The 57,671-nt window shown below is 70.8% G+C and carries 43 protein-coding genes and 1 tRNA gene (2 of these 44 only partly in view); 25 read left to right on the top strand and 19 right to left on the bottom strand.

Annotated elements, in window-relative coordinates; all coding sequences use genetic code 11:
- Window positions 1–300 carry the 3' end of a tRNA (N6-isopentenyl adenosine(37)-C2)-methylthiotransferase MiaB gene (gene miaB, locus LO931_RS13340; protein ID WP_229054210.1) on the top strand. The gene continues 1,182 nt to the left of window position 1, outside the view, so 300 of the gene's 1,482 nt are visible here — the last part of the coding sequence; its start codon lies beyond the left edge, outside the window; its stop codon occupies window positions 298–300.
- 3 nt (window positions 301–303) lie between these two features.
- Here the strand turns inward: miaB and LO931_RS13335 are convergent, their stop codons facing one another.
- The 4 genes from LO931_RS13335 to LO931_RS13320 form a co-directional block, all read right to left on the bottom strand.
- Window positions 304–2,340, bottom strand: a complete 2,037-nt coding sequence (locus tag LO931_RS13335) for a YhgE/Pip domain-containing protein (protein WP_229054209.1) — start codon at window positions 2,338–2,340, stop codon at window positions 304–306.
- Window positions 2,337–5,219 carry an MMPL family transporter gene (locus tag LO931_RS13330; RefSeq protein ID WP_229054208.1) on the bottom strand — a complete coding sequence of 961 codons (2,883 nt, stop codon included), beginning with the start codon at window positions 5,217–5,219 and terminating at the stop codon, window positions 2,337–2,339. The genes LO931_RS13335 and LO931_RS13330 overlap by 4 nt, the downstream gene beginning before the upstream one ends.
- Window positions 5,220–5,336: 117 nt before the next feature.
- The gene (locus LO931_RS13325; protein ID WP_229054207.1) at window positions 5,337–5,909 is read right to left on the bottom strand and encodes a hypothetical protein; all 573 of its coding nucleotides are present in this window, start codon (window positions 5,907–5,909) and stop codon (window positions 5,337–5,339) included.
- Between the two features lie 26 nt (window positions 5,910–5,935).
- Entirely contained in the window at window positions 5,936–6,148 is a 213-nt protein-coding gene (locus LO931_RS13320) for an Rv0909 family putative TA system antitoxin (RefSeq protein ID WP_229054206.1), read from the bottom strand.
- Window positions 6,149–6,200: 52 nt separating this feature from the next.
- Here LO931_RS13320 and miaA point away from each other — a divergent pair, with 52 nt between their 5' ends.
- A complete protein-coding gene (miaA, locus tag LO931_RS13315; RefSeq protein WP_229054205.1) occupies window positions 6,201–7,121 on the top strand; it encodes a tRNA (adenosine(37)-N6)-dimethylallyltransferase MiaA in 921 nt (306 codons plus the stop codon).
- A gap of 7 nt (window positions 7,122–7,128) precedes the next feature.
- Here miaA and LO931_RS13310 read toward each other — a convergent pair whose 3' ends face one another.
- The gene (locus LO931_RS13310; RefSeq protein WP_229054204.1) at window positions 7,129–8,454 is read right to left on the bottom strand and encodes a sodium:proton antiporter; all 1,326 of its coding nucleotides are present in this window, start codon (window positions 8,452–8,454) and stop codon (window positions 7,129–7,131) included.
- A 113-nt stretch (window positions 8,455–8,567) separates the two neighbouring features.
- Between LO931_RS13310 and dapF the strand changes: the two genes are divergently transcribed.
- Together dapF and hflX are read left to right on the top strand one after the other, a co-directional pair.
- A complete protein-coding gene (gene dapF / locus LO931_RS13305; RefSeq protein ID WP_229054203.1) occupies window positions 8,568–9,413 on the top strand; it encodes a diaminopimelate epimerase in 846 nt (281 codons plus the stop codon).
- Window positions 9,410–10,828, top strand: a complete 1,419-nt coding sequence (gene hflX / locus LO931_RS13300) for a GTPase HflX (protein ID WP_229054202.1) — start codon at window positions 9,410–9,412, stop codon at window positions 10,826–10,828. Before dapF ends, hflX begins: the two co-directional genes overlap by 4 nt.
- A gap of 4 nt (window positions 10,829–10,832) precedes the next feature.
- On the opposite strand, the gene LO931_RS13295 is transcribed toward hflX, so the two are convergent.
- The 5 genes from LO931_RS13295 to LO931_RS13275 all read right to left on the bottom strand — a co-directional run bounded on the left by LO931_RS13295 (window position 10,833) and on the right by LO931_RS13275 (window position 14,791).
- Window positions 10,833–11,651 carry a DUF4190 domain-containing protein gene (locus tag LO931_RS13295; protein ID WP_229054201.1) on the bottom strand — a complete coding sequence of 273 codons (819 nt, stop codon included), beginning with the start codon at window positions 11,649–11,651 and terminating at the stop codon, window positions 10,833–10,835.
- Window positions 11,648–12,394, bottom strand: a complete 747-nt coding sequence (locus LO931_RS13290) for a septum formation family protein (RefSeq protein WP_229054200.1) — start codon at window positions 12,392–12,394, stop codon at window positions 11,648–11,650. The genes LO931_RS13295 and LO931_RS13290 overlap by 4 nt, the downstream gene beginning before the upstream one ends.
- 5 nt (window positions 12,395–12,399) lie before the next feature.
- Window positions 12,400–13,086, bottom strand: coding sequence for a septum formation family protein (locus LO931_RS13285; protein WP_229054199.1), 687 nt, complete (start codon window positions 13,084–13,086; stop codon window positions 12,400–12,402).
- Window positions 13,087–13,184: 98 nt separating this feature from the next.
- Window positions 13,185–13,907: a septum formation family protein gene (locus LO931_RS13280; RefSeq protein WP_229054198.1), complete on the bottom strand. Its 723-nt coding sequence runs from the start codon at window positions 13,905–13,907 to the stop codon at window positions 13,185–13,187.
- Between the two features lie 95 nt (window positions 13,908–14,002).
- On the bottom strand, window positions 14,003–14,791 hold the full coding sequence (locus LO931_RS13275; protein WP_229054197.1) for a septum formation family protein: 789 nt from the start codon (window positions 14,789–14,791) through the stop codon (window positions 14,003–14,005).
- A gap of 200 nt (window positions 14,792–14,991) precedes the next feature.
- Here LO931_RS13275 and gltB point away from each other — a divergent pair, with 200 nt between their 5' ends.
- The 5 genes from gltB to LO931_RS13250 all read left to right on the top strand — a co-directional run bounded on the left by gltB (window position 14,992) and on the right by LO931_RS13250 (window position 25,224).
- Window positions 14,992–19,530, top strand: a complete 4,539-nt coding sequence (gltB, locus tag LO931_RS13270) for a glutamate synthase large subunit (RefSeq protein ID WP_229054196.1) — start codon at window positions 14,992–14,994, stop codon at window positions 19,528–19,530.
- On the top strand, window positions 19,523–20,986 hold the full coding sequence (locus LO931_RS13265; protein WP_229054195.1) for a glutamate synthase subunit beta: 1,464 nt from the start codon (window positions 19,523–19,525) through the stop codon (window positions 20,984–20,986). Before gltB ends, LO931_RS13265 begins: the two co-directional genes overlap by 8 nt.
- A gap of 156 nt (window positions 20,987–21,142) precedes the next feature.
- Window positions 21,143–22,594, top strand: a complete 1,452-nt coding sequence (gene pyk / locus LO931_RS13260; protein WP_229054194.1) for a pyruvate kinase — start codon at window positions 21,143–21,145, stop codon at window positions 22,592–22,594.
- A gap of 45 nt (window positions 22,595–22,639) precedes the next feature.
- Window positions 22,640–23,995 (top strand): GH1 family beta-glucosidase, encoded by a 1,356-nt coding sequence (locus tag LO931_RS13255; RefSeq protein ID WP_229054193.1) that lies wholly within the window; start codon window positions 22,640–22,642, stop codon window positions 23,993–23,995.
- The gene (locus LO931_RS13250; RefSeq protein WP_229054192.1) at window positions 23,992–25,224 is read left to right on the top strand and encodes an MFS transporter; all 1,233 of its coding nucleotides are present in this window, start codon (window positions 23,992–23,994) and stop codon (window positions 25,222–25,224) included. The genes LO931_RS13255 and LO931_RS13250 overlap by 4 nt, the downstream gene beginning before the upstream one ends.
- A gap of 23 nt (window positions 25,225–25,247) precedes the next feature.
- Here the strand turns inward: LO931_RS13250 and LO931_RS13245 are convergent.
- Window positions 25,248–25,330, bottom strand: a tRNA-Leu gene (locus LO931_RS13245).
- Window positions 25,331–25,358: 28 nt separating this feature from the next.
- Here LO931_RS13245 and LO931_RS13240 point away from each other — a divergent pair.
- Together LO931_RS13240 and LO931_RS13235 are read left to right on the top strand one after the other, a co-directional pair.
- Window positions 25,359–25,967: an ANTAR domain-containing response regulator gene (locus tag LO931_RS13240; RefSeq protein WP_229054191.1), complete on the top strand. Its 609-nt coding sequence runs from the start codon at window positions 25,359–25,361 to the stop codon at window positions 25,965–25,967.
- A gap of 161 nt (window positions 25,968–26,128) precedes the next feature.
- Entirely contained in the window at window positions 26,129–27,448 is a 1,320-nt protein-coding gene (locus tag LO931_RS13235; protein ID WP_229054190.1) for an ABC transporter substrate-binding protein, read from the top strand.
- 215 nt (window positions 27,449–27,663) lie between these two features.
- Here the strand turns inward: LO931_RS13235 and LO931_RS13230 are convergent, their stop codons facing one another.
- From LO931_RS13230 to LO931_RS13210, 5 genes are all read right to left on the bottom strand, one after another.
- Window positions 27,664–28,443, bottom strand: a complete 780-nt coding sequence (locus LO931_RS13230; RefSeq protein WP_229054189.1) for an ABC transporter ATP-binding protein — start codon at window positions 28,441–28,443, stop codon at window positions 27,664–27,666.
- On the bottom strand, window positions 28,440–29,378 hold the full coding sequence (locus LO931_RS13225) for an ABC transporter ATP-binding protein (RefSeq protein WP_229054188.1): 939 nt from the start codon (window positions 29,376–29,378) through the stop codon (window positions 28,440–28,442). Before LO931_RS13225 ends, LO931_RS13230 begins: the two co-directional genes overlap by 4 nt.
- Complete coding sequence (locus LO931_RS13220) at window positions 29,368–30,363, bottom strand: branched-chain amino acid ABC transporter permease (protein WP_229054187.1); 996 nt, start codon at window positions 30,361–30,363, stop codon at window positions 29,368–29,370. The genes LO931_RS13225 and LO931_RS13220 overlap by 11 nt, the downstream gene beginning before the upstream one ends.
- A 16-nt stretch (window positions 30,364–30,379) precedes the next feature.
- Entirely contained in the window at window positions 30,380–31,708 is a 1,329-nt protein-coding gene (locus LO931_RS13215; RefSeq protein ID WP_229054186.1) for a branched-chain amino acid ABC transporter permease, read from the bottom strand.
- 171 nt (window positions 31,709–31,879) lie between these two features.
- Window positions 31,880–32,611, bottom strand: coding sequence for a DUF554 domain-containing protein (locus LO931_RS13210; RefSeq protein ID WP_229054185.1), 732 nt, complete (start codon window positions 32,609–32,611; stop codon window positions 31,880–31,882).
- 56 nt (window positions 32,612–32,667) lie between these two features.
- Here LO931_RS13210 and LO931_RS13205 point away from each other — a divergent pair, with 56 nt between their 5' ends.
- The 4 genes from LO931_RS13205 to LO931_RS13190 all read left to right on the top strand — a co-directional run bounded on the left by LO931_RS13205 (window position 32,668) and on the right by LO931_RS13190 (window position 37,970).
- On the top strand, window positions 32,668–33,255 hold the full coding sequence (locus LO931_RS13205) for a GNAT family N-acetyltransferase (RefSeq protein ID WP_229054184.1): 588 nt from the start codon (window positions 32,668–32,670) through the stop codon (window positions 33,253–33,255).
- Between the two features lie 11 nt (window positions 33,256–33,266).
- Window positions 33,267–35,957: a DNA polymerase I gene (gene polA, locus LO931_RS13200; protein ID WP_229054183.1), complete on the top strand. Its 2,691-nt coding sequence runs from the start codon at window positions 33,267–33,269 to the stop codon at window positions 35,955–35,957.
- A 23-nt stretch (window positions 35,958–35,980) separates the two neighbouring features.
- Window positions 35,981–36,490, top strand: coding sequence for a hypothetical protein (locus LO931_RS13195; protein WP_229054182.1), 510 nt, complete (start codon window positions 35,981–35,983; stop codon window positions 36,488–36,490).
- A 205-nt stretch (window positions 36,491–36,695) separates the two neighbouring features.
- Window positions 36,696–37,970, top strand: coding sequence for an HNH endonuclease signature motif containing protein (locus LO931_RS13190; protein WP_229054181.1), 1,275 nt, complete (start codon window positions 36,696–36,698; stop codon window positions 37,968–37,970).
- A gap of 17 nt (window positions 37,971–37,987) precedes the next feature.
- Here LO931_RS13190 and LO931_RS13185 read toward each other — a convergent pair whose 3' ends face one another.
- Window positions 37,988–39,142: a heparan-alpha-glucosaminide N-acetyltransferase domain-containing protein gene (locus LO931_RS13185; protein WP_229054180.1), complete on the bottom strand. Its 1,155-nt coding sequence runs from the start codon at window positions 39,140–39,142 to the stop codon at window positions 37,988–37,990.
- A 93-nt stretch (window positions 39,143–39,235) separates the two neighbouring features.
- Window positions 39,236–41,581, bottom strand: coding sequence for a protein translocase subunit SecD (gene secD / locus LO931_RS13180; protein ID WP_229054179.1), 2,346 nt, complete (start codon window positions 41,579–41,581; stop codon window positions 39,236–39,238).
- Window positions 41,582–41,666: 85 nt separating this feature from the next.
- Here secD and LO931_RS13175 point away from each other — a divergent pair, with 85 nt between their 5' ends.
- The 10 genes from LO931_RS13175 (at window position 41,667) to LO931_RS13130 (ending at window position 56,692) form a co-directional block, all read left to right on the top strand.
- Window positions 41,667–42,635, top strand: coding sequence for an aldo/keto reductase (locus tag LO931_RS13175; RefSeq protein ID WP_229054178.1), 969 nt, complete (start codon window positions 41,667–41,669; stop codon window positions 42,633–42,635).
- A 54-nt stretch (window positions 42,636–42,689) separates the two neighbouring features.
- Window positions 42,690–44,717, top strand: coding sequence for an APC family permease (locus tag LO931_RS13170; RefSeq protein ID WP_229054177.1), 2,028 nt, complete (start codon window positions 42,690–42,692; stop codon window positions 44,715–44,717).
- Window positions 44,718–44,818: 101 nt separating this feature from the next.
- A complete protein-coding gene (locus LO931_RS13165) occupies window positions 44,819–45,991 on the top strand; it encodes a class I SAM-dependent RNA methyltransferase (protein ID WP_229054176.1) in 1,173 nt (390 codons plus the stop codon).
- 33 nt (window positions 45,992–46,024) lie between these two features.
- Window positions 46,025–48,577, top strand: a complete 2,553-nt coding sequence (locus LO931_RS13160; RefSeq protein ID WP_229054175.1) for a DUF2157 domain-containing protein — start codon at window positions 46,025–46,027, stop codon at window positions 48,575–48,577.
- A gap of 31 nt (window positions 48,578–48,608) precedes the next feature.
- Window positions 48,609–49,304, top strand: a complete 696-nt coding sequence (locus tag LO931_RS13155; RefSeq protein ID WP_229054174.1) for an RDD family protein — start codon at window positions 48,609–48,611, stop codon at window positions 49,302–49,304.
- Window positions 49,305–49,448: 144 nt separating this feature from the next.
- Window positions 49,449–52,250 (top strand): aconitate hydratase, encoded by a 2,802-nt coding sequence (locus LO931_RS13150; protein WP_304523513.1) that lies wholly within the window; start codon window positions 49,449–49,451, stop codon window positions 52,248–52,250.
- Between the two features lie 128 nt (window positions 52,251–52,378).
- Window positions 52,379–52,885, top strand: coding sequence for a flavin reductase family protein (locus tag LO931_RS13145; protein WP_229054172.1), 507 nt, complete (start codon window positions 52,379–52,381; stop codon window positions 52,883–52,885).
- Between the two features lie 43 nt (window positions 52,886–52,928).
- Window positions 52,929–54,845 (top strand): 1-deoxy-D-xylulose-5-phosphate synthase, encoded by a 1,917-nt coding sequence (gene dxs, locus LO931_RS13140; protein WP_229054171.1) that lies wholly within the window; start codon window positions 52,929–52,931, stop codon window positions 54,843–54,845.
- 13 nt (window positions 54,846–54,858) lie between these two features.
- Window positions 54,859–55,791 carry a PAC2 family protein gene (locus LO931_RS13135; RefSeq protein WP_229054170.1) on the top strand — a complete coding sequence of 311 codons (933 nt, stop codon included), beginning with the start codon at window positions 54,859–54,861 and terminating at the stop codon, window positions 55,789–55,791.
- 40 nt (window positions 55,792–55,831) lie between these two features.
- Window positions 55,832–56,692 (top strand): acyl-CoA thioesterase II, encoded by an 861-nt coding sequence (locus LO931_RS13130; protein ID WP_229054169.1) that lies wholly within the window; start codon window positions 55,832–55,834, stop codon window positions 56,690–56,692.
- On the opposite strand, the gene LO931_RS13125 is transcribed toward LO931_RS13130, so the two are convergent.
- A protein-coding gene (locus LO931_RS13125; RefSeq protein ID WP_229054168.1) for a CocE/NonD family hydrolase crosses the window boundary here: on the bottom strand, window positions 56,689–57,671 show its 3' portion. Its footprint extends 928 nt past the window's final position; 983 of the gene's 1,911 nt are visible here — the last part of the coding sequence; the start codon falls outside the window, past its right edge; the stop codon is at window positions 56,689–56,691. The genes LO931_RS13130 and LO931_RS13125 overlap by 4 nt on opposite strands.

Raw genomic sequence — 57,671 nt, 5'->3', positions numbered from 1 at the left:
AAGGACCGCGCCACCGAGCGCCTCACCGGCCGTGCCCGTGACAACCGCCTGGTGCACTTCGTGCCGGCTGGCACCGAGGTGCGTCCGGGCGACGTGGTTGAGGTCGAGATCACCCAGGCCGCGCCCCATCACCTCGTGAGCGACCTGCCCCCGCTGCTCGTGCGCCGCACCACGGCGGGCGACGCCTGGGAGGCCCGCAGCGGCCGCACCGAGGTGCGCGCCGGCTCGCCCGTCGGACTCGGCATGCCGAGCCTGGGCGTTCCCGCACCGCTGCCGCCCGCCCCCACCTGCGCGGTCTGAGGCTCAGACCACCAGCGTCGGGTGCAGGCGTGAGATCGTCACGCGCTGGCGACGGTAGGCCGCCAGCACCGTGACCGACAGGGCCAGCACCGTGAAGACCCCGAGTGCGAAGAAGTCGCGGCCGATCGACTGACCGCCCCCGGCCGTCGCCGCTCGGAACAGGTCGACGACGTACGTCATCGGCAGCAGGTCGTGCAGGAAGCCGAAGAACGCCGGCGCGGTCTCGATCGGATACGTCCCGCCTGCCGAGGTGAGCTGCAGGCACACCACCACGAGGGCCAGGAAGCGGCCCGCGGCGCCGAAGAGCGCGATGAACATCTGGTTGATGGCCGTGAAGACGGCGGCTGCGGCGAGCGCCGTGCCGACGAGCAGCAGACGGTCCGCGGGATGGATGCCGACGACTCCCTCGACGACCGCGACGAGCAACAGGGCCTGGACCGCAGCCAGGGCCAGACCGGGGGCGAAGCCGGCCAGGGCGATCCGGACGCTGCCGGCCGTCGAGGCGATCGCCCGGTCCGAGAACGGACGGAGCAGCAGGTAGATCGCCATCGCGCCGACCCACAGCGCGAGCGCCATGAAGTACGGGGCGAGGGCCGTGCCGTAGTTCTCGACCCCGTTCATGCGGTTGGCGGCATCCTCGATCGGGGTGGCCACCGTGGACGCGAGGTTCTCGCGCTCAGCGTCGTCGTACTCCGGCACCTGGTCGACGCCGTCGTCGAGGCCGGCCGCGAGCTCGGCGGCACCAGCGGCGAGCTGGTCGGCTCCGTCGGACAGCTGCGTGACGCCACCGGCGAGCGCCTCGGCGCCGTCGGCCGCCTCGTTGGCGCCGTCGGCCAGCTGCCCGGTCCCGGTGGCCAGGGCAGAAGCGCCGCCGAAGGCCTGGTCGATCGTGCCGACGAGCAGGGGCACGGCGTTCGCGAGCTGGCGGTTGCCCTCGGCGACCTGGCCCGCCCCGGTGGCCAGGGCGGAGGTCGCGCCGCGGACCTCCTCGGCCTGGGTGCGCACCGTGCCGACGAAGGTCTTCAGCTCGTCGGAGCGGTTGGCTGCCTCGCGGATCAGGCTGCAGTCGATGCCCTCGGGCGCCGCGGCCTCGCACTGGTCGGCGAAGGAGGCCAGCTGAGCGGCGAGCGTGTCGATGTCGGCGGAGGCGTTGCCGGTTGCGTCCAGCAGGGTCTGCGTGACCGACTGCACCGTCTGGTCGAGCTGGGCGCTGCCGGTGGCGACCTGCTGGGCACCGTCGGCGAGGCGCTGGGTGTCGGGACCGAGGGTGCGGGTCTGCGACCGCAGCACTCCGAGCCCGTCGGCGAGCTGGGACGCCCCGGCGTCGAGCTCGGCCGCTCCGTTCGCGAGCTGTCGGTTGCCGTCGGCGAGGCGGAAGGCTCCGCCCTCGAGCTCGGTCGTGCCGTCGGCGAGGCGGCGAGAGCCGTCGGCCAGCTCGGAGGCGCCGTCGGCTGCCTCCTGCAGCGAGGCCCGGATGTCGCTGAACCCGAGGTACACGTTGTCGAGGTAGGTCTCGGTGACCTGGGCGTTGAGGGCCGTGCGCGCCGCGTCGAGGATGCGCTCCGCGATCGTGCCGTTGATGTAGTTGACGCCGTCGTTCGTGCGGAGGTCGAGCTGGCCCTGGACGGCCTCGGCGGGATCGCCCGACGTCGAGGTGGCTGCCGCCGAGAGGTTCTCCGGGATGGTCAGCACGGCCTTGTACTCGCCCGAGGCGAGTCCCGCGCTCGCATCCTCCGCGTCGGTCAGGACCCAGTCGTAGTTGGAGCCGTCGTCGTCGCCGATCAGGTCGGCAGCCAGCAGGCGACCGACCGCGACCGGCTCGACCGAGCCGTCGGGCTGGGTGACCTCGACGATCTCGTCCTCGTTGACGACCGCGGCCTTGACCTGGTCGAGGTTGCCCGTCGGGTCGAGGTTCGCCCAGATGTACAGCGCCCCGTACAGCAGCGGGACGATGCTCACCGCGACGACGGCGGCGCGGGCCAGGCGGCTGCGGCGCAGGCGCGCCAGCTCGAACCAGGGCAGGGCGGGGGAGGGAATCACGGCAGCATCAGCTCATCGAGGGTGCGGGAGGTGTCGAGCTCCACGAGGTGGACACGGTCGGACTGCGGCGGCGCGGCGCTCGGCGAGAGGACGCTCGCCACGAGGGCGATCCCGGACTCGTCCAGCAGGTGCGCCAGGGCGTCCCAGAGCAGGGGCAGCTCGTCACCGATGCGGAGGGCGTCGGCGTCGTCGAGCACGATGACGCGCGGCGACTCCTGGAGCGCGAGGACCACGCCGAACACGGTGCGCTGCAGCGGGGTGAGGCGCGAGACGTGCGTCTCGCCCTCCACGGTCGCGTGCGGAACGCCCCGGACGGCGTGCGCGTGCGCAAGGGCACGGTCGAGCTGCTGCCGCACGGGCGCGATCCGCGAGCGCGACACCCACAGCCCGAAGCGACGGATCGAGAGCCGCTCGGCGATGTGCTGGTCGACCGTCAGGTTGCCGTCCAGCTCGTTGAGACCGGCGGTCTCGGCGAGCGACACGGACCGCCGGACCGCGCGAGCCTCCTGGGGCAGCAGGAACCCGTTGACGCGCAGGCGCCCGTGGTCGTAGTCCATGCGGCCGGCCAGCGTCAGCAGCAGCGCGGTCTTGCCCGAGCCGCTCGGTCCGTGCACGACGAGCCAGTGCCCCTCGGGCAGGTCGATCGCGACGTCGTTGAAGACCGGGCCCAGCGACCCGGAGGTCGTGAGGCCGGCGGCGGTCACCGCGGCGGGCACGGTGCTGCGCGGCCAGGCCTGCAGCTCGACCCGGCGGTGCAGGGCCTCGCCCTCGACGTCGACGTGCGGCAGGACGCGGTCGAGGCGCCGGGGGAGCGACCACGCGCGCTGCCCGAACAGGTGCAGCACGGCCGGCGCGAAGAGCATCCGGATCAGGAAGGCGTCGACGAAGACGCCGATCGCCAGGGCGAACGCGATGGCCTTGATGTTCGGGTCGCCGTCGGGCACGAAGGCTGCGAACACCGCGAGCATGATCACGGCGGCCGCCGTGACGACGCGGGAGCTGCCGACGAAGCCGTCGACGATCGCGCGACGGGCGTCACCGGTGCGGACGTACTCCTCCTTCATGCGTGACATGAGGAAGACCTCGTAGTCCATCGACAGGCCGAACAGCACGGCCATGAGGATGATCGGCAGGAAGCTGATGAGGGGTCCGGGCGCGTCGAGGTTGACGACCGGGCCGAGCCAGCCCCACTGGAACACGGCCACGACGGCACCGAACGCGGTGCCGGTCGACAGCAGGAAGCCGAGGGTGGCCTTGAGCGGCACGACGATGCTGCGGAAGACGATCAGCAGGAGCAAGACGGACAGGCCGACGACGACCAGACCGAACGGCAGGAGCGCCGACTGGAGCCGGTCGGAGATGTCGATGCCGCCGGCCGTCAGGCCCGTCACCTGCACGTCGACGCCGTGCTCCTCCTCCCACTGAGGTGCGAGGTCGCGGATGCGGTCGACAAGGTCGTGCGTCGCGCTGGCGTCGGGGCCGGACGTCGGGAAGACCTGCACGACGCCCGTGTCGCCCGTGCGGTTCGGCGTGGACAGGCCGATCGCGGCGACGCCCTCGAGCCCGCGGATGTCGTCGGTGATCGCGTCGACGACGCCCAGGGGGTCGGTCGAGGTGATGAGGTCCGACGTCACGAGCAACGGGCCGTTGAAGCCGGGACCGAAGTGCTCGTCGATCAGGTCGAACGCCTCACGCTGGGTGGAGTCGTGCGGCGCCGAGCCGTTCGTGGGCAGTGCAAGACGGAGGTCGGGCGCCGGGATCGTCGTGATCGCGAGGCCGACGACGATCAGCACGATCGCCGTCTTCGGGAAGCGGATCACGGCCTGGACCCAGCGCCGGGAGAAGCCTCCGGGCGGGTGCTCCCGGTCGGGCATCAGCCGCTCGCCGGAGCGACCGAGCATCGCGGGCAGGAGCGTCAGGGCCACGGCGACGGCCACCATCACGGCGAAGGCCGCGACGACGCCCATCACCGTCAGGAAGGGGATCTGCGCGATGCTCAGTCCGACGAGGGCGATGACGACCGTGACACCCGCGAAGACCACGGCCGACCCGGCGGTCGCGGTGGCTCGGGCGGCCGCCTCGTCGGGCTCCACGCCGTCAGCCAGCAGCTCGCGGTGTCGCGACACGATGAAGAGCGCGTAGTCGATGCCGACCGCCAGCCCGATCATGAGGGCGAGCAGGGGAGCGGTGCTCGAGATCGTGATGAATCCCGTCGCGGCGTAGGTCAGGCCCACGGCCACCAGCACGCCGACGACCGCGGTGACGATGGGGATGACGGCGGCCCGCAGCGAGCGGAACATGAGGAACAGCACGATGAAGGCGACGATGACGCCGAAGATCTCGACGATCGACAGCTGCGGACCGGTGTTGGTGAACACGTCGCCGCCGAACGCGGTCGTGTAGCCGGCCTCGTCGAGCGCCTCCGCGGTCGCGGTGAGCTCGTCCTTCGCCGACGGGTCGACGGCCTCCAGGCCCACGTCGAACTGCACGAGGACCTGCGCGGCGTCGCCGTCGTCGGAGATGCCGACGTCGTTCCCGTCGGCGTACGGCGAGACGATCTCCGTCACGCCGTCGATGTCCTCGATCTCGGCGATCGCGTCCTCGATCAGGCCCTGCGAGCGCGGGGAGTCGATCGACGTCCCCTCGGGCGCGACGACGACGAGCGAGGCACCGGCACCGCTGAGCTCCGGGAACGTGCGGTCCAGGGCGTCGATCGCGTCCTGCGACTCGGTGCCGGGGATCTCGAAGGAGTTGCGGGTGCCGTCGCCGAGCACGGCGGCGGCCCCGCCGACGGCGAGGATCACCGCGACCCAGCCCAGGATCACGCGGCGGTGGTGGACGTACGCCCAGCGGCCCAGTCCGTACAGGAAGGTCGACACGGCTCGACGGTACGATCCTGTATTCGATACGTCAATGTATCGAGACGGTTTCGGACGTGTCGGTTGAGTCACACCTCCGGCACAGACGTGCAGGTCAGAGGCGGTGCGAGCCTCGGATCAGGTGCGGGCCGCGATCCCCGCGTCGGGGCTCAGCAGCGTGATGGGGACGCTGCACCCGGTCATGACCGCGTCCATGCGGTCGACGATCGGCTCCCCGTCGACCTCGGGCTCGTCGAACGTCGCGTCGGGGTTGCCCTGGAGGTCGACGACGTAGGCGTCGCGGGCGTCGACGATGCGCTGCCAGTCGTCGAGCCAGTCGTCGAACGGCTCGTCGGAGGCCCGCAGGTCGGCGTCGAGCTCGAGCCATCCGGCCAGCACGTCGCGCACGATCGTGGTCTGGGCCTCGATGCGGGCGACCCGGTCGATGTCGAGGCTGTCGACGTCGATCGTCCTGACCTGGTCGAGCGTGGAGCAGCCGGAGTCGATCGCGTCGAGGATCTCGGGATCGTCGACCGAGGCCGGGAGGTCCGAGGCGGACGTCACCACCAGGCTCGTGAAGAACGCGATGATCGCCACGAGGGCCACGACCCCGCCGCCGATCGCGACCCAGAGCCAGTGCCGCGAGACCGGAGGAGGCGGGTAGCGCCAGGCGTCGTGATGCGGCGGGTACGGCGGAAGGGGTTCGACCACGCGGTCATCCTTCCACGTGCGGACCGCTACTTCGGTTCGCCGAGCTTGTCGACGGCCCCCTTGGCCTTGTCGGCGGCCTGGTCGATCTTCGCGGCGTGCTTGCCCTTGGTGGCCTTGTCGGCGGCGTCAGCGGCCTTGTCGATCGCGTCGTCGATCTTGTCGCCGTGCTGCTCGGCGAGGTCAGCGGCCTTCTCCTTGAGCTGCGGGGCGTTCTTCTTGAGCTTGTCGAGCAGACCCATCATGACCTCCTGGGGTGGTTGGTGCCTCCGAGCGTAGTGGGACACTGGCCGCATGACGCCGGACGATCTCGTGGTGGTCGTCGTCGGGCCGACCGGGGTCGGGAAGTCGGACCTCGCGATCGAGCTGGCCCTGCGCCTGGGCGGCGAGGTCGTCAGCACCGACGCGTACCAGCTCTACCGCGACCTCGACATCGGCACGGCCACGGTGCCCCTGCACGAGCGACGTGGCGTCCCGCACCACCTGGTCGACGTGCTCGACCTCCACGAGTCGGCGTCGGTGGCGCAGTTCCAGGTGGCGGCCCGCGAGATCGTGGCCGACTGCCGCGCCCGTGGCGTCACGCCGGTCGTGGTCGGCGGGTCGTCGTTGTACGTCAGGGCCGTCCTCGACGACCTCGACTTCCCGGGCACCGAGCCGGAGGTCCGCGCCCGCTGGGCGGCCCGGCTCGAGGAGATCGGCGCCCCGGCGCTGCACCGCGAGCTGGCGGCCGTCGATCCCGCGGCGGCGGCGCAGATCCTCCCCTCGAACGGGCGCCGCATCGTGCGGGCGCTGGAGGTCGTGGAGCTGACCGGTCAGCCGTTCCGCGCGACGATGCCGCCGCACGCCTCGGTCATCGGCCCGGTGGTGGTCGTCGGGCTGACGGCCGATCGCGAGGTCCTCGACGCACGGCTGGCGGCGCGGGTCGACGCCATGTGGGACGCCGGTCTGGTCCAGGAGGTGCGCGGTCTGGCTGCGCGGGGGCTCGCGGACGCGCCCACGGCGTCGCGAGCGCTCGGCTATGCCGAGGTGTTGGCGCACCTCGGCGGCGAGATCGACGAGGCCGAGGCCCGCGCTCGTACCGTCCTCGGCACCCAGCGCTTCGCCCGCAAGCAGCTGCGCCTCTTCGGGCAGGACCCCCGCGTGACGTGGCTGCCCCACGACGCGCCCGACCTGGTCGAGCAGGCCCTCGTGGCGATCGGGCACCCCGTCCGCTAGCGAGCGATCAGGTCTGGTGCTCCCGACGGCCCTCCAGCCAGGCCATGGCGGGGGTCGCGGACACGCCGTGCACGACGACCGACACGGCGATCACGAAGGCCACGGTCGACCACACGGTGTCGGCGCCGGCGAAGTCCTCCTGCCCGGTCGCATAGGCCAGGTAGTAGATCGAGCCGATGCCGCGGATGCCGAAGAAGGCCGTGACCCATCGCTCCCGCGGAGTGAGGTGGTGGTCGCCCACCCGGTCACGAGGTCGCGACCCGACACGGAGGGCGAGCCACGAGGTGAGGGGACGGACGAGCAGGACGAGCCCGACCCCGAGGAGGGCTCCTCGCCAGCTCAGGGAGGTCAGCAGGCCTCCGGAGATCGCGACGCCCAGCAGCAGCAGGACGACCAGCGTGAGCAGCCGCTCGAGGCGCTCGACGACCCCGTGCATCACGGCGTGGTAGTCGGCCGTGCGGTCCATCGATCGCAGGGTCATGGCGCACGCGAACACGGCCAGGAAGCCGTATCCCTGGGCGACCTCCGCGATCCCGTAGGAGAGGAGGACGGCGGCGAGGACCAGCAGCGGTTCGCCCGTCTCGGCCGTGCGCACGGACCGCACGCGCGACCGGAACGCCGCTCGTGCCAGTGCCCACCCCGTGAGGACGCCGATGACGCCACCGACCGCGATGCGGCCCACGAGGTCCCAGGCGAACCACGTCACGCCGCCGTCCAGCGCGGACTCGGCACTGACGGCGAGGATCGCCAGGTAGACGAACGGGAAGGCCAGGGCGTCGTTGAGCCCCGCTTCGGACGTCAGCGCGAACCGGACCTCGTCGCGCTCGTCCACGGTGTCCTCGTCGCCGTCGTCCGTCGTGGGACCCGCGACCTGGACGTCGGAGGCCAGCACCGGGTCGGTCGGGGCGAGCACCGCCCCGAGCAGGAGGGCGGAGGCCGGTGCGAGGCCGAGCACCCACCAGCCGAGCCACGCCGTCGCGGCGATCGAGAGCGGCATCGCCAGGAGCAGCAGGCGCCACGTCGTGCCCCACCGGCGCCAGGACGCCCAGGACCGCAGGCTGAGCGGGCGGTCGAGCGCCAGGCCGACGCCCATCAGCGACACGATCACGGTGAACTCGGTGAGGTGCTCGATGAACGCGCGATCACCGGCCGGCGTGAGGAGCACCTCCGGAGGTAGGGGTAGAAGCCCCGCCAGCACTCCCAGGCCGAGCAGCACGACCGGCGCCGACAGCGCCGCCGAGCTCAACGCATAGGGGAGCACCACGGCGAGGAGGAGCGAGATGCCGGCCAGCAGGTAGACGAAGTCGGCGTTGACAAGATGTTCGGGGGTCATGGCCCTGTCCGGTGCGTCGCGGGTGCGACGAGCAGGAGCCACGGCGCCCAGAGGGAGTTCCCTCCCTGGTTCCCGCGAAACCCGACGCTGGACGTCGGACCTAGACTGGGGGGATGGACTTCACCTGGCTCAAGGGGCACGGCACGGAGAACGACTTCGTGCTCCTGCCCGACCCTGACGGCCGGGTCCACGGCACGCTCGACGCCGACTTCGTGGCCGCCCTGTGCCACCGTCGCCGCGGGCTCGGTGCCGACGGAGTCATGCGCGTCGTGCGCACCGAGGCGCTCGAGCTCGATCCGTCGCTCGACGTCGCTGGGGCCGAGTGGTTCATGGACTACCGCAACGCCGACGGCTCGATCAGCGAGATGTGCGGCAACGGGGTGCGGGTCTTCGCCCGCTACCTCGTCGAGTCCGGCCTCGTCGACGCCGACGCCCCGATCCGGGTCGGCACGCGCGACGGCGTCAAGGTCGTCACGCAGGCCGGCGACGAGCTGCGTGTCGACATGGGGTTGTTCCAGGTCGGCGACGTCTCCGAGGTAACCGTGGGCTCGCACGCCTGGAAGGCGCGCGAGGTCCACACCGGCAACCCCCACGCGGTGGCCTTCGTCGAGTCGGTCGCAGACGCCGGCACCCTGATCGACGAGCCGGGCTTCGACGCCGGCGTCTACCCCGAAGGAGTCAACATCGAGTTCGTCGAGCGACGCGGAGACCGCCACGTCGGCATGCGCGTGCACGAGCGGGGCTCGGGCGAGACCCGGTCCTGCGGCACGGGTGCCTGCGCCGTCGGCATCGCCACCGCCCTGGCCGACGGAGCCACGCCGAGCGACGGTGCGCCCGTCCGCTACCGGGTGGACGTGCCCGGCGGCACGCTCCACGTCGAGTGGACCGCCGACGACCACCTCGTGCTCGAGGGACCTGCGGTGATCGTCGCCTCGGGCCAGATGGAGTGGCGCGCATGAGCGAGGCCAGCACCACCGACACCAGCAGCACCGACGCCAGCAGCACCGCCCCCGAGGAGATCGGTCTGGAGCTCTCCGAGCGCCAGGCGCTTCGCCGCGTCGCCAGCCTCCGCACCGAGCTGGAGGACATCACCGAGGTCGAGTATCGCCAGCTGCGCCTGGAGCGGGTCGTCCTCGTCGGTGTCTGGACCGAGGGCAGTGCCGAGGACGCCGAGAACTCGCTCGCCGAGCTCAAGCTCCTGGCCGAGACCGCGGGCTCGGAGATCCTCGACGCGATCATCCAGCGGCGCTCGCGCCCTGACCCGGCCACCTACATCGGCAGCGGCAAGGTCGCCGAGCTCCACGAGATCGTGGAGGCCACCGGCGCCGACACCGTGATCTGCGACGGCGAGCTCGCCCCGAGCCAGCTGCGCAACCTCGAGGACCGCGTCAAGGTCAAGGTCGTCGATCGCGTGGCGCTGATCCTCGACATCTTCGCGCAGCACGCGAAGAGCGCCGAGGGCAAGGCGCAGGTCGAGCTGGCGCAGCTGCAGTACCAGACCCAGCGTCTGCGCGGCTGGGGTGGAAACCTCTCCCGCCAGGCCGGTGGCCGGGCCGCCGGCGGCGAGGGCATCGGCGGACGCGGACCCGGTGAGACCAAGCTCGAGACCGACCGTCGACGCATCCAGGCCAAGATGGCCAAGCTGCGCCGCGAGCTCGCCCACCTGACGACCACCCGCGACACGAAGAAGGCCAACCGTCGTCGCCACGAGATCCCGTCCGTCGCGATCGCGGGCTACACCAACGCCGGCAAGTCGAGCCTGCTCAACCGGCTCACCGGTGCCGGCGTGCTGGTCGAGGACGCGCTGTTCGCGACCCTCGACCCGACCACCCGCCGCACCGAGACCTCCGACGGCCGCGTCTACACGCTCTCCGACACCGTCGGCTTCGTCCGGCACCTGCCGCACCAGCTCGTCGAGGCGTTCCGCTCGACCCTGGAGGAGGTCGGCGACGCCGACCTCGTGCTGCACGTCGTCGACGGGTCGCACCCGGACCCCGAGGGTCAGCTGGCCGCCGTGCGCGAGGTGTTCGCGGACATCGAGGCGATCCAGGTCCCGGAGATCGTGGTGGTCAACAAGGCCGACCTCGCCGACCCGGTCACCCTCGCTCGTCTGCTGACCCGCGAGCCGCACGCCGTGGTCGTGAGCGCGCGCACCGGCGAGGGCATCGACGAGCTGCTCGGCGCGATCGAGGCCGACCTGCCGCGCCCCGCAGTGCTGGTCACCGCGGTGCTGCCGTACGACCGCGGCGACCTCCTGAACCAGATCCACCTCTCGGGCGACATCGAGTCGCTCGACCACGAGGCGGACGGCACGCACGTCGTGGCCCGCGTGGGCGAGCAGCTCGCGCACGAGCTGGCCGCCTACACGGTCTGAGCGACTAGCGCCCGCTGCCCTCGAGCGTCCCGGTGACGTCCTCCGGGGGTACGACGATGCAGCGGATCATGCCGTCGTAGTCCCAGTTGTCCCGGGTCGGGTAGAAGTAGCTGACGTCGAGCTCCGAGGACTCCAGCGGGGTGCCGACGAACGCCTCGAACCGCTCGGCGCAGCCGGCCTCGGCGGTCTGGCGGATGTCGGCCTCGCCGGGGTAGGAGATCGACTCGATCTCGATCTCGTCGTAGACCTCTCCCGGGTGCGGCTCGTCGCAGGGGATGACGGTCACGCTGATGCCCTTGGCGCTCGGCTCGGAGACGTCCTCGTCGAGGCAGTCACCCACCCGGACGCTCTCGGGAAGCTGCTCGCCGCCGGAGATGACGTTGCCCTGGCTGTCGCGCTCGGCCGGGATGGAGGTGATGCCGACGACCACCGCGACGACGACGCCGACGATCCAGAGCAGCACGATGACGAGCGACGACCACGCCATCCCGCGGCCGCGGCTCTGGCCGTCACGAGGGCCGACCAGGACGATGAGCGCCAGCACGACCGACGCGATCTGCGTCAGGCAGCACGGCAGGATCGCGAGCACCAGCGCCCACACGGCCTTGGTGCGGGACTTCCCGGCAGCGTCCGGGTCCGGGGGAGTGCCGTACGGAGCCTGGGGATAGCCGTAGGGGCCCTGGGGGTAGCCGGGCTGCGGCGGGTAGCCGTAGGGCTGCGCCGGAGAGGACTGCTGGGGCGGCAGCTGGCCGGGGTACTGCGGCTGCTGCGGCGCGCCGTACGGATCGGGGCTGGAGGGGTCGGACGGCGGACCGACGGTCATCGGGCACTTCCTTGGGTCGTGGCGGGCGCGGAGCCCCCGAGATCGGTGATGTAGCAGGTCACGACACGGTCGGCCGGCCAGCCGGACTCGGTCGGGACGAAGAAGTCGTACAGCAGTGCGGAGTCCTCGTAGGCGATGCCGACCCACCCGCCGAACGCGGCCTGACAGCCGCCCCGAGCGCGGCGGAGCAGCTCCTCCTGGGCCGGGTAGGGGCCGTCGGCCAGCACGAACGCGTGGTACGCCTCGTTGTCGTGCGCCGCGTCGCACGCGCGGAGCAGGACGCCGTCGGGCGTTCCCGTCACGGCGTCGACGGGGCCGTCGGGGTCGAAGCAGTCGCCGACACGCACCTGGTCGAGGCGGGCTCGTCCGGACCGGTCGAGGGTGCCGTCCTCGTTCCAGGTGGCACCGAGCCGCGGCCTCTCGTCGTCGGGGCCGTCGTCACCCGCGAAGCTCAGGACGAGCAGCGCCACGACCATCGCGACGATCCAGACCGTCGAGATCCCGAGGGCGGCCCCGGCGAGCGGCCGTTGCCGATCGTGGCGGTCGCGCTCGGCCAGCACGAGGACCGACAGCGTGATCGCCGCGACCTGCGTCACGAGCAGCGGGACCACGGAGAGGATGAGGGCGACGCGGGACTGTCGGCGCGAGAACGCCGGATCGGTGGCGGTGGCGCCGAGCGGCAGGTGCTCGCTCGCCGCCGAGCTCGGCTGCCCGGGCCCGAAGGGGTCGTGGTGGTCCGTCATGTCGCTCACCGTCCGCTGCCCTGCAGGGTGCCGGTGGTCGGCGATTCGACGGTGACGATGCAGGTCACGGAGCGGTCGAACTCCCAGCTCTCGGCCGTGGGGAAGTAGTAGAAGAGCCCGAGGGTCGAGTCCTCCCAGGCGCGACCGACCCAGGGCCCGTACGCCGCGAGGCACAGCGCGTCGGTCATGTCCTCGGTCGGACCCTCACCCGGGTAGGCGCCTTCGGGGAGGTCCTCCACGTGCGCCACCTGAGCCAGGTGCGGCACCTCGCACCCCACGACCGTCAGCAGACGCTGGAAGCCGACGGCATCGAGGTCCTCGTCCAGGCAGTCGCCGGGGACGAGGTCCTCGAGCAGGATCTCGCCGTGCGTCCCGGGGCCGGCGACCACCGTCGCCGTGCCCGGTCGGTACAGCGAGCTGGCGTCGACGGTGCGCGGCCCGGGAGCCGACACCACCAGGACGATGCCGAGCGCCACCACGAGGGCTGCCGTACCGCCGACGGCGACGCCGATCGCGATGCCGGCACGGCGACGACCACGCTCCTGCTCGTCGCGCGGGCCGGAGAGGACGAGTCCCGCGAGCACGGCTGCTGCGGCGGCTCCGACGACCGGGACGACGGCGAGGCCGAGAGCCCAGGTGGCCCACCTGCGCGACCGTTCCGGGTCGTCGTAGAAGCCAGGGGTGCTCGACATCCGACGGTCCTCTCCCTCGCCAGCTCCACAGGTCGCGGACAGGCTATGACGAGACGGGACCACCGAGGACGCGAATGGCGAAGGTCGTCGTCATCACGTCACCGACCGCTGCCCTCGAGGGTGCCGGTCGTGGGCTCGGGGGAGGAGACGACGCAGGTGATGAAGCGGTCGGTGCTCCAGCTGCTGCGAATGGGGTAGTAGTAGAAGCCCTCCAGAATCGTCGTCTCGATCGCACTGCCGGACCACGTGGTGAACGACGAGGCACACCCGCCGTCGGCGAACCGGAGGATTTCCTCCTCGCCGGGCCACGGCGTGTCCGGGAGCTCGAAGCGGTGGTAGACCTCGGCCTGGTGCGGTTCGTCGCACGGCACGACGTCGACGAAGGCCTGCTCGCCCTCGGGGCCCATCTGCTCGAGGCAGTCCCCGACCCGCAGGTCGAACGTCGAGATCCTGCCCTCGTCGATGACGGCTCCGTCGTCGCCGCGGTCGGGCTCGACCAACGAGGGCAGCACGAGGAGGAACACCGTGATGATCAGCCAGATCGGTGCGATGACGAGGGCGGCGACGGCCTTGCCGCGGCCGTTGAAACGCCCGCCGTACGGCTTGTTCAGCACCGAGATGGCCAGGCAGAAGCCGATCACGTTCGTCAGGACTGACGGGATCAGCGCGAGCACGAGGGCGGCTGTGGCCGTGCCCTCGCTGCGGTCGTCCGGTGGACGGACGGGCCCGGCGGGCCGCTGGCTCCAGTTCTCCGGCAGGTCCGGGTACTTCGGCAGCGAGAAGCCGGCGGATCCGCTGGGGATCGGGGGTATCTCACCCATGGACGTCTCCCTCCGACATCTCCCTCACAGGTTGCCGACAGCGTAGAGCCGCAGGGGGTCGGGCGACGTCGAACTGGCCGTTCCCGAGGGAGTGCCTACGCGTTGCTGCCCTGGAACGTGCCGACGACCTCGTCCTGGGAGACCGCGATGCAGGTGACGTCGCGGCTGCGCGACCAGTCCTCCTCGTACGGGACGATCGGGGCGACGGCGAGGTTGGAGGCGTCGTACGGCGTGCCCACCCACGGCTGGAACTGCGCCAGGCAGATCTCCTCGCCGCGCTGGAACATGGCCTCGAGCCCGGGGTACGGACCGGCCGCGAGCTCCTCGGTGTGGATGATCTGGGCGTTGTGGAGCTCGTCGCAGGGCACGACGGTCAGCGTGCTGATGTCCACGACGTCGTCAGCGGCTGTGTCCGCAGCGGCCTCGAAGTCCTCCGAGACGCAGTCGCCGGTCCGAAGTTCCGTCGGATCGACCTCCCCGCCGCGGGTGATCTCCCCGTCGGCGTTGCGCTCGATGCCGGTGTTCTGCACGACCACGAAGTACGCCCACACCGAGAACGCGCTCCACGCGACGAGGACGACCAGGGACGCCCAGGCCATGCCGCGGCCCCGGCGCAGACCGTCGCGCGGTCCGCACAGCACGATGAGCGCCAGCACGAGCGACACGGTCCCGCCGATGCCGGTGATCGCGATGCCCAGCGCCCAGCCGGCCTTCTGCCGCGACGACGAGAGCTGCGCCATGAGCTCACGTCGCGAGAGCGGTGCAGGCGTGGGTCCCGGAGCGCCGGGCGTCGGTCCGCCGGCCGGAGCAGGCGGCGGCGGAGGCGTGACGACCGAGGTCTGGCCGGCGGGGGCGAAGGGGTTCGGCGGGGGGATCGTGCTCATGGCGATTCCTGGAAGGGAAGGACGAATCAAGGACTTTCGACAGGGTAGGTCGGCAGGGGTTCACCGTCGGCGGCCTCGCTGCAGGTGAGGCGAGCCTGATTCGTCCGTGTGTCGGCGACATGTCATGATGGACTGCTGCCGCGGCCAATGTCGTCCACGGACCATGCACGACCTGTTGACGACGCTGAAGGGGATCCCTCGTGAGCGCCTTGTACTCCAGCCTTCCCGCCGCCCAGGGTCTGTACGACCCGGCCCAGGAGCACGACGCCTGTGGCGTCGCCTTCGTGGCCACGCTGACCGGTGTCGCCTCGAACGACATCGTCGCCAAGGGTCTGACGGCGCTGCGCAACCTCGACCACCGCGGTGCGGTGGGCGGTGAGCCCGACACGGGCGACGGTGCGGGCATCCTCCTGCAGGTCCCGGACCGCTTCCTGCGCGGCGTCGCCGACTTCGAGCTGCCCGAGCAGGGCCGCTACGCCGCCGGCATCGCGTACCTGCCCGCCGACGCCGAGGCCGCCTCGCAGGCCAAGACCGCGATCGAGGCGCTCGCCTCCGACGAGGGCCTGACCGTCCTGGGCTGGCGCGACGTGCCGGTCGACCCGTCGATCCTGGGATCGATGGCGCTCGGGGCGATGCCGAGCTTCTCGACCCTCTTCGTGACCTCTCCCGACGGCTCGCTCGAGGGCATCGAGCTCGACCGCCACACGTACGGCCTGCGCAAGCGCGCCGAGCACGAGAACGACGTGTACTTCCCGTCGCTGTCGGCCCGCACGTTCGTCTACAAGGGCATGCTCACGACCGAGCAGCTCGACGCGTTCTACCCCGACCTGCTCGACGAGCGCATGGAGTCGGCCCTCGCGATCGTGCACAGCCGGTTCTCGACCAACACGTTCCCCAGCTGGCCGCTCGCCCACCCGTTCCGCTTCGTCGCGCACAACGGCGAGATCAACACCGCCCGGGGCAACCGCAACTGGATGCGGGCGCGCGAGGCGCTCCTCGCCAGCGACAAGATCCCCGGCGACATCTCGCGCCTGTTCCCGATCTGCGACCCCCACGGCAGCGACACCGCGTCGCTCGACGAGGTGCTCGAGCTCCTGCACCTCGGCGGCCGCACGCTGCCGCACGCGGTCATGATGATGATCCCGGAGGCCTGGGAGAACGACACCGTCATGGACCCCGCCCGTCGGGCGTTCTACGAGTTCCACTCCTCGATCATGGAGGCGTGGGACGGTCCCGCGTGCGTCTCGTTCACCGACGGCACGCAGATCGGCGCGGTCCTGGACCGCAACGGCCTGCGTCCGGGCCGCTTCTGGGTGACCGACGACGGTCTCGTCGTGCTGGCCTCCGAGGCCGGCGTGCTCGACCTCGACCAGTCCACGATCGTCCGCAAGGGCCGCCTCGAGCCGGGCAAGATGTTCCTGCTCGACCTCGACGAGCACCGCATCATCGAGGATGACGAGATCAAGGGACAGCTCGCCTCCGAGCACCCCTACGACGAGTGGCTCTACTCGGGCCTGGTCCGCTTCGAGGACCTGCCCGACCTCGAGCACATCGTGCACACGCACGCCTCCGTGACCCGCCGCCAGCAGGTCTTCGGCTACACCGAGGAGGAGGTGCGCAAGCTCGTCGCGCCCATCGCCCGCACGGGTGCCGAGGCGATCGGCTCGATGGGCACCGACACGCCCATCGCGGCGATCTCGGACCGCCCGCGCCAGCTGTTCGACTACTTCAGCCAGCTGTTCGCGCAGGTCACCAACCCGCCGCTCGACTCGATCCGCGAGGAGATCGTCACCTCGCTGGCCGGCACCATGGGCCCGGAGAAGAACCTCCTCGACCCGAGCCCGGCGAGCTGCCGCATGCTGCAGCTGCCGTTCCCGGTCATCGACAACGACGAGCTCGCCAAGATCCGGCACATGAACAAGGACGGCGACATGCCGGGGTTCAGCGTGCACGTCGTGCGCGGGCTCTACGACGTCGCCGGTGGCGGCGAGGCGCTCAAGGCCAAGCTCGACGAGATCTGCGCGGACGTCTCCGCCGCGGTCGCCGACGGCGCACGCATCATCGTGCTGTCGGACCGGCACTCGAACGCCGATCTCGCCCCGATCCCGTCCCTGCTGCTCACCGGCGCCGTGCACCACCACATGGTGCGCGAGAAGCTGCGCACCCAGGCCGGCCTGATCGTCGAGACCGGTGACGTCCGCGAGGTGCACCACGTCGCACTGCTCATCGGCTTCGGCGCCACGGCGGTCAACCCGTACCTGGCGCTCGAGACCGCCGAGGACCTGGCCCGCGAGGGTGTGTTCGTCGAGGGCGTCGAGCCGAGCAAGGCCGCGCGCAACGTCGCGTACGGCCTCGGCAAGGGCGTGCTCAAGGTCATGAGCAAGATGGGTGTCTCGACCGTCTCGTCCTACACCGGCGCCCAGATCTTCGAGTGCATCGGCCTCTCGCAGGCTGTCGTCGACGCCTACTTCACCGGCACGTCGAGCAAGCTCGGCGGCGTCGGTCTGGACGTGCTCGCGGCCGAGGTCGCGGCGCGTCACGCCGTCGCGTACCCGACCTCGGGCATCGTCGGTCCCCGCCAGCTCGAGGTGGGCGGCGAGTACCAGTGGCGTCGTGAGGGCCCGGAGCACCTCTTCGACCCCGAGACGGTCTTCCGCCTGCAGCACTCGACCCGCACCGGTCGCTACGACGTCTTCAAGCAGTACACGGCCCGCGTCGACGACCAGTCGGAGCGCCTCATGACGCTGCGCGGCCTGTTCGCGTTCAAGGACGGCGAGCGCCCGTCGATCCCGATCGACGAGGTCGAGCCGATCAGCGAGATCGTCAAGCGCTTCTCCACCGGCGCGATGAGCTACGGCTCGATCAGCCAGGAGGCGCACGAGACCCTCGCGATCGCGATGAACCGCCTCGGCGGCAAGTCCAACACGGGCGAGGGCGGTGAGGACCCGGAGCGTCTCTACGACCCCGAGCGTCGCTCGTCGATCAAGCAGGTCGCGTCGGGTCGCTTCGGCGTCACGTCGGAGTACCTGACGAACGCCGACGACATCCAGATCAAGATGGCGCAGGGTGCCAAGCCGGGCGAGGGCGGGCAGCTGCCCGGCCCGAAGGTGTACCCGTGGGTCGCCAAGACCCGCCACTCCACGCCCGGCGTGGGCCTCATCAGCCCGCCGCCGCACCACGACATCTACTCGATCGAGGACCTCAAGCAGCTCATCCACGACCTGAAGAACGCCAACCCGGTCGCGCGCGTGCACGTCAAGCTCGTGTCCGAGGTCGGCGTGGGCACGGTCGCGGCGGGTGTCTCGAAGGCCAAGGCCGACGTCGTCCTGATCTCCGGCCACGACGGCGGCACCGGCGCCTCGCCGCTGACGTCGCTCAAGCACGCCGGCGGACCCTGGGAGCTCGGCCTGGCCGAGACCCAGCAGACGCTGCTGCTCAACCTGCTGCGCGACCGCATCGTCGTGCAGTGCGACGGCCAGCTCAAGACCGGGCGCGACGTCGTCATCGCTGCCCTCCTGGGTGCCGAGGAGTTCGGCTTCGCGACGGCCCCGCTCGTCGTCAGCGGCTGCATCATGATGCGCGTCTGCCACCTCGACACCTGCCCCGTGGGCGTCGCGACGCAGAACCAGCAGCTGCGCGAGAAGTACTCCGGCAAGGCCGAGTACGTCGTGAACTTCTTCGAGTTCATCGCGCAGGAGGTGCGCGAGATCCTCGCCGAGCTCGGCTTCCGCACGATCGAGGAGGCCGTGGGTCGCGCCGAGGTGCTCGACACGCGGCGCGCGGTCGACCACTGGAAGGCGCAGGGACTCGACCTCTCGCCGATCTTCCACGTGCCGGAGCTGCCCGAGGGTGCCGCGCGTCACTGCATCACGACGCAGGACCACGGTCTGGACGTCGCCCTCGACCAAGAGCTCATCGCGCTCAGCGGCGACGCGCTGGAGAAGGGCGAGCCCGTCCGGGCCCAGCTCCAGATCCGCAACGTGAACCGCACGACCGGCACGATGCTCGGTCACGAGGTCACCAAGCGCTATCGGGGCGAGGGCCTGCCCGACGACACGATCGACATCACCTTCACGGGTGCGGCCGGTCAGTCGTTCGGTGCCTTCGTGCCGCGCGGCATCACGCTGCGCCTCGAGGGGGACGGCAACGACTACGTCGGCAAGGGCCTGTCCGGCGGACGCCTCGTCGTGCGCCCGCCGCGTGACGCGACGTTCGTCGCCGAGGAGCACATCGTGGCCGGCAACGTGATCGGCTTCGGCGCGACCGGCGGCGAGATCTTCCTGCGCGGCCGGGTGGGCGAGCGCTTCTGCGTGCGCAACTCCGGTGCCCGTGCGGTCGTCGAGGGCGTGGGCGACCACGCGCTCGAGTACATGACCGGCGGACGGGTCGCGATCCTCGGCCCGACCGGGCGCAACATCGCGGCCGGCATGAGCGGCGGCATCGCCTGGGTCCTCGACCTGGACGAGTCCATCGTGAACCGCGAGATGGTCGAGACGCGTGCGGTGCCCGAGGAGAGCGCCGAGGAGCTGCACGCGATGGTGCGCAAGCACGCGGAGGAGACGGGTTCGACCCGCGCGGGGGAGCTGCTGGCCGACTGGCCCGCGGCGCTCGAGCGCTTCGTCGAGATCATGCCGGTCAACTTCCGCAAGGTGCTCGAGGCGCAGGCCGCCGCCCAGGCCGAAGGGCTGTCCGATGACGAGACGACTGCACGCATGATGGAGGTGGCCGCGAATGGCTGATCCCCGGGGATTCATCAACACGCCGCGCGAGGTGGCCGGACGTCGTCCGGTCGAGGAGCGGGTCAACGACTGGAACGAGGTCTACCCGGGTGGTCCCGGCAAGGCCCTGCTCCCGATCATCTCCGAGCAGGCGGGACGGTGCATGGACTGCGGCATCCCGTTCTGCCACCAGGGCTGCCCGCTCGGCAACCTGATCCCGGAGTGGAACGACCTGGTCTGGCGTGACGACTGGGACGACGCGATCGACCGTCTCCACCGCACGAACAACTTCCCGGAGTTCACGGGCCGGCTGTGCCCGGCACCGTGTGAGACGGCGTGCGTCGTCGGCATCAACCGGGAGCCGGTCACGATCAAGAACGTCGAGGTCTCGATCATCGACAAGGCCTGGGAGATGCACAACGTGCGCCCCCAGCCGCCGGAGTTCCTGACGGGCCGCACGGTCGCCGTGATCGGTTCGGGTCCCGCCGGGCTCGCGACCGCGCAGCAGCTGACGCGGGCCGGCCACACCGTCGCGGTGTACGAGCGCGACGACAAGCCCGGCGGACTGCTCCGTTACGGCATCCCGGAGTTCAAGATGGAGAAGGAGCAGGTCGACCGTCGCGTGCAGCAGATGCAGCGCGAGGGCACCGTGTTCCGCACGGGCGTGCAGGTCGGCGACACCCTCACGGGCAGCCAGCTGCGGGACCGCTACGACGCCGTCGTGATCGCCACGGGTGCCACGGTGCGCCGCGACCTGCCGATCACCGGGCGCGAGCTCGGCGGCATCCACCAGGCGATGGACTTCCTGCCGCAGGCCAACCGCGCGGCGCTCGGCGAGGAGGTCGAGAACCAGATCCTGGCGACCGGCAAGGACGTCGTCATCATCGGCGGCGGCGACACCGGCGCGGACTGCCTCGGCACGTCGATCCGTCAGGGCGCCAAGAGCATCACCAGCCTGGAGATCATGCCGCAGCCGGGCGAGGACCGCCCCGAGAACCAGCCGTGGCCGACCTACCCGATGACGTACCGCATCGCCTCCGCCCACGAGGAGGGCGGCGACCGCGTGTACGCCGTCTCCACCAAGGAGTTCATCGGCGAGGACGGCCAGGTCAGCGGCCTGCGCATCAGCGAGGTCGAGATGGTGGACGGGAAGTTCACCGAGGTCGAGGGCACCGAGCGGGTCATCCCGGCCCAGCTCGTGCTCTTCGCGATGGGCTTCACCGGCCCGGAGACCGAGGGCGTCGTCGCCCAGCTCGGCGTCGAGCTCGACGAGCGCAGCAACGTCAAGCGCGACAAGAACTACATGTCGAGCGTGCCTGGCGTGTTCGTCGCCGGTGACTGCGGCCGGGGTCAGTCGCTCATCGTGTGGGCCATCGCGGAGGGCCGCGGTGCTGCCGCCGGCGTCGACGCGTACCTGCAGGGGTCCACGACGCTCCCGTCCCCGATCCCGCCGACCGCCCGCCCCCTCGTCGTCTGACGTACCGCTCGCGAGAGACCTTGTTCGTGGTCACGAGAGACTTTGTTGTCTCCTGTCCACAGACAAGGTCTCTCGCGAGGGGTAACAAAGTCTCTCGCGAGCGGTCATGGGCGTCGTGACTGTCGGGTAATGAGGGCGGGTCGATAGGCTCGGGGGGTGCGTAGAGCCAAGATCGTTGCCACCCTCGGCCCCGCGGTGAACACCGCGGAGCGAATCCTCCAGCTCGCCGAGGCGGGCATGGACGTCGCCCGCCTGAACATGAGTCACGGCGAGCAGTCCGACCACCAGGACAACCTCGAGCACGTCCGCGCCGCGGCCGCCCAGACCGGCAAGGCCATCGCGGTCCTCGCCGACCTGCAGGGTCCGAAGATCCGCCTCGGCCGGTTCTCCGGCGGCCCGGTCGACCTGGGCCTCGGCGACCGGTTCACGATCACGATCGACGACGTCGACGGCGACCAGACGCGCTGCTCCACGACCTACAAGGGCCTGCCGGGCGACGTCTCGCCCGGCGACGAGATCCTGATCGACGACGGCCGCGTGCGCCTGCGGGCCCTCGAGGTCAACTCGACCGAGGTCCACACGATCGTCGAGACCCCGGGCGTCATCAGCAACAACAAGGGCCTGAACCTCCCGGGCGTCGCGGTCAGCGTGCCGGCGATGTCGCCCAAGGACATCGACGACCTGCGCTTCGCGCTGCGGCTCGGCGTCGACTTCATCGCCCTGTCGTTCGTGCGCTCGGCACGCGACGCCGAGGATGTCCGCCGCATCATGGCCGAGGAGGGCATCCACCGCCCGATCATCGCCAAGATCGAGAAGCCCCAGGCCGTCGAGGCGCTCGACGACATCGTCGACGCGTTCGACGGATTCATGGTCGCCCGTGGCGACCTCGGCGTCGAGCTGCCGCTCGAGGACGTCCCGATCGTGCAGAAGCTCATCGTCGAGAAGGCGCGGCGCAACGCCAAGCCCGTCATCGTCGCGACCCAGATGCTCGAGTCGATGATCTCCTCGCCGCGCCCCACGCGCGCCGAGGCCTCCGACGTCGCCAACGCGGTGCTCGACGGCGCCGACGCGGTGATGCTCTCGGGCGAGACCAGCGTGGGGGAGTACCCCATCCACACGGTGCGCACGATGGCCCGCATCATCGAGTCCACCGAGGACCACGGCCTCCCGCGCATGGCCGCCTACACGTGGCAGGCGCGCACCCGCACCGGCATCGTCTGCAAGGCGGCCCAGCAGGTCGCGGAGTCGGTCGACGCTCGCTACCTCGTCGCGTTCACCACGACGGGCGGCTCGGCCCGCCGCATGGCGCGCTACCGCTCGCACATCCCGGTGCTCGCCTTCACGCCGCACGAGATCGTGCGCAACCAGCTCGCCCTGACCTGGGGCGTCGAGACGCTGCTGGTGCAGGAGGTCGTGCACACCGACGAGATGGTCATGCAGGTCGACAAGGCGCTGCTCGACGCCGCTCGGTGCTCCGAGGGCGAGGAGGTCGTGGTCGTCGCCGGCGCCCCGCCCGGAATCCCCGGCTCGACCAACGCCCTGCGCATCCACCGCATCGGAGACGCGATCAACCGGGTCGTGCCCGCGTACCAGGACATCCAGGCCTGACGAAAGCCTGGACGGCGACCCCGTCCGTGCCCGACGCTGTCGGTCATGGTGACGTCGTCCGACAGGTTCTGGTGGGGCGTGGCCACGTCGGCCTTCCAGATCGAGGGGACGTCGTCGGACGCTCCGCGCGGTGAGTCCGTCTGGGACGAGTTCTGCCGTCGACCCGGCGCCGTCGCCGACGGGTCGGACGCGAGCGTGGCGACCGACCACGTGCGCCGCGTCGAGGAGGACGTCGCGCTGATCGCCGGTCTCGGGGTCGACGCGTACCGGTTCTCGATCTCGTGGCCCCGGGTCGTCCCGGGTGGCCGCGGTCCCGCATCGTCCGCGGGCCTGGCCTTCTACGACCGGCTCGTCGACGCGCTCCTCGCGTCAGGAGTCGAGCCGTTGCCGACGCTGTTCCACTGGGACACCCCGCTCGAGCTCGAGCGGTCGGGTGGCTGGCTGGAGCGGGACACCGCCCAGCGGTTCGCCGCCTACGTGGAGGTGGTGGCCGACCACCTGGGCGACCGGGTGGGTCACTGGATCACGATCAACGAGCCTCGTGAGGTCACGATGCTGGGCTACGCCCTCGGCACCCACGCCCCGGGCCGACAGCTGCTGTTCGACGCCCTGCCGTCGGCTCACCACCAGCTGCTCGGCCACGGCCTGGCGGTGCAGGCGCTCCGGGCCGCCGGGGCCCGGTCGGTGGGCATCGCGATGAGCCACGAGACGGTGCGGAGCACCGGTCTGTCCGACGACGACCGGGCCGCGGCCGACCTGTACGACGTGCTCAACAACCGCCTGTTCGCCGACCCGGTGCTGCTCGGCCGCTACCCGGACGGATTCGCGGACCTGATGCCCGGACCCGTCGAGGACGACCTGACCGTCATCTCCACGCCCGTCGACTGGTACGGCGTGAACTACTACAGCCCAGCCTTCGTCGGCGCCCACACGGGGCAGGGCGGTGACGTCAACGGCATCACGATGCCGGACGAGCTCCCGTTCACCGTGCACGACGTCCATCCCGGCTGGACGGGAGAACGGACGGACTTCGGCTGGCCGGTCGCTCCGGAGGACCTGACCGAGCTGCTCGTGCAGATGAGGACGCGGTACGGCCCGAGCCTCCCGCCCGTCGTGATCACCGAGAACGGCTGCTCGTTCGACGATCCGCTGGTGGACGGCCGGATCCAGGACGACCGCCGCATCGACTTCCTGCGCCGTCACCTCGACGCGGTCGAGGACGCGCGCTCCCTGGGCGTCGACGTGCGGGGCTACGTCGTGTGGACCCTGATCGACAACTTCGAGTGGGCCGAGGGCTACCGCCAGAAGTTCGGTCTGGTGCACGTCGACCGCGAGACCCTCGACCGCACCCCGCGCGCGTCCTACGACTGGTACGCCGAGCACGTGAGGTCGTCGCGATGACGACGCCCACGACCCCCACCCAGGACGTCGGCCGCCGCTGGCTGACCCCGTGGACCCTCGTGATGATGGGCACCTTCGGTGCCTACTACGCGATCGCCCAGGTCGTGCTGCCCGAGCAGGCGGAGCAGATCACGTCGTCGGACGCGGCGAAGGTGACGCTGACGGCGTGGGCCACGGGGGTGGCTGCCGCGGTGACGGTCGTCGTGGCGATCGCGGTCGGCGTGCTCTCGGACCGCACGACGCACCGCCGCGGCCGCCGGTACCCCTGGATCGTGGGTGGTGTCGCGGTGATGGCCGTGGGCGTCGCGGCCCAGGGCTGGGCGACGTCGCCCGTCATGGTCGTCCTGTGCTGGTCGGTCGTGGCAGTCGGGTACGCCAGCGCGGGCTCCGCGGTGCTCGCCGTGGTGCCGGACGACGTACCGGTGACCCAGCGCGCCTACGTCTCGGCCTTCTACGGCATCGCGCTCAGCGTCGGCCCGCTGGTCGTGATCGCGCTCGCCGTGGCCGCGTCCGGCAGCGTCCGGCTGCAGTACGCCGTGGTGGCCGTGGCCTGCGTGGCCCTGGCCGTCCCGTTCGCCCTGCGCTCCCGGAGCGCCGCGCTGGATGCGCGCGAACGTCCTCCGCGTCCCGGTGTGCGCGAGGTCCTCGACGGGCTGGTCGCCCCACTGCGTCATGCCGACTTCGCCTGGGCCTGGGTCGGACGCTTCGGCATCCAGCTCTCCAACGCCCTGGCGCAGGTGTACCTCTTCTTCTACCTGAAGGACGAGGTCGGAGCCTCCGATCCGGACACCGCTCTGCTCGTGCTGACCGTGCTCTATGCCCTCTCGGCCGCTGCCGTCGCGGTGCCCGCAGGGCGGTGGTCGGACCGCACGATGCGGCGCAAGCGGCTCGTCGTGCTGTCGTCGGTGCTCCAGGGAGCCGCCGGGCTGGTGCTGGCGTTCGCGCCGACGATGCCGGCGGCCGCGGTGGGAGCCGTGCTGCTGGGGCTCGGCTACGGCGCCTACGCGAGCGTCGACCAGGCCCTCGTGACGCAGGTTCTGCCGTCGGCCGAGCACCGGGGCAAGGACCTCGGGATCATCGGCGTGGCCAACGTGCTGCCCTACGTGCTGGCGGCGGCGCTCGGCGGCATCGTCATCAACGTCTGGGGCTATCCGACGCTGTACGTGCTGGTGCTCGTCACGGCCCTGCTGGCCGCGGCCTCCGTGCAGCCGATCCGATCGGTGCGCTGAGGCGGCAGGTCCGGGGGACCGGGTGCCGACAGCGGGACTCGAACCCGCACGCCCTTTCGGACAATGGTTTTTGAGACCATCGCGTCTACCATTCCGCCATGTCGGCCTCTCGCGAAGCCCGATAACCTTCTCACGTGACCAGCGCCCAGGAGCCCTCGACCCCGGCCACCCGCGTCGTCATCGCCGAGGACGAGGCGCTCATCCGCCTCGACCTCGCCGAGATGCTCGCGGAGGAGGGCTACGACGTCGTCGGAGAGGCCTCGGACGGCGAGCAGGCGGTCGCCCTCGTGACCGAGCACCGCCCCGACGTCGTCCTCATGGACATCAAGATGCCCAAGCTCGACGGCATCGAGGCGGCCTCTCGCATCGCCGAGCAGCGCCTGGCGCCGGTCGTGCTGCTGACCGCGTTCAGCCAGCGCGAGCTCGTCGAGCGCGCGCGCGACGCGGGCGCCATGGCCTACCTCGTGAAGCCGTTCCAGAAGTCCGACCTCGCGCCGGCGATCGAGATGGCACGCAGCCGCTTCGCCGAGACCAGGGCGCTCGAGGCCGAGGTCGGCGACCTCACCGACCGGCTCGAGACGCGCAAGGCCGTCGAGCGCGCCAAGTCGGTGCTGCAGGAGTCGTTCGGGATCAGCGAGTCGGAGTCGTTCCGCTGGATCCAGAAGTCGGCCATGGACCTGCGGCTGTCGATGCGGGAGGTGGCCGATCAGGTCATCGAGAAGGGCCCCGGACTCAGCCGCTGAGGCCTCCAGGCGGGCGGGTTCCAGCGGTTTGGTTACAACTTGGCTACGTCGTGTGACGACCTTGCGACTGACACACAAATGACACGCCAACGGGTTAGGTTCCTCGTAATCCGCACGCCCGCGATCTGGGGTGTGCGTCCACTGAGAATCCCGGAGGATCGATGACGCGCAGGACGAAGACGTTCCGTCTCGCTGCCGTGGCCGCGACGAGCGCCCTGGTGCTCGCCGCGTGTGGCGGAAGCGACGACGACGGTGGTAACGACGACAGCGGCTCGGTGGAGTCCAAGAGCGATGGTGTCCTGACCATCGGCTCCCTGCTCCCGAAGACCGGCAACCTGGCCTTCCTCGGCCCGCCGGAGATCGCGGGCGTCAAGCTCGCCGTCGAGGAGATCAACGCCGCCGGAGGTGTGCTCGGCCAGCCCGTCGAGTACGTCGAGGGCGACTCGGGCGGCAACGGCCCCGGCGACGCGAACATCGCGCCGGAGGAGGCCGACAAGCTCATCAACGCCGACGTCGACGCCATCATCGGCGCTGCGTCCTCGGGCGTGTCGCAGACCGTGATCGACAAGATCCTCGGCGCTGGCGTCATCCAGTTCTCGCCGGCCAACACCTCGACCGCGTTCGACGAGGACCCCTTCGACGGTGAGGACCTCTACTTCCGCACCGCTCCGTCGGACATCCTCCAGGGCGCCGTGCTCGCCAACCTGCTCCTGCAGGAGGGCAAGCAGAACGTCGCGATCATCTCGACCGACGATCCGTACGGCACCACGCTGACCGAGGAGGTCTCGAAGAACCTCGAGGCCGGTGGCTCGAAGCTCTCGGTCGACGCGCAGTTCTTCGGCTCGGGCAGCGACAACTACGACACGCAGGTCGACGCCATCGCCGGCTCCTCGCCCGACGCCGTCGTGGTCATCGCGTTCAACGAGACCGTCGACATCATCCCGTCGCTCGCCGCTGCGGGTGTCGGTCCGGCCGACGTCCCGACGTACTTCGTCGACGGCAACACGGCCGAGTACAACGACGATCCGGCCGACCCGGAGGACACCTTCCTCCCGGCGGGCTCGCTCGTGGGCGTCAAGGGCACCATCCCCGGTGCCGAGGCTCCGGCGGAGTTCCGTCAGCGCCTGCTGGGCATCGACCCGGCGCTGACCGACTTCACCTACTCGGCGGAGTCGTACGACGCGACGATCGTCACGGCGCTCGCGGCCCTCGTGGCCGAGACCGACGCGGCCGACAAGGTCGCGGCGGAGCTGCCCGGCGTCACGAAGGACGGCACGAAGTGCACGACCTTCCAGGAGTGCGCCGACCTGATCGCCGCCGGTGAGGACATCGACTACGACGGTGTCTCCGGTCCGATCGAGCTCGGCTCGACCGGTAGCCCGACCGCCGCGTCGATCGGCATCTGGGCCTACGACGACCAGAACTTCATCAGCCCGGTGGAGTTCATCTCGGGTCAGATCCCGGATCCGTCGGACGGCTGATCACCAGCATCACCCAGCACCACCCGCAGGGCCTCGGACTTCGGTCCGGGGCCCTGCGGCCTTTTCGGGTGGGGCGGTGAGCAGGCAACCTCATCGGGATGCCAGAGGGTTGCTGGCTCACCGCTCACCGCTCACCGCTCACCGCTCCGGCACAGCAGAAGGCCCCCGCCCACGTCAGCGACGCGGTGCGGGGGCCGTCTGGTGCGGCGAGGAGACTAGGCCGACTTCTGGCCCAGCGTGCCGAGGTACAGCTCGATGACCTTGGGATCGTTCGCGAGCTCGCGGCCGGTGCCGGAGTAGGCGGTCGTGCCGTGATCGAGGACGTAGCCGCGGTCGCAGATCTGCAGACAGCGACGGGCGTTCTGCTCGACCATGACGATCGAGACGCCCGCGGCGTTGATGTCACGCGTCTGGACGAAGACCTCGTCCTGCATGACGGGGGAGAGGCCCGCCGAGGGCTCGTCGAGCAGCAGGACGGAAGGGTTCATCATGAGCGCGCGGCCCATCGCGACCATCTGGCGCTCACCACCCGACAGCCCACCGGCACGCTGCTTGCGACGTTCGCCCAGCGTCGGGAAGATGCCGGTCACGAAGTCGAACCGGTCGCCGAACAGCTTGGGCTCCTGGTAGCAGCCCATCGCGAGGTTCTCCTCGATCGTCAGGCTCGGGAACACGTTGTTCGTCTGCGGCACGAAGCCGATGCCCTTGGAGACGAGCTGGTCGGCGCGCTGGCCGATGATGTCGTCGCCCTTGAGGGTGATGGCTCCGCTGCGCACCTGGACGAGACCGAACAGGGCCTTGAGCAGGGTCGACTTGCCGGCGCCGTTGGGGCCGATGATGCCGACGAGCTCGCCGGGCTGGCAGTACAGGTCGGCACCGTTGAGGATGTCGATCCCGGGCAGGTAGCCGCCCGTGACGTCGTCGGCGCGCAGCACGGCGCCCTCGGCGTCACGCAGGTGCTTCTCCCGCTCCGGGGAGGTCGATGCGTCCGTCATTCCTTGGCCTCTCCCTCGGTCTGCGCAGTCTCGATCTCCTCGGCGACCTCGGCCGCGAGGGCCTGCTCGTCGATCTCGCTCAGGTCGGTGTCGTGGTGGGCGCCGAGGTACGCGTCGATGACGCGCGGGTCGGCCATGACCTGGTCGGGCGTGCCCTCGGCGACGATGACGCCCTGGGCCATCACGATGACCCAGTCGGAGATGTCACGCACCATGTCCATGTCGTGCTCGACGAACAGGACCGTGCGGCCCTCGTCGCGCAGCGACTTCACGTGACCCAGCAGCGACTGCTTGAGCGCGGGGTTCACGCCGGCCATCGGCTCGTCGAGCATGATCAGCTCGGGGTCGCTCATGAGCGAGCGCGCCATCTCCAGGAGCTTGCGCTGACCGCCCGAGAGCGAGCCGGCGAAGTCCTCACGCTTGGCGTCGAGCTTGAACCGGGCCAGCAGGTCGTCGGCGCGCTCGGTGTTGGTCTGCTCCTCGGAGCGCCACAGGGCACGGAACGGTGCGGCCCACATGCTCTCGCCGCGCTGTCCGCCCGCACCGAGCCGCATGTTCTCGATGACGGTCAGGCGCGAGAGCACCTTGGTCAGCTGGAACGTGCGGACCATGCCGGCTCGCGCGACCTTGTAGGCCGCGACGCCCTGCAGGGACTTGCCGTTGAAGCTCCACTCGCCGGTGTCGGGCTTGTCGAATCCCGTCAGCAGGTTGAAGAGTGTCGTCTTGCCGGCGCCGTTCGGGCCGATCAAGGCGGTGATCACGCCGCGCTGGATCTCCAGGTGCTCGACGTCGACGGCCTTGAGGCCGCCGAACTGGCGGGTGATCGAGCTGCCCGACACGATCGGGTCGGGCTTCGGCACACCCGGCTCGGGGGCGAGCCCCGTGAGGCCGGCGCGGCCGGTGGCGTTGGCGGTGGGTGCGGTGTCAGCGGGCATCGATGGCCAGCTCCTTCCGGTCGCCGAAGATCCCCTGGGGTCGGAAGATCAACAGCAGCATGAGTCCGAGTCCGACGACGATGAAGCGCACGAGCGAGGCCTGCGACTGGTCCATCAGCCCCTCCGGGAGGATCGGGTCCGCACCGGAGGTCAGCTGGCCGAAGAACGTGCCCAGCCCGTTCAGCAGGAACCAGAAGATCATCGCGCCGACGACGGGACCGAGGACGCGGGCCGCGCCACCGATCAGCAGAGCGGTGTAGGCGTAGAACGTGACGTGGGTGCCGAAGTCCGACGGGATCGTCGACGCCTGGCGCAGGGCCAGGAAGATGCCGGCGAGACCACCGAAGACGCCACCCAGGATGAGGGCCTGCATCTTGTAGGCGAAGACGTTCTTGCCGAGCGAGCGCACGGCCTCCTCGTCCTCACGGATCGAGCGGAGCACGCGGCCCCACGGGCTGCGCATCAGCAGGTAGACGATGAGGCAGCAGATCGCGACCAGCACCCAGCCGACCGTGGCCGACCAGAGGTCGGAGCGGCTCAGCCGGACGATGCCGATGTCGAGGCCGCCGCCGTACGGGTTGAGGTCGTGGAACGGCTTGGCGAAGCCCGCGATGCCCTGCGAGCCGCGGGTGACGTCCGCGTTGCTGGGGGAGTTGACGATGAACCGGATGACCTCGGCCGTCGCGATGGTCGCGATGGCGAGGTAGTCGGCTCGTAGTCGGAGCGTCGGCACGCCCAGGATCACGGCGAGGACCACCGAGGCCAGGATGCCGATGACCAGCGCCAGGACGAAGGGCACGTCGTAGACGACCGCGCTGACCGCGAGGCCGTACGCGCCGACGAGCATGAAGCCGGCCTGGCCGAAGTTGAGCAGTCCGGCGTAGCCGAAGTGCACGTTGAGACCGATCGCCGCGAGTGCGTAGACGATCGCCGCGGGTCCGACGGCGGCCGAGAGCGAGTCGCGCAGGATGAGCATGAAGTCCATGGGTGTCTTCTCCGCCTCAGCCGATACGTTCCGCGCGGCCCAGGATGCCCTGTGGCCGTACCAACAAGATGATGATCAGGATGACCAGTGCGCCGGCGAACTTGAGGTCGGCGGGCACGCCCAGCAGCGGCAGCAGCTCGACGACGTAGCCGATCACCAGCGAGCCGATGAGGGCTCCCCAGATCGTGCCGAGGCCGCCGAGCGTGACGCCCGCGAAGATCAGCAGCAGCAGGTTGAAGCCCATCGAGTAGCTGACCTGGCGGTCGATCGCGAGCAGCGCGCCGGCGAGGGCCGTGAGCGTCGCGCCGAGGATCCAGACGTTGCGGATCACGCCGTCGACGTTGATGCCGGTCGCCGAGGCGAGGGCGGGGTTGTCGGCGACGGCGCGCGTGGCCTTGCCCATGCGGGTCTTCATCAGGATGACGCAGACGACCGTGATGACCACGAGGCAGATCACGATGATCGAGATCGCCTTGGGCGTCAGGGCGAAGAGCCCCAGGTCGATGCGCTTCTGGACCACGTAGTCCGAGAGCGGGCGGTTCTGCGACCCGATCAGGTACTGGTAGACGCTGCGCAGGAACAGCGACAGGCCGATCGAGACGATCATCATCGCGATGATGCCGACACCCTTGCGCCGAAGTGGTCGCCAGAGGGCTCTGTCACTGAGGTAGCCGAACAGGCCACCCGTCACCACCGCGGCGACCACCGCCGGTATCACGGGGATGCTCAGCGACGTGTTGAGGAAGAAGGTGGCGATCGCGCCGAACGTGACGTACTCGCCGTGGGCGAAGTTCGTCAGGCCCGTCGTGCCGAAGATGAGGGAGAGACCGAGGCCGGCGAGGGCGATGATCAGGCCCTCCTTGGTGCCGTTGGCCAGGGCCTGGAGCACGCGGTCGGCCAGCGGTGTGGACTCTACCTCCTGCGTGCCGATCGGGAAGAGGAGCGCCTGGCGGCCGTCGAGGATGACCGACTTCTCGAGCTCGGGGGAGCCGTCGAGCTCTACACCGTCCGGCAGCGTGTCCTCGTCGAGCACGACGGTGTAGAGGCCGCCGCCGGGGATCGGGAGGTACACCCGACCGTCCTCGTCGGTGACGCCCTCGCTGATGAGCTCGTCGGCGTCGTCGCGGACCTCGAGGGTCACGTCGGCGACGGGCTCGCCGTCACCGCCGTCGGTGCGGTCGACGAGCGTGACGTCGAAGTAGCTGCCGTCCGGAGGTGCCTGCGCGGTGCCGGTCGAGGCGGTGGGTGCGGGCGTCGGGTCGGCGGTGTCGGCGAGTGCCGCGCCCGGCAGGATCATCGCCAGGCCTACCCACACGAGGGCGGCCAACGTCAGTCTCCAACGCACACGGGACTCCTGTCGCATCGACACCGCAGGGTCGCGGCGAACGTCAGCAACCTTAACCGCCGCGGGGGCCGCCGGGGGCGGGTCGAGCAACCCGTCAGGTAACAGTTCGGTTGCGTTCCCGTGCGTCGCCGTTACCCGGCTCGACATCAGGCGCGAAGTGGTGCGCGCGCCTCAGAACGCGGCGACGGCCGAGACCAGCAGTGGAGCGACGACCAGCGCCGGCAGCAGGTCGGCCACCGGGAACCGCGCGAGGTCCAGCAGCCGCAAGCCCACGCCGACCAGGATCAGGCCGCCGACCGCGGTCAGGGCTGCGAGCTGGGCCTCGGGCACGACGTCGCCGAGGAGCAGCCCGGTGACCGTCAGCAGACCCTGGATCACCCCGACGCTCAGGGCGGACGCCATGACGCCGATCCCGAGGGAGGCGGCGAACGCGAGCGAGGCGAACCCGTCGAGGACCGACTTGACGAGGAGCTCGTCCGCCCCGCGCCCGAGCCCCTCGTTGAGGGATCCGAGGATCGTGAGCGGCCCGACGCAGAACACCAGGGACGCCGTCACGAATCCGGTGACGAACCGGTCGTCGCCCTCCGCGCCGAGGCGGCGCCGCAACCATCCGCCGAGGTCGGCCACCCGGTCCTCGAGGCGCACGAGAGAGCCGATGATCCCGCCGATCGCGAGCGACCCGAGCACGATGAGCACGGGAGCCTGCGAGCCGATGGCCCGTTCGAGCGACACGTCGCTCACCGCGACCGCCGCCTGGGCGGCGAGGAGCAGCGTGACCAGCCCGAGCGCCGCGGTGACCGTCGTGCGCACCCTCTCGGGGAGGCGCTGACCGACCAGCAGACCGATCCCCGACCCGATCACGATGGTCAGGACGTTGGTCAGGGTGCCGACACCGATGGGCACGGGCACCTCCGGAAAGCGGGTACGAGCGGACGACGACTCGGCGTAGTCTGGCACCCATGCGACCGCGCTTCCCCCTCACGGTCCGCGAGGCCACCCTGGACGACGCCGCCGAGCTCGTGCGCCTGTGGCAGCACGCCGCCGACGAGGGCGGAGAGGCGGGGGCTGCGCACGCAGCGCTGTGGCACGAGCCCGACCTCGACGAGGCCACGGAGGCGCTCGCCTTCCAGATCGAGCACCAGCACCGCACCGTCTGGGTCGCGCTGCACGAGGACGTCGTGGTGGGCGCCGCCGCGGCGACGATCTCGACGATCACCCCGGTCACGCTCACGCGGGCGCTGGTCGTGACCGACCTCGTGGTCGATCCTGACCAGCGACGGCACGGCATCGCCTGGCAGCTGTTGCTCCGCGTCGCCGAGCACGGCGAGGAGAACGCCTGCGAGATCTACCTGGCGATCATCCCGGGGGCGGCCCGCGAGCCCGCCCGCTACCTGGCCAAGGTCGGGTTCAGCCCCGTCGCGTCGGTCCGCGCCATCACCGCGCCGGCCCTGCGGGCCAAGGTCGCCTCGATGGCGACGGCCTCGCCGGCCGGTCGGATGCTGGCGGTCCGACGGTCGATGCGCCGCCGTGAGGGCCGCACGACCTGACCCCGCGCGGGATGTCCGTGGCGCGCCGTAGGGTGGTCGCCGTGGACCGACTGCTGCTGATCGACGGCCACTCGGTGGCCTACCGTGCGTTCTTCGCCCTGCCCGTCGAGAACTTCGCGACCACGACGGGGCAGCACACCAACGCGGTGTTCGGCTTCACGTCGATGCTCATCAACGTGCTGCGTGACGAGCAGCCCACGCACGTCGCGGTCGCGTTCGACATCTCCCGGCAGACCTTCCGCACCACGGAGTACGCCGAGTACAAGGCCAACCGCGCGAAGTCGCCCGACGAGTTCAAGAGCCAGGTGCCCCTCATCAAGGAGGTGCTCGACGCCCTCGGCATCCGCACCTTCGAGAAGGAGGGCTTCGAGGCCGACGACATCATCGGCACGCTCAGCCTGCAGGCCGAGCGCGCCGGCATGGACGTCCTGATCTGCACCGGCGACCGCGACGCCCTGCAGCTCGTCACCGAGCGCACGACGGTGCTCTACCCCAAGCGTGGTGTCTCCGACCTCGCGCGCATGACCCCGGCCGCGGTCGAGGAGAAGTACGGCGTCGTCCCCGAGCAGTACCCCGACATCGCCGCGATGGTGGGCGAGACGAGCGACAACCTGCCCGGCGTCCCCGGCGTCGGACCCAAGACGGCGGCGAAGTGGCTCTCCACCTACGGCTCGCTCGGCGAGATCGTCGACCAGGTGGCCGACATCCCCGGCAAGGCCGGCCAGTCGCTGCGCGACCACCTCGACGACGTGCTGCGCAACCGCCGCATCAACGCGCTCGTCCGCGACCTCGACCTGGGCGTCGAGCCCGCCGAGCTCGCCTTCAGCACCGAGTGGGACCGCGAGGCGATCCACCGGGTCTTCGACGCCCTCGAGTTCGCCGCCCTGCGCGAGCGTCTCTTCTCCTACCTGGGCGGCGGGGCCACCACCGAGGAGACCGCCGCCAGCGCCGCGGTCGACATCGAGCTGGCCGAGCCCGGCCCGGGCCAGGTCGCCGCCTGGCTCGACGCGCACACGTCGGACCCGGTCGGGCTGGAGGTCGTGGGCGTCACCTCGACGGTCGGCGCGCGGGTCGACTCGCTCGCGGTCGCCACGGCCGACGGCCACGCCCTGTGGGTCGATGCCGCCGAGCTCGACCCGGCCGACGACGCCGCCATCGCCGCCTGGCTCGCCGACGCCGCGCGCCCGAAGGTGCTGCACGACGCCAAGGGGCAGCTGCACGCCCTCGCGGCCCAGGGGTGGTCCGTCGCAGGCCTCACGGCCGACACAGCCATCGCCACGTACCTGCTGCGCCCCGACCAGCGGGCGTACGACCTGGCGGACCTGACGATGCGCTACCTCAAGCGCGAGCTCGTCGACGTCGACTCCTCGGGACAGCTCACCTTCGAGGACGAGACCGACCAGACGGCGGTGCAGCGGGCGCGGGCCGCGCTCGACCTGTGGGCCGAGCTCGAGCCCGACCTGGAGTCCGCGGAGGCGCTGCCGCTGCTGCAGGGTCTCGAGCTGCCGCTCGTCGACGTCCTGCTCGCGATGGAGGACGTCGGCATCGCGATCGACACCGACCACCTCGACGCGCTCCACGCCGAGTTCACGACCCGCATGACCGAGGCGGCCCAGCAGGCCTTCGACGCGATCGGTCGCGAGGTCAACCTCGGGTCACCGAAGCAGCTGCAGGAGGTGCTGTTCGACCAGCTCGGCCTGCCCAAGACCAAGAAGACCAAGACCGGCTACACGACCGACGCCGATGCGTTGCAGTCGCTGTTCGTGAAGTCGGAGCACCCGTTCCTGGCGCACCTGCTCGCGCACCGCGACGTGACCCGGCTCCGGCAGACCGTCGAGGGGCTGCAGAAGACCGTGCAGGCCGACGGCCGCATCCACACGACGTTCGCCCAGACGATCGCCGCGACGGGCCGCCTCAGCTCGTTCGACCCCAACCTGCAGAACATCCCGATCCGCACCGAGTCGGGACGCCGCATCCGCGAGGCCTTCTGCGTGGGCGACGGCTTCGAGACGTTGTTGACGGCCGACTACAGCCAGATCGAGATGCGCATCATGGCGCACCTGTCCGAGGACGCCGAGCTCATCGAGGCGTTCAAGTCGGGGCGCGACTTCCACACCGTCATGGCGGCGAAGGTCTTCGACCGCGAGCCTGACGACATCGACGGTGGTCTGCGGGCCCGCATCAAGGCCATGAACTACGGCCTGGCCTACGGGTTGTCCTCCTTCGGCCTCGGCCAGCAGCTCGGCATCAAGCCGGGCGAGGCGCAGGTGCTCATGGACGACTACTTCGCGACCTTCGGCGGCGTGCGCGACTACCTGTTCGGCGTCGTCGACGAGGCGCGTCAGACCGGCTACACGGCCACCATGCTCGGTCGTCGCCGCTACCTGCCCGATCTGCAGAGCGACAACCGGCAGCGCCGCGAGATCGCCGAGCGCATGGCGCTCAACGCGCCCATCCAGGGCTCGGCGGCCGATCTCATCAAGGTCGCGATGCTCGGAGTCCAGCGTGGCCTCCGCGAGCAGGACCTCAGGTCTCGGCTGCTGCTCCAGGTGCACGACGAGCTGGTGCTCGACGTGGCGCCGGGGGAGCGCGAGACGGTCGAGAAGCTCGTGCGCGAGCAGATGGGCGCGGCAGCCGATCTCTCGGTGCCGCTCGACGTCTCGGTGGGCACCGGCCGCACCTGGCACGACGCCGCTCACTGACCGCCACCGCTAGCCTGGCCGCCATGACCTGGACCAGGGCCTCGACCGCGGCCGGCATCGTCGGACTCGTCCTGGCGAGCGTGTCGGGCTGCGGAGACGACTCGGACGAGGACGTCGACACGGCATCGGTCGACTCGATCCAGTACACCGTCATCGGCCCGTCGACCCCTCCGCAGTTCCACCAGGAGTACGTCGTCGAGATCACCGCCGAGGAGGCGACGATCCGGGTCGGCACGTACGGCACGGTCGACGGCTCCGAGGAGCCCGCCGGCACGGCCACCGTCACCGTCACCGACGAGGTCTGGGCCGACCTGGTCGACGGCGCCGGCTCGCTGCCGTCGGAGGCCGGTGACGACGGCTGCACCGGCGGATCGACCCTGACGGTCGAGGTCGAGCGTGACGACGGCTCGACCAGCAGCACCGAGGTGTACGGCTGCAGCGAGAACAGCGACGATCTCGCCGACGAGCTCGAGGACCTCTTCGAACCGGTCCTGTCACAGTTCGACCTCGACGAGCTCGACCCCCGCGACTGAGGGGGAGGGTTAGTTCGGCTCAGCAGCACCTGCGGGACAAGCGGCATGGACGAAGCGGCGACCCCGGGCACTGTTGTGCGAGCGAGGACCGAGCGAGCCTCGAGGGGCGAAGGGTCGACCTTAACCGTCCGTTCGGACTGGAACCGCAGCGAATTATGGCGATCCGACTCTTGTGTTCGAACGTCTGTTCGAGTAGAATCGGAGCATGAGTTCAGCGGTCACGGTGCAGGCGCTTCGTGAAGCCGCGCACGCCCTGAGCTCTGGTGACCACCGCACCGCGTTGCGGGCGATCCAGGTCGCGCAGGACGCGTTGGATGCGGCGAAGGCGCACCACTTGGCCGAGATGGACCGCACGGCCGAGTTCGAGCTCGACGGGTCCTCCACGATCACCGCCTGGTCCCGGCTCCATCTCCGTCTTGATGCGAAACAGACCAAGTCGCTCATCGCCGCCGATGCGACGATGCGTGACCTGCCGCTGGTCGCGGAGGCCGCGACCGCCGGCCAGATCCGTCTCGAGCACGTCAAGCTCTTCACGTTCGGGATGAAGCACATCAGCCCCGACATCATCGTGAACGCGCAGCCGTGGTTGCTGGATGTGGCTCGCACGAATGAGCCGGTCGAGCTGCGGCGTGTGGTCCGCAAGCTTCGCGAGGCCGTCTATCCCGACGAGCTGGACGAGGCGTGGATCAAGGGCATGGCCAAAGAAGACTTCCAGCTCTCACCCGTTCCGGACGGGTGGCACGTGACGGGCTTCCTCAACACGCTGACGGGCGCGAAGTTCAAGGCCGTGCTCGACTCGTTCTCCATCCCCACAACCGCCAACGACGACCGCAGCTCGGCCGAACGACGCGTGGCTGCCCTCGACCGGACCATGACGGCGATCCTCGAATCGGGTCTGCCGACCAGCAAGGGGATCCGACCCCAGGTCAGTGTCATCGTGCCGGTCGACACTCTCCACGACGCGATGACCACGACCGCCGCGAGTGGTGGCGAGTCGGCCGAGCTTCAAGGCTTCGGCCCCATCGGACCCAAGCTGCTGTCCTACATCACCTGCACCGGTGAGAGCACGCCGATCCTCACCTCCTGCGGAGATGTGGAGCAGGCGCAGATCCTCAACGTCGGCGACACGATCCGCCTCGCCACCCCCGCCCAGCGCAAGGCGGTCATCGCCAAGCAGGCCGGCCAGTGTGCCGCGCCTGGTTGCACGAACACGCACCTGGAGATTCACCACGTGAACTGGTGGTCCCAGGGCGGCAAGACCAACATCGACGAGCTCGTCGGCTACTGCGAGTGCTGCCATGTGCTGGTGCATCAGGGGCTGCTGAAGGTCGAAGCCCACGGTGGCGGTCGGTTCACCATGACCACCCGCGACGGCCGACCCATCGACCTCACCCTCAGACGCACCACCCGCGAACGACTCCGCACCATCCGCAGAAACGCGCAGCAGGCCCGAGAACATCAGGCACCACTCCGCACCTGACGGTAGCTGCCGACCTCTCAGTCCCGCTCACCGTTGACGCGGCGCGCCCCCCAGGCGGTGAGTCGCTCCGCCGGACCGCGCCCGAGCGTCAGCGCCCACGCGGTGCACGCCGCCGTCAGCACGACGACCGAGGACGCCCAGAGCCCGTTGCCGTCGAAGGACGGGGGCCACCCGAAGGCGGTCGGCGCCAGTCCGATCGGCCAGACGATCACGGCGATCGACACGACGTGGGTGGAGTACGCCGTCAGCGGCATCGAACCGAGGGCAGCGACAGGCAGCAGCACCCAGCGCAGCGGTCGCGCCAGCAGGAGGCACAGTCCCAGCACCGCGAGAGCGAAGCCACCGGAGCCGATGATCTCGAAGGTGCCGCCGGAGTGCGGCGTGACGGCGAGGGCGGCCTGGGGAACGTTCGGGAGCCCGCCGACGTCCTGCAGCCGCTGCACGTAGTTCCCGCCCTCACCCGGCACGATCTCGGCGTCGTAGTCGTACTCGAAGCCGGTGGCCGAGGAGTCGCTGACGGACACCCCCTCGGGCAGGCCGTCGATCGCCGTGTTCACGACGTTACCGAGCCCGTAGCCCAGGGCGGCGAGCAGGAGGCCGGCCGCGAGGAGGCGGCCGGCGGTACGCGCCGTGCTGAGCCCCTGCCGGCCGAGGGCCAGCCCGGTCAGCATGAGTGGGATCCACACGGTCAGCGGATAGGTGCCCTGCAGCAGGAAGTTCGCGGCGGGGCCGGACCGACCGAGGGCCAGGGCCTGGACGGTGGCGGCGGTGACGGGGCCGAGCACGGCCACCGCGGCGGCGAGGACGAGCAGGGTGCGTCGACGCAGCCCCAGGAACGGGATAATGATCAGGAACAGCACGCCGTAGACCGACAGGATGACCGCGATCTCCGTGCCGAGGGACTCCAGGACGAGTCCGATGGCGAGCACGACCAGGGCGCGCCCCGCCATCCGCAGCCGCGCGCTGCGCAACGCCTCACCGGTCGGACGGGTCGTGCCTCCGCTCGCCAGGGCGACCGAGACGCCGGCGAGCAGGGCGAACAGGATCGCCGACCGTCCGTAGACCAGCGACCCCCACGTGCTCGGGTCGCGCCAGAGCAGCTCGGGCAGGGAACCGGTGTGCGCACCGATCATGCCCACCACGGCCAGCCCACGGGCCACGTCGATGCCCATGAGCCGCGGCGGACGCCCGAAGGTCGCCCACCGCGATCGTCGTGCCGGTGCGGTGGGTGCCTCCGGTGCAGGTGGCTGGGCGACCATCGTCGGTCAGAGGACCGCGCCGCTGCCGTCCGGACCCGGACCGCCGGCGCCGTAGGGGTTGCCGGTGGAGGCCTTGCCGTCCTCGATGTGCGCGTACGGGTCGGTGACCTTCTTCTCCTTCTCGTCCGGGTTGTCGGGCCAGCGCTCCTCGAGCACCACGGCGAGCGCGGAGGCGGTGAACACGGTCGACAGGATGCCGATCGACAGGCCGAGGAGGAGGGCGATCGCGAAGTCGGTGAGCGAGTCGCCACCGAGCACGGCGAGCGCGGCGAGGATGAACATCGCACCGAGGCCGGTGTTCACCGTGCGGGGGAGCGTCTGCACGATCGCCGCGTTGACGACGTCGCGCAGGTTCCCGGCGCGGTTCGCGAAGCGATGTTCTCGGATGCGGTCGAACACGACGATCGTGTCGTTGACGGCCAGTCCGATGATCGACAGCACGGCCGCCAGGAACACCCCGTCGACGGGCTTGCCCCACCAGGCGAAGATGCCGACGACGGCCAGGACGACCGAGACCATCGAGATCTGCGCGGCAATCGCGAACGTCCAGCGGAAGCGCCAGGCCAGGTAGATCATCTGCACGGCGATCGCGATCGCGAAGGCGATCAGCGCCTTGTTGCGCAGCTCGGTGCCGAGGCTGGCGGTGACCTGCTCGTCGCGCTCGATCTGGGCGCCGGCGCCCAGGTCGTCGATCGCGGCCGTGATCTGGTCGGCCTCGGCGTTCGAGATCTTCTCGACGCGCACCGTCACGTTCTCGCTGACGCCGTCGCTGGAGGACTCCTGCACCACGGCGCGGGGGAAGCCGGCGTCCGAGACGGCCTCGCGGGCGTCGTCGATGTCGACGGCCTCGGTCGTGGAGTACTCCAGGAGGCGGCCGCCCGTGAACTCGACGCCCAGGTCCAGGCCGCGCACGACGATGCCGCCGATCGAGATGATCGCGACGGCAGCCGTCACGAGCAGCCAGGTGCCGCTGCGCTTGATGAGCTGCGGAGGACGCTCGTCCAGGCGACGACGCACGAAGCCGGTCGAGGCGATGCCGCTGATGGCGGCGCGCTTCTGCACGACCTTGCGGTTCGCGGCCCACTCGGCCAGCACGCGGGCGATGACGAGCGCCGAGATCATCGACGCGATCGTGCCGATCGCCAGGGTGACGCCGAATCCCTTGACGGGACCGCTGGCCAGCAGGAAGAGCAGTCCGGCGGCGATGAGGGTCGTGACGTTGGAGTCGATGATCGCCGACCAGGCCTTGGTGAAGCCGGTCGTGACCGCCTTCGGCAGGCTGCGGTCCTTCTCGTCGCGCTCGGCGTACTCCTCCCGCGCTCGTTCGAAGGTCAGCACGTTCGCGTCGATCGCCAGTCCGATGGCCAGCACGAAGCCGGCGAGGCCCGGCAGCGTCAGCGTGGCGCCGATGCCGACGAGCAGGCCGAACGAGATCACGGCGTACGACGTCAGCGCGATCGTCGCCAGCAGACCCATCAGGCGGTAGACGAAGATGATGAACAGGCCCGTCAGCGCGATGCCGATGATGGCGGCCTCGATCGAGGCGTCGATCGCGGCCTCGCCCAGCGTCGCGCCGATCGTGCGCTGCTCGATCAGCTCGACCGGCACGGGGAGCGCGCCGCCCTTGATCAGCGCCGACAGCTCCTGCGCCGACTCGGAGTTGAACTGACCCGTGATCGAGGTCTGGTTGCCGCCGCCGGAGGCGCAGAGGTCCGACTGCACGGTCGGCGAGGAGATGATGCGGTCGTCCAGGACGATCGCGATGCGGCCGACGCCGGGACCGATCGAGCAGGCCTGCTGCACGAGCGACTGCCAGCCGCTCTGGCCGTCGCCGGAGAAGTCGACCGCGACGGTCCACCGGTTCGACTGGCTGTCGAGCAGCGCGTTGGCGTCCGAGACGCCGTCGCCGTCGAGCGCCGCCGGTCCGAGGTTGAGCGGGATGCCCTGCTCGTCGTCGAGGACCGTCTGGCCCTCGACGGGCACGGCGGCCGGGTCGGCCTCGCCGAGCACCTGGTGGAACGTCAGCTGAGCCGTGCTGCCGATGACCTCGGCCGCCTCGTCCGGGTCCTGCAGGCCCGGGAGCTCGACGATGATCCGGTTCTCGCCCGAGCGCGTGATGGACGGCTCGGAGACGCCCAGCGCGTCGACACGGCCGCGCAGCACCTCGAGCGCACGGTCGGTCGCCTCGGCGTCGGCCTCGACCCGCTCGGAGTCCTGCGTCTCGAGCACGATCTGCGTGCCGCCCCGGAGGTCGAGGCCGAGCTTGGCGGACTGGGTGTAGGTGAGGGCGAAGGCACCGGCGATGACCGCCAGGGCCACGACGGCTCGCCAGAAGGGCGCGCGCTTGGTCATCGATCGGCTTTCGTCGGTCGGGAAGAAGAGGTGACCGACGCAAGGCCGGTGGCCCGAGCATAACGTTCGCCCGTAGCCTCGAGGCATGGCGACTCAGCAGCTCGGTCACAGCGGCATCACGGTCTCGGCGGTGGGCATCGGCAGCAACGCCTTCGGGGCGCGTGTCGACGCCGACGGCACTCGCGCGGTGGTGGACGCGGCGCTCGACGCCGGCGTCACGTTCTTCGACACGGCCGACGTGTACTCGTTCGGGGCCAGCGAGGAGCTCCTCGGCGCCGCGCTCAAGGGCCGCCGCGACGAGGTCGTCATCGCGACGAAGTTCGGCATGGACCTGGAAGGCCTCAACGGCGACGACGGCGGTCGTCGCGGGTCGCCCGCCTACGTGCGCACGGCGATCGAGGCGAGCCTGCGACGGCTGGGTACTGACCACGTCGATCTGTACCAGCTCCACACGCCCGATCGTCAGACGCCGTTGGAGGACACCCTCGGCGCCCTCGACGAGCTCGTGCAGGAGGGCCTGGTGCGGGCGATCGGCAGCTCCAACTTCGCAGCCTGGGAGGTCGCCGACGCCCACTGGCGCGCCACCACGGCCGGTCACACGCCCTTCGCGACGGCCCAGAACGAGTACTCCCTCTACAACCGCGCCGCCGAGGTGGAGCTGGCACCCGCCTGCGTCGCCTACGACGTAGGACTGCTGCCCTACTTCCCGCTCGCATACGGGCTGCTGACCGGCAAGTACCGCCAGGGCGAGGCCGCGCCGGAGGGCACACGCCTGGCCGCGCAGGGTCAGGCGCGTCGCCTCGAGGGTGCCGACTGGGCACGGATCGACGCGCTGCAGGCGTTCGCCGACGAGCGGGGGATCGACCTCCTGACCCTGGCGATGGGCGGACTGGCGGCCCAGCCGGCCGTCGCCTCGGTCATCGCCGGGGTGTCGCGACCCGAGCAGGTCGCCGCCAATGTGGCAGCCGCTGCGTGGACCCCCACGCCGCAGGACCTCGAGGCCCTCGCCGAGATCGGCACCCCCGCGCAGACGCACACGACGTTCGCCACCTGACCCGCCGACCGGCGGTGGCCGGTCGTCGGGTCCCGGCGGGTCTACGATCGCCGCGTGGGCATCCTCCGAGTCGCCAAGCGTGCCGTCGTGGGGCGCAAGCTGCGCAGCACCCAGCTCGGGGAGACCCTGCTCCCGAAGCGGATAGCGCTCCCGGTCTTCGCGAGCGACGCGCTCTCGTCGGTCGCCTATGCGCCCGACGAGATCTTCCTCGTCCTGTCGATGGGCGGGCTCTCGGCGTACGCCTACAACTGGCAGATCGCGCTCTGCGTCGTCGTCGTGATGCTCACGGTGGTGGCGAGCTACCGGCAGAACGTCCACGCGTACCCGAGCGGTGGTGGCGACTACGAGGTCGCGACGGTCAACCTCGGCCCGAAGGCCGGGTTGACGGTGGCCAGTGCCCTGCTCGTGGACTACGTGCTCACGGTCGCGGTGTCGATCTCGTCCGGCGTCCAGAACGCGACCTCGGCACTCCCGTGGCTGCGCGGCCACGAGGTGCTGGCCGCCTCCGCGCTGGTGCTGCTGCTGATGGCGATCAACCTGCGCGGCACCAAGGAGTCGGGCACGGCCTTCGCGATCCCGACCTACGCGTTCATGCTGGCGATCCTCGGCATGGCCGGCTGGGGCTATGTGCGCTACCTGACGGGTGACCTCCCGCTGGCCGAGAGCGCCGAGTACGAGGTCATGGGGGAGTCGCCCTACGACTCGTGCACGGGACTCGCGATGGTGTTCCTGCTCGCGCGGGCGTTCTCCTCGGGGTGTGCGGCCCTGACCGGTGTCGAGGCGATCAGCAACGGCGTCCCCGCGTTCCGGCGGCCGAAGTCCCGCAACGCCGCCACGACGCTGCTCCTGCTCGGGACGATCGCCGTCACGATGCTGATGAGCATCATCGTGCTCGCCGACCTCATGCACCTGCGCTACGTCGAGGACCCGGCCGCGCAGCTCATGATCGACGGGAAGCCGGTCGGTGAGGACTTCGAGCAGCACACCGTCATCGCCCAGCTGGCCGGCGCCCTCTACGGCGAGTCGATCCTGTTCTACTTCACGATCGCCTGCACGGGCCTGATCCTGGTGCTCGCCGCGAACACGGCGTTCAACGGCTTCCCGGTGCTGGGCTCGATCCTGGCTCGCGACCGCTGGCTCCCGCGCCAGCTCGACCACCGCGGCGACCGCCTCGCCTACAGCAACGGGATCGTGCTGCTGGCCCTCGCCGCCGTCGCGCTGATCATCGCCTTCGACGCGGAGGTCACGAAGCTCATCCAGCTCTACATCGTGGGCGTCTTCGTCTCCTTCAACCTGAGTCAGCTCGGCATGATCCGCCACTGGAACCGTCTGCTCACGACCGAGACCGATCCGGCCGAGCGCAAGCGCATGCGGTTCTCCCGCGCGGTCAACGGCTTCGGCCTGGCGATGACCGCGACGGTGCTCGTCATCGTGCTGATCACCAAGTTCCTGGCGGGCGCCTGGATCGCGATCGTCGCCATGGTCGTGCTGTTCGTGCTGATGCGCGGCGTGCGCCGGCACTACGACGCGGTCGCCGACGAGCTCGAGATCGACGACGCCGACGTCACGCTGCCGTCGCGCGTGCACGGCATCGTGCTCGTCTCCAAGCTGCACAAGCCGACGATGCGCGCCCTCGCCTACGCCAAGGTCTCCCGCCCGAGCTCGCTCGAGGCCGTCACGGTCTCCTACGACGCCGACGAGATCATCGCCCTGCAGGACGAGTGGCAGCGGCGTGGCATCGACGTGCCGCTCGTCGTGCTCGACTCGCCCTACCGCGAGCTCGTGCGCCCCGTCGTGCGGTACGTCAAGGAGCGTCGCCGTGCCTCGCCCCGCGACGTCGTCACGGTCTACGTGCCCGAGTACGTCGTCGGCCGCTGGTGGGAACAGCTGTTGCACAACCAGACCGCCCTGCGGCTCAAGGGTCGCCTGCTGTTCGTGCCGGGCGTCATGGTGACCAGCGTGCCGTTCCAGCTCAGCTCGGCCGGACTCGCCCGCCTGCGCTCGGAGCGCCCGCTGGCCGGTGACGTCCGCCGCGGCGTCGAGGTGCAGGGACGCGAGACCGACCGGGATCCCCGTGCCTGAGTTGCTGCCGATCGTGGCCCTGCCGATCGTGGAGGGGGGCCCCGTCGCCCACGGTGCTCGATGGCTCGCTCCGCTCGCGAGTGGGCGCCGGGTGGTGGCGCATGTCTGAGGACCTGCCGATCGTGGAGGTGGGCCCCGTCGCCCACGGGGGCCACTGCGTCGCGCGGCTCGACGGGCAGGTCGTCTTCGTGCGGCACGCGCTGCCGGGGGAGCGGGTGCGGCTCCGGGTCACCGACGAGTCGTCGAGCTTCCTGCGGGCGGATGCGGTGGAGGTGCTGGAGGCGTCGCCCGACCGGGTCACGCCGCCGTGTCCCTGGGCCACGACCTGCGGCGGCTGCGACTTCCAGCACGCCCACCCCGTGGCGCAACGCCGTCTGCTCGGCGACGTGGTCCGGGAGCAGCTGCGGCGGCTCGCCGGGATCGACTGGACCGGTGAGGTCGAGGAGGTCGTGCCCGCACTCGGTTGGCGCACCCGGATGCAGTACACCCGCGGCGGCGACGGCCGGCTCGGGCTGCGGGCGCACCGCTCCCACGACGTCGTGGCGATCGACCACTGCCGCATCGCCCACTCCGATCTCCCGGACACGAGCGGTGCGCCGCTCGAGGCCGAGCGGGTCGAGGCCGTCGTCTCCTCGACGCACCAGCACGCCGTGATCGCCGACGGGCGTCGCGTCGACGGTCCCCGACGGCTGACCGAACGCGTCCACCACCGTCACTTCGGGGTGGCTGCCGGCGGGTTCTGGCAGGTCCACCCGCGGGCGGCGGAGACGTTGGTCGACGCCGTCATGGCGGCCGCCGAGCTGCGACAGGGCGACCGGGTCGCCGACCTCTACGCCGGCGTCGGCCTGTTCTCCGCGTTCGCTGCCGAGCAGGTGGGGACGAAGGGGCACGTCGTGAGCGTCGAGTGGGACCGGACCGCCTCGGCCGAGGCCCGACGCAACCTTACCGACCTGCCCCAGGCCGAGGTCCGCAACGGCGCGACCGAGCGGGTCACCCGGTCCATCGGCTCGGCCGACGTCGTTGTGCTGGACCCGCCGCGCGCGGGAGCGAAGAAGGCCGTGCGCGACATCGTGGGTCTCGCGCCCCGCCGCATCGTCTACGTCTCGTGCGACCCCGCGTCGCTCGCGCGAGACCTCGCCCGGTTCGCGGACCTCGGCTACGACCTGCGCGAGCTGCGCTCGTTCGCCCTCTTCCCGATGACGCACCACGTGGAGTGCGTCGCCGTGCTGGATGCTCGGTCGCAGGGAACATCCGAGGGTTCCGGCGCGTCCTAGCCGGGAGCCGTCGACCAGAGGACCAGACCTGCCATGAAGTACGCGGACGCAGCACGCTGCCCGGACTGTCGCGCGCTCCTCGAGGGCCGCCGCGCATGCGCCGTCTGCGGGTTCGACACCGAGTCGCCCGAGGTGACGCAGATCTGGAGCCACCTCGAGCAGATCGACGAGCTGGTCGCGCAGGCACGCGCGCGGGAGGTCGCGACTCCGGAGCCGGCTCCTGCCTCCGCGACGGTCCCGCCGCCGGTTCCCCCGCCTGTCACGACCCCGCCTGTCACGACCCCGCCCGTCGCGACCCTGCCCCCGCCGTTCCCCGGAGCTCCTGCGACGCCCGCCGCAGCACCCGGGGCCGGCCTCTCCGCCGGGTCGGTCATCCTCGGCCTCGGCGCCACGCTGCTGGTCGTCGCCGCGATCATCTTCGTCTCGTTCGCCTGGAGCGTGCTCGGCATCGGCGGCCGTGCCGCGATCCTCGCGCTGCTCACCGTGGCCGTCGCCGGGGCTGGTGGCTGGGCGTTGGCGCGGCGCCTGCGCGGCTCGACCGAGGCGCTCTGGCTGGTGTTCGCCGGGTTCCTGTCGGCGGACTGGTTCGCCGCCTGCGGGCTCGGCCTGTTCGGCCTCGACGGGCTCGACGGCTGGCAGGTGGCCGTGCCCTGGTGGGTCCTGCTGTGCCTCGCGTCCGCGGCGGTGGGCACGGCGTCGCGTCGCGTGGCCGACCACCCCGTCCTGACCCTCGAGGTCGCGGCCGGACTGTCCCTCGTCCCGGTCACCGCCACGATCGGTGCCGCGCTGGCCGACCAGGACGTGCGCCTGTTCTGGCTCATGGGCATGCTCACCCTGCTCGGCGCAGCCGTCGCGGTCGCCGCGCTGCTCCTGCGCCAGATGGTGTGGGCCGGGATCTCCGGGGCGGTCGCCGCCGTGTGCGGCGTGGTCATGGCGGTCGCCGCCGTCACCGAGGCGGCGGCGAACCGCGACCTCGACGCCTACGTCGGTCAGGTCCACGGTCTGCCCCTGCTCCTGGTGACCCTGGTGGTGTCCGGGCTCGCCGCGTGGCGTCCCGCCCGCGAGGCGGCCGTGGCCGTCGGGGTCCTGCTGCTCGCGCTGCTGGTCGCCCTCCCGCTCGTGGACCCGCTCGACGGTCAGGCGTGGTTGCTGTGGGTCGCCGGTCTGGCGGTCCTGGTCGCCGTGCTCCGTCTGCCGACGGCGGTCGGTCCGAGCGCCGTCGGGCTCGGGCTCGCCGTGGCGACGGGTGTTCTCGGTGTCGTCGTGCTGATGGCCTGGTTCGTCGGACTGGCGCCGATCGGCACGGTCCTCGACGCAGCCGCTCAGGGGCCGCGCGACCTCTCGCTCTTCCACGGCGTGCCCCGGCCGTCGCGTCTCTCGACCCTCGACTGGTGGGCCACGGTCGTCACCGGGTCCGGTCTCGTGGGGGTCCTGCTCGCCGCCGGGCGCGGACACGGCGTGCCGGAGTCGCTGCGCCGCTGCGCTGACGTCGTCGCCGGGCTCGTGCTCGCCGTGACGGTGGCCGCGGTGCTCGCCGACCAGGGCGTGCCGGTCGTCCTGCTCGCCACGCTCACGCTCGTCGTGGGCCTGGTGCTGGTGGTCGTCGCCCGCTGGGTCGGGGTCGCTTGGGAGGCGCTCGGGCTCGCGGTGGTCCTCCTGTCGCCGCTCGTCGCGGCCGCGACGTGGAACGGGTTCATGCTCGTGGCGGCTGTGGCCGTCGTGGTCCTCCTGGTCCGGGCGGTCGTCGGTGCCCGCCTGGACCTCGCTCTGGTCGCGAATCTGGCGGCAGGTGTCTGGATCGTGATGCTCACCCTGCTGGCGGTGCGACACCCCGACGTCGAGCTCGAGGCTCGGGCCTCCGTCTCGGTCGTGCTGGCCGTCGCCCTGGTGCTGGCCGTCGTCGGCTCGGCGCTGCGACAGGCTCCGGTGAGGTGGACGCCGGCCGTCGGACTCGAGGGCGTCGGGGCTGCCGTGGCTCTCCTGACGCTGGCGGTCGGTGCCGGCCTCGGCGACGCCGCGTGGCTCGCGGCGTGGTGCACCGCCGCCGGTGTCACGACGACGGCGGTCGGCCTGCTGGTCACGGACCGACGGTGGGCCCGGATCCCTGGTGCCGTCCTGCTCGGTCTGGCCTGGGTGCTGCGGCTCGCGGCGTCCGACGTCACGACGGTAGAGGCCTACACGCTGCCGTTCGCGGCGGTGGCTCTCGCCGTCGGTGCGCTCGCCCTGCGGCGTGATCCGGCGCTCCGGACCCTCACGGCGCTCGGGGGAGGCCTCGCGCTCGCGCTGCTGCCGACCACTCTCGTGGCGCTCGCTGACCCCGTGTCGCTGCGGGCCGCCGTCCTCGGCGTCGTCGCGCTTGCGCTGCTCGCGGGTGGACTCGCGCTGCGCTGGCAGGCGCCGTTCGTGGCCGGCGGAGGCGTGCTGCTGCTGCTCGCGCTCGTCGAGCTCGCGCCCTATGGATGGGCCCTGCCGCGCTGGGTGCTGATCGGCGGGGCGGGCCTGCTGCTGCTGATCGGCGGCATCACCTGGGAGAGCCGCGTGCGCGACGGACGCGCCGCGGTGCGGTTCGTGCGCTCAATGCGCTGACATCACCCCGTCACGGGGACATGATGGGGGAATGAGCGAGCTCGCCGACGACGTCGAGGCGCAGGCACCGGAGCTGACCCTGCGTCAGCGCCGCCGCGACGCCCTCCTGCAGGACGCCCTGGTGTTCTGCACGGTCTTCTCGGCCGGTGCGCTCGCGTACGCGGTCGTGTCGCTGGTCGTCGACGAGACGGAGACCTTCTGGTCCGTCAGCCTGTCGGACGGCCTGATCCTCAGCGGGCTCGTCCTCGGTGAGCTCTTCCTGCTGTGGAACAACGGCGTCCGGCAGGGCGTCCGCGGGCACAGCATCGGGAAGCACCGCGTCGGCATCCAGGTCGTCGACGTCGGGAGTGGTCAGCCGGTGGGGTGGCTCCGCGGCTTCTGGCGCGGTCTCGTCGTGGTCGGCCTGCTCGACCTGGCCCTGGCCGTGATCCCGGTCGGCCTGCCGACGGTGCTGCGCCGTCTGACGCCCGAGGCCTGGCACGTGGGCGCCTTCGCCTACATCGCCGTGCTCGTGCTGCTGGTGCCGCTGCTGCTGCCGACCGACCGTGGTCTTGCCGACCGCCTGTCCGGGACGACGGTCGTCCTGTCCGCCGACACCACGACGCCGGCGCACCGCTCGGCGCTCCTGGCGGTCGACGTGCTCGGCGTCGCGGGGGTCCTCGCCGTGTTCGTGCTGTACCTGAGCTTCCTCTGGCCGCTGATCGGCCAGATGCCCTCCCTCTGGTGACCGTTCTGTCTTGACGTCGTGTATCTTGATATCAAGACACAATCGAAGTCCCATCCGCCCGACGGGTTAGGTTGACCTGAGCGAGCGGCGACACCGCGAGGCGCGGCAGGATGGGGACAACTCGGCCTCAAGGAGATGCGTCAGATGTCCGTCGACAGCTTCAACGCCAAGGAATCGCTGCAGGTCGGCGATTCCTCCTACGACTACTACCGCCTCGACGCGGTCACGGGTGACGGCGTCGACGTCGCCTCCCTCCCGTTCAGCCTCAAGATCCTCCTGGAGGCGCTGCTGCGCACCGAGGACGGCGCGGACATCACCGCGGACGACATCCGCGCGATCGGCGCGTGGGACCCGAAGGCCGACCCGACGCAGGAGATCCAGTTCACGCCGGCGCGCGTGATCATGCAGGACTTCACCGGCGTCCCGTGCGTCGTCGACCTCGCCACGATGCGCGAGGCCATGGTCGACCTCGGCGGCGACCCGTCGAAGATCAACCCGCTCGCGCCGGCCGAGATGGTCATCGACCACTCCGTCATCGCGGACGTCTTCGGCACGCCCGAGGCGTTCGAGCGCAACGTCGAGATCGAGTACGAGCGCAACGGCGAGCGCTACAAGTTCCTCCGCTGGGGTCAGGGCGCCTTCGACAACTTCAAGGTCGTCCCGCCGGGCACCGGCATCGTGCACCAGGTCAACATCGAGCACCTGGCCCGCGTCGTGTTCACCAAGGACGAGGACGGCGGCCAGGTCGCGTACCCCGACTCCTGCGTCGGCACCGACTCGCACACCACGATGGTCAACGGCCTGGGCGTCGTCGGCTGGGGCGTCGGCGGCATCGAGGCCGAGGCCGCGATGCTCGGCCAGCCCATCAGCATGCTCATCCCGCGCGTCGTCGGCTTCAAGCTGTCGGGCGAGCTGCCCGAGGGCTCGACCGCGACCGACCTGGTCCTGACGATCACCGAGCAGCTCCGCAAGCACGGCGTGGTCGGCAAGTTCGTCGAGTTCTACGGTCCGGGCGTCTCGGCCGTGCCGCTGGCCAACCGCGCCACGATCGGCAACATGAGCCCCGAGTACGGCTCCACGATCGCCGTCTTCCCGATCGACGGCGAGACGACGAAGTACATGCGTCTGACCGGTCGCTCCGAGGAGCAGATCGCGCTGACCGAGGAGTACGCCAAGGCCCAGGGCCTGTGGCACGACGACGACCACGAGCCCCGCTACAGCGAGTACCTCGAGCTCGACCTCTCGACGATCGTCCCCTCGATCGCCGGCCCGAAGCGTCCGCAGGACCGAGTCGAGCTGACCGAGGCCAAGGGCTCCTTCCGCACTGCCCTCGCCGACTACACCGAGCAGGACGTCAACGGGTACGACGAGGCCGTCGACGAGTCGTTCCCTGCCTCGGACGCGCCGAGCAGCAGCGACTCCGGCACGAACGGCGACAAGCCGAACGCGCCGGCCCCCTCGGGTGCAGGCCGCCCGAGCAACGCGCAGACCGTCACGCTGGAGGACGGCACGACGTTCGAGGTCGACCACGGCGCGGTCACGATCGCCGCGATCACGTCGTGCACCAACACCTCCAACCCGTCGGTCATGATCGGCGCGGCGCTGCTGGCCAAGAAGGCCGTCGAGAAGGGCCTCACGCGCAAGCCGTGGGTCAAGACCACCCTCGCGCCCGGCTCGAAGGTCGTCACCGACTACTACGAGAAGTCCGGCCTCACGCCGTACCTCGACAAGCTCGGCTTCAACCTCGTGGGCTACGGCTGCACGACCTGCATCGGCAACTCGGGCCCGCTGATCCCCGAAGTCAGCAAGGCCGTCAACGACGGTGACCTCGCGGTCGTCTCGGTGCTGTCGGGCAACCGCAACTTCGAGGGCCGCATCAACCCCGATATCAAGATGAACTACCTGGCGTCGCCGCCGCTGGTCATCGCGTACGCGCTCGCGGGCACGATGGACACCGACCTGCAGACCAGCCCGCTGGGTCAGGACACCGACGGCAACGACGTGTTCCTGAAGGACATCTGGCCCTCGCCCACCGAGATCGAGGACGTCATCGCCTCGTCCATCTCGTCTGACACCTTCAGCTCGGAGTACGCCGACGTCTTCGCCGGCGACGAGCGCTGGCAGAACCTGCCGACCCCCGAGGGCGACACGTTCGAGTGGGACGAGGACTCCACCTACGCCCGCAAGGCGCCGTACTTCGACGGCATGGAGCTCGAGCCGTCGCCGGTCACCGACTTCAGCGGCGCTCGCGTGCTGCTGAAGCTGGGCGACTCGGTCACGACCGACCACATCAGCCCCGCCGGTGCGATCAAGAAGGACAGCCCGGCTGGCAAGTACCTGATGGAGAAGGGTGTCGAGCCGCGTGACTTCAACTCCCTGGGCTCGCGTCGCGGCAACCACGAGGTCATGATCCGCGGCACGTTCGCGAACATCCGCCTGCGCAACCAGATCGCGCCCGGCACCGAGGGTGGCTTCACGCGCGACTTCAGCGCCGATGGTGAGGTCACCACGGTGTTCGAGGCCTCGCAGAGCTACCAGGAGAAGGACATCCCGCTCGTCGTCCTGTCGGGCAAGGAGTACGGCTCGGGCTCGTCGCGCGACTGGGCGGCCAAGGGCACGGCGCTGCTGGGCGTCAAGGTCGTCATCGCCGAGAGCTACGAGCGCATCCACCGCTCGAACCTGATCGGCATGGGCGTGCTCCCGCTGCAGTACCCGGAGGGCGAGAACGCCGAGAGCCTCGGTCTGACGGGTGAGGAGACGTTCGAGTTCAGCGGCGTCACCGAGCTCAACGAGGGTCGTACGCCCAAGACCGTCAAGGTCACGGCTGTCGGCCCCGACGGATCGAGCACGGAGTTCGACGCGGTCGTCCGCATCGACACCCCGGGTGAGGCGAACTACTACCGCAACGGCGGCATCATGCCGTACGTCCTCCGCTCGCTCCTCTGATCCCCTGACCGCTCGCGAGTGAGCTTGTTGGTGCACACGAGAGACTTTGTTCTCTCCTGTCCACCAACAAGTTCTCTCGCGAGGGGTAACAAAGTCTCTCGCGAGCGGTACGTGTTTAGGGTGGGGGAGTGACGATCCACTCGGAGCACCCGTTCCTGCCGCCGGAGGGCGAGCGGTCGGTCGTGCGCCGGCTGCGCGGCCGGTGGCCCGGCGGTGTCTCCGTCGTCACGACCGGCACCGGCCGGTCGCGCGTAGGGCTCACGGTCTCCTCGCTCCTGGTCGTCGACGGCGACCCGGGAGTCGTGCTCGTGATGCTCGACCCGCTCGCCGACCTCGCGGACGCGCTCGGCCCGGACGTGCCATGCGTCGTCAACGTGCTCGCCTCGCCGCATCGCGACCTGGCCGAGGCCTTCGCCGGCGTGACGCCCGCGCCCGGCGGCCCGTTCACGCTGGGTGAGTGGCACGACGGGGGCCACGGGCCCGAGCTCGTCGACGCGGCCGCCACGGTCCGGTGCCGCGTCGCCACCGTGGCCGACCACGAGACCGGCTGGTCGGTGCGCCACGAGCTGACCGTCGAGGACGTGTCCCTGACCGACGTCGCGGTGCTGCGCCACGAGCGCGGCGCGTACCACTGAGAGCCGTCCCAGCGGGATGGGCGCGGCTCGCTAGACTGAGCGAATGGCCGCGAACGACTCATCGGACGCCGTAGGTGTCCTCGCCGGGATCACCTCCCCGCGCGATCTGGAGAGCCTCGACGCCACCGAGCTGGAGCAGCTCGCGGTCGAGATCCGCGACCTCCTCATCATGGCGGTCGCGGAACGCGGGGGTCACCTCGGTCCGAACCTCGGTGTCGTCGAGCTGACGATCGCGATCCATCGTGTCTTCGAGTCGCCGGACGACAAGATCATCTGGGACACCGGCCACCAGTCGTACGTGCACAAGATGCTGACGGGCCGGGCGAACGACTTCGGCGGCCTCCGCACCGAGACGGGCCTGTCGGGCTACCCCTCGCGGGCCGAGTCCGAGCACGACTGGGTCGAGAACTCCCACGCCTCCACGAGCCTGTCCTACGCCGACGGCCTCGCCCGCGCGCACGAGCAGACGGGCTCCGACCGCCACGTCGTGGCCGTGATCGGTGACGGGGCGCTCACGGGCGGCATGGCCTGGGAGGCGCTCAACAACATCGCGGCCCACCGCGACCGCAGGCTCGTCGTCGTGGTCAACGACAACGGCCGCTCGTACCGCCCCACGGTGGGCGGCCTGGCCGACAAGCTGACCCGTATCCGCACGAGCCCCGGCTACGAGCCCACGCTCCAGGCCATCAAGGAGCGCCTGACGGGTCGCGGCGGCGCGATCGGCCCCGCCACCTACGAGGCGCTGCACGCGGTCAAGAAGGGCTTCAAGGACGCCCTGGCCCCACAGGGCATGTTCGAGGACCTCGGCATGAAGTACATCGGCCCGGTCGACGGTCACGACCGCGTCGCGGTCGAGGCGGCCCTGACGTCGGCCAAGCGGTTCGCGGGTCCCGTGCTCGTGCACGTCCTGACCACCAAGGGTCAGGGCTACGACATCGCGGTCGACAACGAGAACGACCAGATGCACCAATCGGTCCCGTTCGACCGCGAGACCGGCGACGCCCTCGCCGTCGCTCCCGCGGGCTGGACGTCGGTCTTCCGTGACGAGATCGTGCGCATCGCTGACGGGCGCGACGACATCGTCGGCATCACCGCCGCGATGCTGCATCCCGTCGGGCTCGACGCGATGGCCGACAAGTTCCCCGACCGCGTCTTCGACGTCGGCATCGCGGAGCAGCACGCGGTCACGTGCGCCACCGGCCTCGCGATGGGCGGGATGCACCCCGTCGTCGCCGTGTACGCGACGTTCCTGAACCGCGCCTTCGACCAGGTCCTGCTCGACACCGCGCTGCACCGTTGCGGAGTGACGTTCGTGCTCGACCGCGCCGGTGTCACCGGTGACGACGGCGCGTCGCACAACGGCATGTGGGACCTCTCGCTCATGCAGCTCGTCCCCGGCCTGCACCTGGCCGCTCCGCGCGACGGATCCCGCCTGCGCGAGGCCCTGCGCGAGGCGGTCGACGTCGCGGACGCGCCGTCGGTCGTGCGGTTCGCGAAGGGTGCGGTGCCCGACGACCTCGAGGCGATCGAGCGGCTGGACGTCGTCGACGTGCTTCGCCGCGACGACGACCCGCAGGTGCTCGTGATCGGCGTCGGCTCGATGGCTCGCACGGCGGTCGACGCCGCCGAGCTGCTCGCGGCCGAGGGCATCCGCACCACCGTCGTCGACCCGCGCTGGGTCAAGCCGCTCCCGGCCGAGCTCCTCACGCTTGCGGAACGTCACCGGCTGGTCGTGACGATCGAGGACAACGGGCGCCAGGGCGGCGTCGGTTCCACCGTGGTGCAGGCCGTCAGTGACGCCGGTCTGCCGGTCCCCGTGCGCGTGCACGCGGTCGCCCAGGAGTTCCTGCCGCACGCGAAGCGCGACGTCCTGCTCGAGCGTCTCGGTCTCACCGCGGGTGCGGTGGCGGACGACACGATCGCCACGCTGTCCCGGCTCGCCGGGAATAGCGACCACTGAGGGCTGGTTGACGATGAAGTGGTCCCGACGACGTGAAGAGACGCCTGACGGCGTCGCCCTGCCCGACGAGCTCGTGAGCGACGACGGCCCCCTGGAGGAGCCGAACGTCCTGATCGTGGCGCTCGACGGATTCCTGTCCGCCGGCAGCGGCCCTCGCATCGCGGCCGAGCACCTCGTGTCCGGACACGGCGAGGTGATGCACTCCTTCGACATCGACGCGATGTTCGACTACCGCGCACGCCGCCCCACGCTGCGCTTCCACAAGGACCACTACCTCGACTACGACGAGCCCCGGCTGGACGTCGTGCGCGAGCACGACCTCACGGGCCGGCCCTACTACGTGCTGGCCGGCCCCGAGCCGGACTTCCTGTGGGAGCGGTTCGCGGCCGAGGTGCGCGAGGTTGTGGACGACCTCGACATCGACCTGACCCTGAGTCTCGGCGCCGTCCCGATGGGTGTGCCCCACACCCGGCCGATGCTCGTCACGGCGCACGGCACGTCGCCCGAGCTCATCGACCGCACCAATCTCTGGTCCGCCGAGCTCGTCGTCCCGTCGTCGGCCCAGTCGATGCTCGAGTACCGCCTCGGCTCGTGGGGGCACGAGGCCGCCGGCTACGTCGCCCACGTGCCCCACTACCTCGCCCAGGTCGACTACCCGGGCGCCGCGGTGGTGCTGCTCGAGGCGGTCACCGACCGCATCGGTCTGCAGATCGACCTCACGCCGCTGCGGGAGCGTCACGCCGGCACGATGGTCGACATCGAGCAGCAGATCGCCGACCAGCACGGTTCGGAGCTCGTCAGCGGTCTCGAGCAGCAGTACGACGCGTTCACGCGGGGCGCGGCCCAGTCGCTGCTCGCCAGCGACGAGGACCTGCCGAGCGCCGAGGAGCTGGCCGGACAGTTCGAGGAGTACCTGGCGCGTCAGCGCAAGGACGGCGACTCCTAGGAGCCGGTGCTGCACCGCCGGAGGTCGGTAGGATCGCGGCGTGCCTGCATCCTTGACCGAACTCCTGGACCTGCTCGAGCTCGAACAGCTGGAGGTGGGTCTGTTCCGCGGCCGTCAGCCGGCGGAGTCGATGCTGAAGCGCGTCTTCGGCGGTCAGGTGGCGGCGCAGGCGGTCGTGGCCGCGCAGAACACCGTGCCCGAGGACCGTCACCTGCACTCGCTGCACATCTACTTCATCCTCGGCGGCGACCCGAGCATCCCGATCGTGTACGACGTCGAGAACGTCCGCGACGGCGGCTCCTTCACGACGCGGCGCGTCGCGGCCCGCCAGCACGGCAAGATCATCTTCTACATGACGGCGTCGTTCCAGGTGACAGAGCCGGGCTTCGACCACCAGGACCCGATGCCCGCCGTCCCGTCGCCCGACGACGCCATCGGTCTGGGCGACATCGTGAAGGCGCGCGGCGAGCACTACTACGAGCAGTGGAAGCGCGAGTGGTCGTCGTTCGACCTGCGCTACGTCACGGACGAGCGGACGGAGGCCGAGCGGGAGTCCACGGGTCGCCTCGTGGCCCAGCGGCTGTGGTTCAAGGCTTCCGGGCAGCTGCCCGACTCGCGTCTGATCCACAACGCCGCCTTCACCTACATCAGCGACCTCAGCCTGCTCGGCGCCTCGCTCGTGCCCCACGGCGTCTACATCGGCTCGCCGCACGTGCAGCCGGCGTCGCTCGACCACGTGATCTGGTTCCACCGGCCCGTCGCCGTCGACGAGTGGCTGCTGTACGACCAGTCGTCGCCCTCGGCCTCCGGGGCCCGTGGGCTCAGCACCGCTCGGGTGTTCCAGGCCGACGGCACCCTCGTCGCGACCGTGGCCCAGGAGGGCCTGATCCGCCGGCTCTAGCGGCGACCGAGCAGGAACCCGAGACCGGGGACCACGGTGGAGACCGTGGCGAGGAGCGAGGTCACGACGTTCGTGACCGGCGCGAGAGGCGCCGCTGGAGTCGTGACCGGCGCGGGGGGCGGCGCCGACGCCGGCGCGACCACGGGCACGGCCGCTGGGACGGGGAGAGCCGCGGTCAGGTCGCTCTCGGGCAGGACGGGGAAGAGCAGCCGCGACCCGCTCGTGCCGCCGACCTGCACCGTGTTGACGCCGGGCAGGGTCGGTAGCGAGAAGGCGGAGGCGCCCACGATGTCGAGCCGGATGCGGTGACCCTCCTTGAAGCGGTTGGCCAGCGGCCACATCTCCACCTGGTAGAGGCGCGGGGCGAGGAAGCCGGCGAGCGGCGTCTTGACGCTGTAGTCGCCGTAGGGCTGCACGACCGTGCCGTTCTCGTCGGTGAGCGACTTCTCCGGCACGACGTCCGGGAACGACGAGAGCAGACGCCCGACGGTCAGGGGGTGCGCCGAGCCGTCGGGGTGGACGTCCGAGACGATCGCCCAGATGGCGGTCTCGGGCGACGTGCTGGAGAGTCGCACCTCGAGCGAGGCCGGCCCCGCCGCGACGACGTCCTCGGTGAGGGCGGGGGACGTGTAGCTCAGCCCGGGCACGCCGATGAGCCTGCTCGGGTCGGTCAGGCCGGGGATGGCCGCGGTCAGCATGTTCAGTCCGGCCGCCCCGAGCAGCGACGTGGTGGGGGAGTCGGTCACGAGCGGGTTGCTCGGCACCGAGACGTAGGACTGGGCGGCGGACTGCTGCGCGGGTCCGAGGGTCAGACCGCCGTCGTTCGGGCTGGCGGGGAAGGCCCCGCTGCGCGTCGCGTCGAGGTTCAGCGCCGCCCACGTGGTGCCGGGGACCGGCCAGTCGGTGGCGTCGCGGGTCAGGTACTGGCCGTCGAGCATGTCCTGGCGGTCGCCGTCGGACAGCGTGAGCTGCACAGCGG

It is taken from the genome of Aeromicrobium sp. Leaf350 (assembly GCF_916858655.1).
In the GTDB taxonomy this organism is placed as follows: domain Bacteria; phylum Actinomycetota; class Actinomycetes; order Propionibacteriales; family Nocardioidaceae; genus Aeromicrobium.
Note: the sequence above shows the minus strand (reverse complement) of the source record. Positions and strands in the feature narration are given on the sequence as shown.

What these genes read in the sequence shown, in the direction of transcription:
- LO931_RS13220 (WP_229054187.1), bottom strand. Translation starts at nt 30,363, where the DNA reads ATGGACTTCATGCTCATCCTGCGCGACTCGCTCTCGGCCGCCGTCGGA.
- LO931_RS13250 (WP_229054192.1), top strand. Translation starts at nt 23,992, where the DNA reads ATGACGACGCCCACGACCCCCACCCAGGACGTCGGCCGCCGCTGGCTG.
- LO931_RS13205 (WP_229054184.1), top strand. Translation starts at nt 32,668, where the DNA reads ATGCGACCGCGCTTCCCCCTCACGGTCCGCGAGGCCACCCTGGACGAC.
- LO931_RS13275 (WP_229054197.1), bottom strand. Translation starts at nt 14,791, where the DNA reads ATGAGCACGATCCCCCCGCCGAACCCCTTCGCCCCCGCCGGCCAGACC.
- LO931_RS13280 (WP_229054198.1), bottom strand. Translation starts at nt 13,907, where the DNA reads ATGGGTGAGATACCCCCGATCCCCAGCGGATCCGCCGGCTTCTCGCTG.
- secD (WP_229054179.1), bottom strand. Translation starts at nt 41,581, where the DNA reads ATGACCAAGCGCGCGCCCTTCTGGCGAGCCGTCGTGGCCCTGGCGGTC.
- dapF (WP_229054203.1), top strand. Translation starts at nt 8,568, where the DNA reads ATGGACTTCACCTGGCTCAAGGGGCACGGCACGGAGAACGACTTCGTG.
- LO931_RS13285 (WP_229054199.1), bottom strand. Translation starts at nt 13,086, where the DNA reads ATGTCGAGCACCCCTGGCTTCTACGACGACCCGGAACGGTCGCGCAGG.
- LO931_RS13190 (WP_229054181.1), top strand. Translation starts at nt 36,696, where the DNA reads ATGAGTTCAGCGGTCACGGTGCAGGCGCTTCGTGAAGCCGCGCACGCC.
- LO931_RS13235 (WP_229054190.1), top strand. Translation starts at nt 26,129, where the DNA reads ATGACGCGCAGGACGAAGACGTTCCGTCTCGCTGCCGTGGCCGCGACG.
- LO931_RS13265 (WP_229054195.1), top strand. Translation starts at nt 19,523, where the DNA reads ATGGCTGATCCCCGGGGATTCATCAACACGCCGCGCGAGGTGGCCGGA.
- LO931_RS13290 (WP_229054200.1), bottom strand. Translation starts at nt 12,394, where the DNA reads ATGACGGACCACCACGACCCCTTCGGGCCCGGGCAGCCGAGCTCGGCG.
- dxs (WP_229054171.1), top strand. Translation starts at nt 52,929, where the DNA reads ATGGCCGCGAACGACTCATCGGACGCCGTAGGTGTCCTCGCCGGGATC.
- LO931_RS13150 (WP_304523513.1), top strand. Translation starts at nt 49,449, where the DNA reads ATGTCCGTCGACAGCTTCAACGCCAAGGAATCGCTGCAGGTCGGCGAT.
- hflX (WP_229054202.1), top strand. Translation starts at nt 9,410, where the DNA reads ATGAGCGAGGCCAGCACCACCGACACCAGCAGCACCGACGCCAGCAGC.
- polA (WP_229054183.1), top strand. Translation starts at nt 33,267, where the DNA reads ATGTCCGTGGCGCGCCGTAGGGTGGTCGCCGTGGACCGACTGCTGCTG.
- LO931_RS13320 (WP_229054206.1), bottom strand. Translation starts at nt 6,148, where the DNA reads ATGGGTCTGCTCGACAAGCTCAAGAAGAACGCCCCGCAGCTCAAGGAG.
- LO931_RS13310 (WP_229054204.1), bottom strand. Translation starts at nt 8,454, where the DNA reads ATGACCCCCGAACATCTTGTCAACGCCGACTTCGTCTACCTGCTGGCC.
- LO931_RS13185 (WP_229054180.1), bottom strand. Translation starts at nt 39,142, where the DNA reads ATGGGCATCGACGTGGCCCGTGGGCTGGCCGTGGTGGGCATGATCGGT.
- LO931_RS13160 (WP_229054175.1), top strand. Translation starts at nt 46,025, where the DNA reads ATGAAGTACGCGGACGCAGCACGCTGCCCGGACTGTCGCGCGCTCCTC.
- LO931_RS13225 (WP_229054188.1), bottom strand. Translation starts at nt 29,378, where the DNA reads ATGCCCGCTGACACCGCACCCACCGCCAACGCCACCGGCCGCGCCGGC.
- LO931_RS13155 (WP_229054174.1), top strand. Translation starts at nt 48,609, where the DNA reads ATGAGCGAGCTCGCCGACGACGTCGAGGCGCAGGCACCGGAGCTGACC.
- LO931_RS13295 (WP_229054201.1), bottom strand. Translation starts at nt 11,651, where the DNA reads ATGACCGTCGGTCCGCCGTCCGACCCCTCCAGCCCCGATCCGTACGGC.
- LO931_RS13255 (WP_229054193.1), top strand. Translation starts at nt 22,640, where the DNA reads ATGGTGACGTCGTCCGACAGGTTCTGGTGGGGCGTGGCCACGTCGGCC.
- miaA (WP_229054205.1), top strand. Translation starts at nt 6,201, where the DNA reads ATGACGCCGGACGATCTCGTGGTGGTCGTCGTCGGGCCGACCGGGGTC.
- LO931_RS13135 (WP_229054170.1), top strand. Translation starts at nt 54,859, where the DNA reads ATGAAGTGGTCCCGACGACGTGAAGAGACGCCTGACGGCGTCGCCCTG.
- LO931_RS13175 (WP_229054178.1), top strand. Translation starts at nt 41,667, where the DNA reads ATGGCGACTCAGCAGCTCGGTCACAGCGGCATCACGGTCTCGGCGGTG.
- LO931_RS13195 (WP_229054182.1), top strand. Translation starts at nt 35,981, where the DNA reads ATGACCTGGACCAGGGCCTCGACCGCGGCCGGCATCGTCGGACTCGTC.
- LO931_RS13165 (WP_229054176.1), top strand. Translation starts at nt 44,819, where the DNA reads ATGTCTGAGGACCTGCCGATCGTGGAGGTGGGCCCCGTCGCCCACGGG.
- LO931_RS13230 (WP_229054189.1), bottom strand. Translation starts at nt 28,443, where the DNA reads ATGACGGACGCATCGACCTCCCCGGAGCGGGAGAAGCACCTGCGTGAC.